Annotated in this window: 52 protein-coding genes and 1 pseudogene (2 of these 53 running past the window's edge); 40 read left to right on the forward strand and 13 right to left on the reverse strand. The window is 61.9% G+C overall.

Annotation, left to right across the window (positions count from 1 at the left end):
- From ATY77_RS08515 to ATY77_RS08535, 6 genes are all read left to right on the forward strand, one after another.
- On the forward strand, positions 1-406 hold the 3' portion of the coding sequence (locus tag ATY77_RS08515) for an efflux RND transporter periplasmic adaptor subunit (RefSeq protein WP_088686963.1). 785 nt of this gene lie to the left of the window's left edge; the window shows 406 of its 1191 coding nt (coding positions 786-1191); its start codon lies beyond the left edge, outside the window; its stop codon occupies positions 404-406.
- Positions 407-530: 124 nt separating this feature from the next.
- Positions 531-3731, forward strand: a complete 3201-nt coding sequence (locus ATY77_RS08520; RefSeq protein WP_088686964.1) for a multidrug efflux RND transporter permease subunit — start codon at positions 531-533, stop codon at positions 3729-3731.
- Positions 3732-3892: 161 nt separating this feature from the next.
- Positions 3893-4048 carry a hypothetical protein gene (locus ATY77_RS32780; RefSeq protein WP_190233558.1) on the forward strand — a complete coding sequence of 52 codons (156 nt, stop codon included), beginning with the start codon at positions 3893-3895 and terminating at the stop codon, positions 4046-4048.
- Positions 4045-5829, forward strand: a complete 1785-nt coding sequence (locus ATY77_RS08525; RefSeq protein WP_088686965.1) for an IlvD/Edd family dehydratase — start codon at positions 4045-4047, stop codon at positions 5827-5829. Before ATY77_RS32780 ends, ATY77_RS08525 begins: the two co-directional genes overlap by 4 nt.
- A 155-nt stretch (positions 5830-5984) precedes the next feature.
- Complete coding sequence (locus ATY77_RS08530) at positions 5985-7775, forward strand: GGDEF domain-containing phosphodiesterase (RefSeq protein ID WP_088686966.1); 1791 nt, start codon at positions 5985-5987, stop codon at positions 7773-7775.
- Between the two features lie 298 nt (positions 7776-8073).
- Complete coding sequence (locus tag ATY77_RS08535) at positions 8074-8925, forward strand: GNAT family N-acetyltransferase (RefSeq protein ID WP_088686967.1); 852 nt, start codon at positions 8074-8076, stop codon at positions 8923-8925.
- On the opposite strand, the gene ATY77_RS08540 is transcribed toward ATY77_RS08535, so the two are convergent.
- A complete protein-coding gene (locus ATY77_RS08540; protein WP_088686968.1) occupies positions 8922-9839 on the reverse strand; it encodes a DMT family transporter in 918 nt (305 codons plus the stop codon). The two genes, ATY77_RS08535 and ATY77_RS08540, sit on opposite strands and share 4 nt — an antisense overlap.
- A 193-nt stretch (positions 9840-10032) precedes the next feature.
- On the opposite strand from ATY77_RS08540, the gene ATY77_RS08545 reads away from it, so the two are divergent.
- On the forward strand, positions 10033-11331 hold the full coding sequence (locus ATY77_RS08545) for an adenylosuccinate synthase (protein ID WP_088672803.1): 1299 nt from the start codon (positions 10033-10035) through the stop codon (positions 11329-11331).
- Between the two features lie 60 nt (positions 11332-11391).
- Complete coding sequence (locus tag ATY77_RS08550; protein ID WP_088686969.1) at positions 11392-13911, forward strand: hypothetical protein; 2520 nt, start codon at positions 11392-11394, stop codon at positions 13909-13911.
- Positions 13912-14245: 334 nt separating this feature from the next.
- Here ATY77_RS08550 and rpoH read toward each other — a convergent pair whose 3' ends face one another.
- Positions 14246-15154, reverse strand: coding sequence for an RNA polymerase sigma factor RpoH (gene rpoH, locus ATY77_RS08555; protein WP_088672805.1), 909 nt, complete (start codon positions 15152-15154; stop codon positions 14246-14248).
- A gap of 176 nt (positions 15155-15330) precedes the next feature.
- Positions 15331-16356 carry an RluA family pseudouridine synthase gene (locus ATY77_RS08560; RefSeq protein WP_088686970.1) on the reverse strand — a complete coding sequence of 342 codons (1026 nt, stop codon included), beginning with the start codon at positions 16354-16356 and terminating at the stop codon, positions 15331-15333.
- Positions 16357-16397: 41 nt separating this feature from the next.
- Here ATY77_RS08560 and ATY77_RS08565 point away from each other — a divergent pair, with 41 nt between their 5' ends.
- Complete coding sequence (locus ATY77_RS08565) at positions 16398-16784, forward strand: hypothetical protein (RefSeq protein WP_088686971.1); 387 nt, start codon at positions 16398-16400, stop codon at positions 16782-16784.
- Positions 16785-16791: 7 nt separating this feature from the next.
- Entirely contained in the window at positions 16792-17616 is an 825-nt protein-coding gene (locus ATY77_RS08570) for an RNA methyltransferase (RefSeq protein WP_088686972.1), read from the forward strand.
- Positions 17617-17619: 3 nt separating this feature from the next.
- Here ATY77_RS08570 and ATY77_RS08575 read toward each other — a convergent pair whose 3' ends face one another.
- Both ATY77_RS08575 and ATY77_RS08580 read right to left on the reverse strand, forming a co-directional pair.
- Positions 17620-18780, reverse strand: coding sequence for a hypothetical protein (locus tag ATY77_RS08575; RefSeq protein ID WP_088686973.1), 1161 nt, complete (start codon positions 18778-18780; stop codon positions 17620-17622).
- Between the two features lie 116 nt (positions 18781-18896).
- On the reverse strand, positions 18897-19484 hold the full coding sequence (locus ATY77_RS08580; RefSeq protein ID WP_088686974.1) for an EipA family protein: 588 nt from the start codon (positions 19482-19484) through the stop codon (positions 18897-18899).
- Positions 19485-19678: 194 nt separating this feature from the next.
- Here ATY77_RS08580 and ATY77_RS08585 point away from each other — a divergent pair, with 194 nt between their 5' ends.
- Positions 19679-20326 carry a histidine phosphotransferase family protein gene (locus ATY77_RS08585; RefSeq protein WP_088672811.1) on the forward strand — a complete coding sequence of 216 codons (648 nt, stop codon included), beginning with the start codon at positions 19679-19681 and terminating at the stop codon, positions 20324-20326.
- 120 nt (positions 20327-20446) lie between these two features.
- A complete protein-coding gene (locus tag ATY77_RS08590) occupies positions 20447-20809 on the forward strand; it encodes a response regulator (protein WP_011426567.1) in 363 nt (120 codons plus the stop codon).
- 212 nt (positions 20810-21021) lie between these two features.
- Here the strand turns inward: ATY77_RS08590 and ctrA are convergent, their stop codons facing one another.
- Positions 21022-21723 carry a cell cycle two-component system response regulator CtrA gene (ctrA, locus tag ATY77_RS08595; protein ID WP_003542362.1) on the reverse strand — a complete coding sequence of 234 codons (702 nt, stop codon included), beginning with the start codon at positions 21721-21723 and terminating at the stop codon, positions 21022-21024.
- A 435-nt stretch (positions 21724-22158) separates the two neighbouring features.
- Between ctrA and ATY77_RS08600 the strand changes: the two genes are divergently transcribed.
- Positions 22159-22509, forward strand: coding sequence for a flagellar export protein FliJ (locus ATY77_RS08600; RefSeq protein WP_088672812.1), 351 nt, complete (start codon positions 22159-22161; stop codon positions 22507-22509).
- A 134-nt stretch (positions 22510-22643) separates the two neighbouring features.
- Here ATY77_RS08600 and ATY77_RS08605 read toward each other — a convergent pair whose 3' ends face one another.
- A complete protein-coding gene (locus ATY77_RS08605; protein ID WP_088686975.1) occupies positions 22644-22922 on the reverse strand; it encodes a GNAT family N-acetyltransferase in 279 nt (92 codons plus the stop codon).
- A 134-nt stretch (positions 22923-23056) separates the two neighbouring features.
- Between ATY77_RS08605 and ATY77_RS08610 the strand changes: the two genes are divergently transcribed.
- Positions 23057-23524 carry a paraquat-inducible protein A gene (locus ATY77_RS08610; protein WP_088686976.1) on the forward strand — a complete coding sequence of 156 codons (468 nt, stop codon included), beginning with the start codon at positions 23057-23059 and terminating at the stop codon, positions 23522-23524.
- A gap of 20 nt (positions 23525-23544) precedes the next feature.
- Here ATY77_RS08610 and ATY77_RS08615 read toward each other — a convergent pair whose 3' ends face one another.
- Entirely contained in the window at positions 23545-23820 is a 276-nt protein-coding gene (locus tag ATY77_RS08615) for a DUF1153 domain-containing protein (protein WP_007533628.1), read from the reverse strand.
- A gap of 357 nt (positions 23821-24177) precedes the next feature.
- Between ATY77_RS08615 and ATY77_RS08620 the strand changes: the two genes are divergently transcribed.
- Positions 24178-24924: a helix-turn-helix transcriptional regulator gene (locus tag ATY77_RS08620; RefSeq protein ID WP_088686977.1), complete on the forward strand. Its 747-nt coding sequence runs from the start codon at positions 24178-24180 to the stop codon at positions 24922-24924.
- Between the two features lie 109 nt (positions 24925-25033).
- Here ATY77_RS08620 and ATY77_RS08625 read toward each other — a convergent pair whose 3' ends face one another.
- The gene (locus ATY77_RS08625) at positions 25034-25759 is read right to left on the reverse strand and encodes a sugar transferase (protein WP_088672816.1); all 726 of its coding nucleotides are present in this window, start codon (positions 25757-25759) and stop codon (positions 25034-25036) included.
- Between the two features lie 615 nt (positions 25760-26374).
- Positions 26375-27172 (reverse strand): 3'(2'),5'-bisphosphate nucleotidase CysQ, encoded by a 798-nt coding sequence (gene cysQ / locus ATY77_RS08630; protein WP_088686978.1) that lies wholly within the window; start codon positions 27170-27172, stop codon positions 26375-26377.
- A gap of 551 nt (positions 27173-27723) precedes the next feature.
- Here cysQ and ATY77_RS08640 point away from each other — a divergent pair.
- The 6 genes from ATY77_RS08640 (at position 27724) to ATY77_RS08665 (ending at position 33374) form a co-directional block, all read left to right on the forward strand.
- Positions 27724-28626 (forward strand): branched-chain amino acid ABC transporter permease LivH, encoded by a 903-nt coding sequence (locus ATY77_RS08640; protein WP_088686979.1) that lies wholly within the window; start codon positions 27724-27726, stop codon positions 28624-28626.
- Positions 28627-28630: 4 nt separating this feature from the next.
- The gene (gene livM, locus ATY77_RS08645; RefSeq protein WP_088672820.1) at positions 28631-30028 is read left to right on the forward strand and encodes a high-affinity branched-chain amino acid ABC transporter permease LivM; all 1398 of its coding nucleotides are present in this window, start codon (positions 28631-28633) and stop codon (positions 30026-30028) included.
- A complete protein-coding gene (locus tag ATY77_RS08650) occupies positions 30028-30903 on the forward strand; it encodes an ABC transporter ATP-binding protein (RefSeq protein WP_088686980.1) in 876 nt (291 codons plus the stop codon). Before livM ends, ATY77_RS08650 begins: the two co-directional genes overlap by 1 nt.
- The gene (locus ATY77_RS08655; RefSeq protein ID WP_176538989.1) at positions 30903-31646 is read left to right on the forward strand and encodes an ABC transporter ATP-binding protein; all 744 of its coding nucleotides are present in this window, start codon (positions 30903-30905) and stop codon (positions 31644-31646) included. Before ATY77_RS08650 ends, ATY77_RS08655 begins: the two co-directional genes overlap by 1 nt.
- Before the next feature lie 132 nt (positions 31647-31778).
- Entirely contained in the window at positions 31779-32132 is a 354-nt protein-coding gene (locus ATY77_RS08660; protein ID WP_088686981.1) for a DUF6867 family protein, read from the forward strand.
- A gap of 120 nt (positions 32133-32252) precedes the next feature.
- Positions 32253-33374: a branched-chain amino acid ABC transporter substrate-binding protein gene (locus tag ATY77_RS08665; RefSeq protein ID WP_088686982.1), complete on the forward strand. Its 1122-nt coding sequence runs from the start codon at positions 32253-32255 to the stop codon at positions 33372-33374.
- 264 nt (positions 33375-33638) lie between these two features.
- On the opposite strand, the gene ATY77_RS08670 is transcribed toward ATY77_RS08665, so the two are convergent.
- Together ATY77_RS08670 and ATY77_RS08675 are read right to left on the reverse strand one after the other, a co-directional pair.
- A complete protein-coding gene (locus ATY77_RS08670; RefSeq protein WP_088686983.1) occupies positions 33639-34556 on the reverse strand; it encodes a response regulator transcription factor in 918 nt (305 codons plus the stop codon).
- Positions 34549-37932, reverse strand: coding sequence for an ATP-binding protein (locus tag ATY77_RS08675; RefSeq protein ID WP_088686984.1), 3384 nt, complete (start codon positions 37930-37932; stop codon positions 34549-34551). The genes ATY77_RS08670 and ATY77_RS08675 overlap by 8 nt, the downstream gene beginning before the upstream one ends.
- A 179-nt stretch (positions 37933-38111) precedes the next feature.
- Here ATY77_RS08675 and ATY77_RS08680 point away from each other — a divergent pair, with 179 nt between their 5' ends.
- The 19 genes and pseudogenes from ATY77_RS08680 to ureG all read left to right on the forward strand — a co-directional run bounded on the left by ATY77_RS08680 (position 38112) and on the right by ureG (position 55169).
- Positions 38112-40016 (forward strand): phosphatase PAP2 family protein, encoded by a 1905-nt coding sequence (locus ATY77_RS08680; protein WP_088686985.1) that lies wholly within the window; start codon positions 38112-38114, stop codon positions 40014-40016.
- 185 nt (positions 40017-40201) lie between these two features.
- On the forward strand, positions 40202-41494 hold the full coding sequence (gene urtA, locus ATY77_RS08685; RefSeq protein ID WP_088686986.1) for an urea ABC transporter substrate-binding protein: 1293 nt from the start codon (positions 40202-40204) through the stop codon (positions 41492-41494).
- Between the two features lie 114 nt (positions 41495-41608).
- Positions 41609-43234, forward strand: a complete 1626-nt coding sequence (gene urtB, locus ATY77_RS08690) for an urea ABC transporter permease subunit UrtB (RefSeq protein WP_088686987.1) — start codon at positions 41609-41611, stop codon at positions 43232-43234.
- Positions 43231-44295: pseudogene (gene urtC / locus ATY77_RS08695) on the forward strand (urea ABC transporter permease subunit UrtC); the annotation flags it as partial. The gene urtB and the pseudogene urtC, both read left to right, overlap by 4 nt.
- Positions 44296-44399: 104 nt before the next feature.
- Positions 44400-45155 carry an urea ABC transporter ATP-binding protein UrtD gene (gene urtD / locus ATY77_RS08700; RefSeq protein ID WP_088686989.1) on the forward strand — a complete coding sequence of 252 codons (756 nt, stop codon included), beginning with the start codon at positions 44400-44402 and terminating at the stop codon, positions 45153-45155.
- A 76-nt stretch (positions 45156-45231) separates the two neighbouring features.
- A complete protein-coding gene (locus ATY77_RS08705; RefSeq protein ID WP_088687103.1) occupies positions 45232-45750 on the forward strand; it encodes a hypothetical protein in 519 nt (172 codons plus the stop codon).
- Between the two features lie 18 nt (positions 45751-45768).
- Positions 45769-46464: an urea ABC transporter ATP-binding subunit UrtE gene (gene urtE / locus ATY77_RS08710; RefSeq protein WP_088686990.1), complete on the forward strand. Its 696-nt coding sequence runs from the start codon at positions 45769-45771 to the stop codon at positions 46462-46464.
- Between the two features lie 148 nt (positions 46465-46612).
- Positions 46613-47434 carry an urease accessory protein UreD gene (locus tag ATY77_RS08715; RefSeq protein WP_088687104.1) on the forward strand — a complete coding sequence of 274 codons (822 nt, stop codon included), beginning with the start codon at positions 46613-46615 and terminating at the stop codon, positions 47432-47434.
- A gap of 21 nt (positions 47435-47455) precedes the next feature.
- On the forward strand, positions 47456-47758 hold the full coding sequence (locus ATY77_RS08720; RefSeq protein WP_007816043.1) for an urease subunit gamma: 303 nt from the start codon (positions 47456-47458) through the stop codon (positions 47756-47758).
- 9 nt (positions 47759-47767) lie between these two features.
- Positions 47768-48019 (forward strand): DUF1272 domain-containing protein, encoded by a 252-nt coding sequence (locus ATY77_RS08725; RefSeq protein WP_088686991.1) that lies wholly within the window; start codon positions 47768-47770, stop codon positions 48017-48019.
- 10 nt (positions 48020-48029) lie between these two features.
- Positions 48030-48335, forward strand: a complete 306-nt coding sequence (locus tag ATY77_RS08730) for an urease subunit beta (protein ID WP_010014268.1) — start codon at positions 48030-48032, stop codon at positions 48333-48335.
- A 17-nt stretch (positions 48336-48352) separates the two neighbouring features.
- Positions 48353-48760, forward strand: a complete 408-nt coding sequence (locus tag ATY77_RS08735) for a lysozyme inhibitor LprI family protein (protein WP_088686992.1) — start codon at positions 48353-48355, stop codon at positions 48758-48760.
- Between the two features lie 16 nt (positions 48761-48776).
- The gene (locus ATY77_RS08740; protein WP_190237608.1) at positions 48777-49415 is read left to right on the forward strand and encodes a Urease operon accessory protein; all 639 of its coding nucleotides are present in this window, start codon (positions 48777-48779) and stop codon (positions 49413-49415) included.
- Positions 49416-49515: 100 nt separating this feature from the next.
- Positions 49516-51228: an urease subunit alpha gene (gene ureC / locus ATY77_RS08745; protein WP_088686994.1), complete on the forward strand. Its 1713-nt coding sequence runs from the start codon at positions 49516-49518 to the stop codon at positions 51226-51228.
- Between the two features lie 31 nt (positions 51229-51259).
- Positions 51260-51931 (forward strand): TIGR02117 family protein, encoded by a 672-nt coding sequence (locus ATY77_RS08750; protein WP_088686995.1) that lies wholly within the window; start codon positions 51260-51262, stop codon positions 51929-51931.
- A 330-nt stretch (positions 51932-52261) separates the two neighbouring features.
- Positions 52262-53125, forward strand: a complete 864-nt coding sequence (locus tag ATY77_RS08755; RefSeq protein WP_088686996.1) for a GGDEF domain-containing protein — start codon at positions 52262-52264, stop codon at positions 53123-53125.
- Positions 53126-53205: 80 nt separating this feature from the next.
- The gene (ureE, locus tag ATY77_RS08760; RefSeq protein WP_088686997.1) at positions 53206-53796 is read left to right on the forward strand and encodes an urease accessory protein UreE; all 591 of its coding nucleotides are present in this window, start codon (positions 53206-53208) and stop codon (positions 53794-53796) included.
- A 5-nt stretch (positions 53797-53801) separates the two neighbouring features.
- Complete coding sequence (locus ATY77_RS08765; RefSeq protein WP_088686998.1) at positions 53802-54473, forward strand: urease accessory protein UreF; 672 nt, start codon at positions 53802-53804, stop codon at positions 54471-54473.
- Between the two features lie 84 nt (positions 54474-54557).
- A complete protein-coding gene (gene ureG, locus ATY77_RS08770; protein WP_088686999.1) occupies positions 54558-55169 on the forward strand; it encodes an urease accessory protein UreG in 612 nt (203 codons plus the stop codon).
- Positions 55170-55264: 95 nt separating this feature from the next.
- Here ureG and ATY77_RS08775 read toward each other — a convergent pair whose 3' ends face one another.
- Positions 55265-57671 carry the 3' portion of an efflux RND transporter permease subunit gene (locus ATY77_RS08775; RefSeq protein ID WP_088672840.1) on the reverse strand. The gene runs 914 nt beyond the window's last position, so only the last 2407 of its 3321 coding nucleotides appear in the window; its start codon lies off the right edge, out of view; its stop codon occupies positions 55265-55267.

The following is a 57671-nucleotide window of genomic DNA, read 5'->3' on the forward strand; positions in this document are numbered from 1 at the left end:
CGATGATGGCACCCCCATCAAGGGCAAGCTGCAGCTGATCGACAACGAAGTCGATGCATCGAGCGGCACGATCAGCGTGCGCGCCGTCTTCGACAATCCGGGCGGGCGCCTCATCCCCGGCCAGTTCGTGCGCGTGCGCATGGGCCAGCCGAAGGCCGAGAACAAGATCGTCATCAGCGACCGCGCTGTCGGCACGGATCAGGACAAGAAGTTCGTCTTCGTCGTCGATGGCGAGAACAAGGTCGCCTACCGCCAGGTCCAGCTCGGCATGCTGTCCGACGGTCAGCGCGTGGTCGAAAGCGGCCTGACCGCCGGCGAGAAGATCGTCGTCAACGGCCTGCAGCGCATTCGTCCGGGCGCCGTCGTCGTGCCGCAGATGGAAGAGAAGGTCGCGACCGCGCAGTAACGGCCTGAATGCCCTTTCCCATCGGGGAGAGGGCAAATACCCGAAATAATACGACCCACCGGCGGGCTTCCAAACCGCCGGCGAGGGACTTTGCATCCATGTTCACCCCGGAGAGGGCTTTGATATGAACATCTCCAGATTCTTTGTCGACCGGCCGGTCTTTGCCGGCGTTCTTTCGGTCCTCATCGTGGTTGCCGGCCTGATCGGCCTGCGCGCGCTGCCGATTTCCGAATATCCCGAAGTCGTGCCGCCGTCGGTCGTCGTGCGCGCCACCTATCCCGGCGCCAACCCGAGCGTCATTGCCGAAACCGTGGCAACACCGCTCGAAGAGCAGATCAACGGCGTCGAGGGCATGCTCTACATGTCGAGCCAGGCGACGTCGGACGGCGTGCTCAACGTCACCGTCACCTTCAAGCTCGGCACCGACCCCGACAAGGCGCAGCAGCTCGTGCAGAACCGCGTCAGCCAGGCCGAACCGCGCCTGCCGGCGGAAGTGCGCGCACTTGGCATCACGACGGTCAAGAGTTCGCCCGACTTCATCATGGTCGTCAACCTCGTCTCCGACGGGAACAGCCACGACATCACCTATCTCCGCAACTACGCGACTCTGAACGTCAAGGACCGGCTCGCCCGCATCGCCGGCGTCGGCCAGGTGCAGGTCTTCGGCGCCGGCGATTATTCGATGCGCGTGTGGATCGATCCGCAGAAGGCCGCCGAGCACGATCTCGCCGCCAGCGATATCAGCAATGCGATCAGCTCGCAGAACGTCCAGGCGGCAGCCGGCATCATCGGCGCGTCGCCGAGCCAGCCGGGCGTCGACCTGCAGCTCAACGTCAATGCGCAAGGGCGTCTTCGCACACCCGAGGAGTTCGGCAACATCATCGTCAAGACGGGCGCCAATGGCGAGATCACCCGCCTTCGCGACGTCGCCCGCATCGAACTCGGCGCCGCCGACTACACGCTGCGTTCGCTGCTCGACGGCAAGCCGGCCGTTGCTGTTGCCGTGCTCCAGGCGCCTGGTTCGAACGCCATCGAGATCGCCGACAATGTGCGCGCGACCATGGATCAGCTGCAGCTCGCCATGCCCGAAGGGGTCAAATACGAGATCGTCTACGATACGACGAAATTCGTGCGCTCCTCGATCGAGAAGGTCATCGACACGCTGCTCGAAGCCGTCGCGCTCGTCGTCCTCGTCGTCATCCTGTTCCTGCAGACATGGCGCGCCTCGATCATTCCGCTGATCGCGGTTCCGGTCTCGATCATCGGTACCTTCGCAGTCATGTATGTCTTCGGCTTCTCGATCAACGCGCTCAGCCTGTTCGGTCTGGTGCTCGCGATCGGTATCGTCGTCGACGACGCGATCGTGGTCGTCGAAAACGTCGAGCGCAACATCGAACACGGCCTGTCGCCACGGGCCGCGACCTACAAGGCAATGAAGGAAGTCTCCGGCCCGATCATCGCGATCGCGCTGGTGCTCGTCGCGGTCTTCGTGCCGCTCGCCTTCATCTCCGGCCTGTCGGGACAGTTCTATCGGCAGTTCGCGCTGACGATCGCGATCTCCACCGTTATCTCGGCCTTCAACTCGCTGACCCTGTCGCCGGCGCTCGCAGCTCTTCTCCTGAAGGGTCATCATGCGCCGAAGGATTGGCTGACGCGGTTCATGGACGCGATCTTCGGCTGGTTCTTCCGCGGCTTCAACCGCGTCTTCGGTGCTGGCTCGAATGCCTACGGCAAGGGTGTCGGCGGCCTATTGTCGCGCAAGAGCATCGTCATGGTGATCTACCTGGCTCTGGTCGGCGCGACCTACAGCATGTTCACCACCGTCCCGGGCGGCTTCGTGCCGTCCCAGGACAAGCAGTATCTGATCGGTTTCGCTCAGCTGCCGGATGCCGCCAGCCTCGACCGCACGGAAGACGTCATCAAGCGCATGACCGACATCGCGCTCGCCCAGCCGGGCGTCGCCAATGCGATCGCCTTCCCCGGCCTGTCGATCAACGGCTTCACCAACTCCTCGAATGCCGGCATCGTCTTCGTGACGCTGAAGGACTTCGAGGAGCGCAAGACGCCTGATCTCTCGGGCGGCGCCATCGCCATGGCGCTGAACCAGAAATTCGCAGTCATCCAGGACGCCTTCATCGCCATGTTCCCGCCGCCGCCGGTCAACGGTCTCGGCACGACGGGCGGTTTCAAGCTGCAGATCGAGGATCGCGCGGGCTTAGGCAACCAGGCACTCGACGAGGCGACCAAGGCGGTGCTCACCAAGGCCTACCAGACGCCTGAGCTCGCCGGGCTGTTCTCCAGCTTCCAGATCAACGTGCCGCAGCTCTATGCCGATCTCGACCGCGCCAAGGCCGAGCAGCTTGGAGTTTCCGTCACCGACGTCTTCCAGACGCTGCAGATCTATCTCGGTTCGCTCTATGTGAACGACTTCAACGCCTTCGGCCGCACCTACAGCGTCCGGGTGCAGGCCGATGCCAAATTCCGCGCCCAGCCGGAAGATATCGGCCAGTTGAAAGTTCGTTCGGCATCTGGTGAGATGATCCCGCTTTCGGCGCTGCTGAAAGTGGAGCCGAGCACCGGTCCTGAGCGCGCCAACCGGTACAACGGCTTCCTCGCCGCCGATATCAACGGCGGTCCGGCGCCGGGCTTTTCCTCCGGTCAGGCGCAGGCGGCAATCGAGAAGATCCTTCGTGAGACCCTGCCTGCCGGCATCGACTTCGAATGGACGGATCTGACCTATCAGCAGATCCTGGCCGGCAATTCGAGCGTTGTCGTCTTCCCGCTGGCGCTGCTGCTTGTCTTCCTGGTGCTCGCCGCCCAGTATGAAAGCCTGACGCTGCCGCTTGCGATCATCATGATCGTGCCGATGGGCGTGCTCGCCGCGCTGACGGGCGTCTGGCTCACCGGTGGAGACAACAACATCTTCACCCAGATCGGCCTCGTCGTCCTTGTCGGTCTATCGGCGAAGAACGCGATCTTGATCGTGGAGTTCGCCCGTGAGCTGGAGTTCGAAGGCAGAACGCCGCGGGAGGCCGCGGTCGAAGCCAGCCGCCTGCGTCTTCGCCCGATCCTCATGACCTCCATGGCCTTCATCATGGGCGTCGTGCCGCTCGTTGTCTCCACAGGCGCCGGTGCGGAAATGCGTGCGGCCATGGGTGTGGCGGTTTTCTCCGGCATGATCGGCGTCACCTTCTTCGGTATCTTCATGACGCCGGTGTTCTACGTGCTGCTTCGCCGGATGACGGGCAACCGCCCGCTCGTCCAGCACAAGCCGGACGAACACAAGGAAGAAGAGGCAGAGGTCATCCGGCTCGCCGCGGAATAAACGGAATTCAACCTTCCTTTGTCGAGTAAATCGGGCGGGAACTTCGGTTCTCGCCCGTATCGTTTTTGGCATATCTCATAAAAATGCGTTACGTTCATCAAAATGGTTTGCAACGGTAGGCGAGGGGACTATCAAAGACGTTCAGCAGTTGGGAGGACTGAATGATCGGCGCGAGCCTAGCGGTCACGGTCCGGGATCAATATCCCGGCAATGCCCAATCTCTTGCGGCAGAAAATGCAGTTGGCGCGGAATGGCTTAACGGCGCGCTTCTCCTCCATCTCGAAGAGAAGAATGCCCGGCCGGGAGGAAGACAGTGACGAATAGCCATTCGCCGAAGCGGCGCCTGCGTTCACAGGACTGGTTCGACAATCCCGATCATATCGATATGGCAGCGCTCTATCTCGAGCGTTTCATGAATTACGGGATCACGCCGGAAGAGCTGCGTTCGGGCAAGCCGATCATCGGGATTGCCCAGAGCGGCAGCGACCTTACCCCCTGCAACAGGGTGCATGTCGAGCTCGCCAAGCGCGTGCGCGACGGCATTCGCGATGCCGGCGGCATTCCGATCGAGTTTCCGACGCACCCGATCTTCGAGAATTGCAAGCGCCCGACGGCCGCACTCGATCGCAATCTTGCCTATCTCGGCCTCGTCGAAATCCTTTACGGCTATCCGCTCGATGGCGTGGTGCTGACGACCGGCTGCGACAAGACCACGCCGTCGGCGATCATGGCGGCTTCGACGGTCGACATCCCAGCGATCGTGCTCTCGGGCGGGCCGATGCTCGACGGCTGGCACGAGGGGGAGCTCGTCGGCTCCGGCACGGTGATCTGGCGGATGCGGCGGAAATATGCGGCAGGCGAGATCGATCGGGAAGAGTTCCTGCAGGCAGCGCTCGATTCGGCTCCATCCGTCGGCCATTGCAATACGATGGGGACTGCCTCGACGATGAATGCGCTCGCCGAAGCGCTCGGTCTTTCGCTGACCGGCTGCGGCGCCATTCCGGCCGCTTACCGCGAGCGCGGCCAGATGGCCTACCGCACCGGACGGCGCGCCGTCGAGATCGTGTTCGAGGATCTGAAGCCGTCCGATATCCTGACGCGTGAGGCTTTCCTCAATGCGATCCGCACCAATTCGGCGATCGGCGGCTCGACCAATGCGCAGCCGCATCTGGCCGCCATGGCGAAACATGCCGGCGTCGAACTTCATCCCGACGACTGGCAGGTGCATGGCTTCGATATTCCGCTGCTGGCCAACGTCCAGCCGGCGGGCGCCTATCTCGGCGAACGCTATCATCGCGCCGGCGGCACCCCGGCGATCATGTGGGAACTGCTGCAGGCCGGAAAGCTTGACGGCAACTGTCGCACGGTGACCGGCAGGACGATGGGCGAGAACCTCGAAGGGTGCGAAGCCAGAGATCGCGAAGTCATCCGGCCATTCGGGGCGCCGCTGAAGGAGCGGGCCGGCTTCCTCGTCCTCAAGGGCAACCTCTTCGATTTCGCCATCATGAAGATGAGCGTCGTCTCAGAGGATTTCCGCCAGCGCTATCTCAAGGAACCCGGGCGGGAAGGCGTCTTCGAGGGCAGGGCCGTGGTCTTCGACGGGTCGGAGGATTATCACAAGCTTATCAACGAACCTGAACTCGGCATCGACGAGAACACCATCCTCGTCATCCGCGGCGCCGGGCCGCTCGGCTGGCCGGGCTCGGCCGAGGTCGTTAACATGCAGCCGCCGGATCATTTGCTGAAGCGCGGCATCCGCAGCCTGCCGACGATCGGCGACGGCCGCCAGTCCGGCACGGCCGACAGCCCTTCCATCCTCAACGCCTCGCCGGAAAGTGCCGCCGGCGGCGGCCTCGCCTGGCTTCGTACCGGCGATGTCATCCGCATCGATTTCAACCAGGGGCGCTGCGACATGCTGGTCGATGAAGCCGAGATCGAGCGGCGCAAGGGCGACGGCATTCCGCCGGTGCCGGCGGATGCAACGCCCTGGCAGCGGATCTACCGGCGCTCGGTGACGCAATTGTCGGACGGCGCCGTGCTGGAGGGAGCGGCGGAGTTCCGCCAGATCGCCAAAAATCCGCCGCGGCACAATCACTGATTTGGCAGGGACGCGGGCCTGCAATCCCTATGATCCAAAAAGGGAAGCCGTAACCAACGGTTCACCTAGTGACTAGTTCGCGCCTCCGGACAAGGCTTCCTTAATGCCGGGCTGAGACCATATTGCCATTAAGAAAGCTTCCAAGGCTGAGAGCGTTGCCAGAGAACAAAGCCACACGGTCCGAACAAGAGTTTCAGGATCTTCTGCGCCGTCTCGAACTCGCCCTCGATGCATCTCAGATCGGTGTCTGGGAGCACAGCATCGCGAAGGACGGGATCTTATGGGATGCGCAGATGCACCGGCTCTACGAAACCGGCGAGACATGCCGGCATGTGCCGGCGTGGTTCTGGTCGAATGCGATCCATCCCGATGACCGCGAGCGGGCCGAACGCGACTTCGACCAGGCGATCGCGGCGCGGGGCGCCTATAACTCCCAGTTCCGGATCGTGCTGCCGGGCGGCGAAATCCGCCATTTGAGGTCGCGTGCGCATTTCTATGTCGATGCGGAGGGCATGCCTTCCTTTATCGGCGCCGAGTGGGATGTGACCGCCGACGTGCAGCTTAATGCGGAACTCGCGCGGCAGAAGATCGTCGCCGAGGCGCGGGCGCTGGCGCTCGAGGAAAGCAATGCGCGCATCGAGCATGTCGCCGATCACGATTACCTCACCGGCCTGCCGAACCGGCGCCTGCTCGACAAGCGGCTCGGGGAGCTGCCGGCTGACCGGAACATCGCGACGCTCGGCGTGCTGCATCTCGACCTCGACCAATTCAAGCAGATCAATGACAGCCACGGCCATGGGGCAGGCGATGCGGTGCTGAGAGCCGCAGCCCTTCGCATCACCGCGGCCATTCCCGCCAATGGCATGGTGGCGCGTGTCGGCGGCGACGAATTCGTCATCGTGCTGGTCAATTTCACCGACCTCGCCGAATTGAAGCTGATCACCGAGGATCTCCAGCGGCGGCTTCGGAAAAAGATCCGTTTCGGCGAACAGATGCTGCAGTCCGGCGCCTCGATCGGCGTGTCCTGGAGCGGCGACCGGCGGGCGCGTAACCTGCTTGCCGAATCCGATCTGGCGCTCTACCAAGCTAAGAAGCTCGGGCGCAATCGCGTCGAATTCTTCACGCGGCAGCTGCAGGAGGACCTGCGTGCCAAGCGCCGCCTCGCCGAGGAGCTGAAGCTCGGGCTGGAGCGCGGCGAGATCGTTCCCTATTATCAGGTGCAGGTCGATGCCCGGACGCGGGAGGTGATCGGTTTCGAGGCGCTGGCCCGCTGGAAACATCCCGAGAAGGGCGTGCTTGCGCCGGGAGTATTCCTGAAGATCGCCGACGAGCACGGGCTTTCGGCGGAAATCGATGCGGCGATCCTGAAAAGCGTTCTCGAAGACCGGCTGTTCTGGCTGTTGCGCGGCGTCGCGGTGCCGCGCATCGCCGTCAATATCTCGGCGTCTCGCCTTGCCGATCCGGCGCTGCTCGGCAAGCTGAGGAAACTCGACATCCCGCCCGGCGTCATCGCCTTCGAATTGATCGAGACCATTTTCCTCGATGATAGCGACGAGAAGCTGCTCGAGCATATCGACGATATCAAGAAGATGGGCATCGACATCGAGATCGACGATTTCGGATCGGGTCATGCCTCGCTCATCGGTCTCGTCAAGCTGCGGCCGAAACGGCTGAAGATCGACCGGCAACTCGTCAAAGAGGTCGTCAGCTCCGCCGAGCAGCGGCGCGTGGTGGGGTCGATCGTGGAGATCGCCAAGGCGCTCGATGTCGAGGTGATCGCCGAGGGCATCGAGACCGAGGAGCATGCCGTCGTGCTGGGTGAGCTCGGTTGCGACGGCCTGCAGGGTTATGCATTCGGCTATCCCACGCCGGCGGCCGAGACGGACCGGCTTTTTGCATCGATGATGAGCGGGACCGAAAAGCAAAAGACGGCGATGGGCGGCTGAGATGCTTTCCTCGCCTTCAAAAGCGGGCGGACGTTATATCTTCGCTGCGGCGTTTTGCTCCTATCGACAGGAAGACAAACGGTCCGCAAGTAATTTTCTTGAGCTTGCAACGGCCCGGTTTCATGATAATGCGGAAACGAAGCTTTTTGCATTGCATCGAAAATGATTATACCGCGTCGCCAAGACCATGGGCATGGGGTTCTCCATCATTTGCAGATGCAATCGGGGAGCCTGGACCTGACAATTGCTTTGCCGTTGCCGGGATGGACTTGCGGGACATTCAATCTGGGAAGGTCGCATGAATTCGGGGGATTTTGCCGTTCGTTCGATGCGGCCCGGCGAACTGGAACTCGTGCTCGAATGGGCGCGCCAGGAGGGGTGGAACCCGGGGCTCGACGATTCGCTGGCATTTCTCGAAGCCGATCCTTCGGGATTTTTCGTCGGCGCCATCGGTGAGGTTCCCGTCGGCTCGATCTCGGTCGTCAAATACGGGGACAGTTTCGCCTTCGTCGGCCTCTACATCGTCCATCCGGATTTCCGTGGCAAAGGCTATGGCAAGGCGATCTGGGAGGCGGGCATCGCCACGGCGGAAGGCCGGACGATCGGTCTCGACGGCGTTGCCGCACAGCAGGAAAATTACCGCAAGGCCGGCTTCGAGCCCGCCTATTCCACCATCCGTTACGGCGGTGTCGCCTCTTCCCTGCCTGTCTCGACGCTCGTTGCGCAGCCGGTGCTGGATTCACGCCTCGAAGGCCTGCAGCGCTACGACTCGGCGATCTTTCCGCAGCCGCGGGATGCCTTCCTTGCCGCCTGGTGCACCGGCCGCAAGGGCCGCCGGACGGCTATTGTGCGCAAGAGCCACAAGATTCGCGGCTACGGCACGATCCGCCGCTGTTACGAGGGCTACAAGATCGGGCCGCTGTTTGCCAATGACGCCGACAGCGCCGCGGCGCTGCTTGCCGAACTGATCCCCGAGGCGAAGGGGGCTTCGATCTTCATCGACATTCCCGTCGAGAACCACGAGGCGGTGGCACTTGCCGAAAGCATCGGCCTTCGACCGGTGTTCGAGACGACGCGCATGTATCGCGGGCCGGCCCCGGCCATCCCGCTGAAACACGTCTTCGGCGTGACAACGCTGGAGCTTGGTTAGTCCACGGGCGAGGCGGGAACGGTCGGAGCTGAAGCTTTCGGCCGGCCCTTTTCGGCGATTGCGATGCCGCCGAGGGTCAGCACCAGTGCGATCATGTGGAAAGACTGAAGCTTCTCGCCGATCAGGGCGACGGAGAGCAGCGTTCCGAACACCGGCACGAGATTGATGAAGAGCCCGGCCCGGTTGGCGCCGATCGCTTCGACCCCTTTGATATAAAGGATCTGCGCTAGCAGCGAAGGGAAGATCGCCGTGTAGAGCGTGATGCCCCAGCCGGCCTGATCGGGCCATTGCGCCGCACCCCGGCCTGCTTCCCAAAGGAGCAGCGGCAGCGAGGTCAGCATGGCAGCGATGGCCGGGAATGCCATCAGCGTTCGCCAGTCGACCGGCGGTTTCCAGCGCAGGAAGATCGTGTAGAGCGAATAGGCGACGATGGCGATCAGCATCAGCCCGTCGCCGCGGTTGAGCTGCAGCTGCAGCAGCGTGGCGAGGTCGCCATGGGCGGCCGTCAGCGCCACGCCCACCAGCGTCAGTCCGAAGCCGAGGCACTGCGCTAGCGAAATGCCGGTGCGGAAGAAAACGAAATTGAGCAGAAAGATCAGCATGGGGATGCCGGCCTGCTCGATGGCAACGTTGATCGCCGTCGTATATTGCACCGCCGAGTAAAGCATGGCGTTGAAGAGCGTGTAGCCGATGGCGCCGTAGCACAGCAGCAAGGGCAGATTCTTCCTGGCGACCGACCAGTCCTTCTTCAGCTGCGGCACCGAAATAAGGGCGATCAGCGCGACGGCCAGGAACCAGCGCAGGAAGGTCAGCATCATCGGGCTGACATGGCCGACCGCAAGCTTGCCGGCGACGGAGTTGCCGCCCCAGCAGAGAGTGGCAATGACGAGGCAGATATAGGCCGTGGCTTGCAAGAGCGTTTCTTCCTCGTGTTTTGGTGAGCGACAAGCGACGTTTTCGCAGGGGAAATAGCCTGCCGGCGGCTGATTTGTCACGTAAAAAGCCCAATCGCCTGTGACAACAGGGTCGCTTTCCCAAAAACAAAGCTTTATAGATGCGCGGGTTTGAGCAGGTGCGCGGTTCAGCGCCGGTAACAGGAAGAGTTAGATGACGAACGTAGTCGTGGTCGGTTCGCAATGGGGTGACGAAGGCAAGGGCAAGATTGTCGACTGGCTTTCTGAACGCGCGGATATCGTCGTGCGCTATCAGGGCGGACACAATGCCGGCCATACGCTCGTCATCGACGGCACGAGCTACAAGCTCTCGCTGCTGCCCTCCGGCGTCGTGCGTCCCGGCAAAATGGCGGTGATCGGCAACGGCGTCGTCGTCGATCCGCACGCGCTGATCGCCGAGATCGGCCGGCTGGAGGCCCAGGGCGTGAGTGTCACGCCTGACAATCTGCGCATCGCCGACAATGCGACGCTCATCCTGTCGCTGCACCGCGAACTCGACGCGATGCGCGAAGATGCGGCTTCCAACAGCGGCACCAAGATCGGCACGACGCGCCGCGGCATCGGCCCGGCCTATGAGGACAAGGTCGGCCGCCGCGCCATCCGCGTCATGGATCTTGCCGACCTCGAAAGCCTTTCCGGCAAGGTTGACCGTATCCTGACGCATCACAATGCCCTTCGCCGCGGCCTCGGCGTTGCCGAAGTCAGCCACCAGGCGATCATGGAGGAACTGACCTCGATCGCCGATCGGGTCTTGCCGTTCCGCGATACGGTCTGGCTCTTCCTCGACAAGGAGCGCCGCAAGGGCGCCCGCATTCTTTTCGAAGGCGCGCAGGGCAGCCTGCTCGACATCGACCACGGCACCTATCCTTTCGTGACCTCCTCGAACACGGTGGCCGGTCAGGCTGCCGCCGGTTCCGGCATGGGTCCCGGCTCGCTCGGCTATATCCTCGGCATCACCAAGGCCTATACGACGCGCGTCGGCGAAGGCCCGTTCCCGACCGAGCTCACGGACGAAGTCGGCCAGTTCCTCGGCGAAAAAGGCCACGAGTTCGGCACGGTGACCGGGCGCAAGCGCCGCTGCGGCTGGTTCGACGCGGCCCTCGTGCGCCAGTCGATCGCCACCAACGGGATCACCGGTATCGCGCTCACCAAGCTCGACGTGCTCGACGGCCTCGATGAATTGAAGATCTGCGTCGGCTATATGCTCGACGGCGAACAGATTGATCATCTTCCCGCAAGCCAGGGAGCGCAAGCTAGGGTCGAACCGGTCTATGTCACGCTGGAGGGATGGAAGGAATCGACCGTGGGCGCGCGCAGCTGGGCGGATCTTCCGGCACAGGCGATCAAGTATGTTCGCCAGGTCGAAGAGCTGATCGGGGCGCCGGTCGCGCTGCTTTCCACTAGCCCGGAGCGGGATGACACCATACTTGTGACCGATCCGTTTGAGGATTAAGCTCACGGGTCACTGTAGGGGATAGTTCGGGAGAGTGCCGGACTTCTTGAGAAAGTACTGATGGCGGATTTTATTGCAGTTATTCGGCGGGCCGTGGACGGCCTGGCTGAAAATACCCCCGAGATGCGGGTGAAGGTCTACGAACGTGCTCGCGGCGCAGTGCAGCGGCAGCTCGAGAACATGAAGCCGCGTCCGCCGGAAGCCATGCTGCAACGCCAGCTCGAAAAGCTCGAGGCCGCCATCCGCGAAGTGGAAGGCGAACACGCCGAGGCGCTGCCGCTCGACGAGGCGGTTGCCGCCGAAGCCGAGCCTGATGTTTCGGAAGAACAAGCGGTTCACGACGAAGGCGAATCAGTACCTGCGGCGGAGACGGCAGCCGGGGAACCGGTTTACGAAGCCTATGCGGAACCGCAGGCCGCTGAGCCTGCGGCGACTGCCGAGGAGCCGGATCACGAGCACATGGAGGCCGTCGCGCCGCAGGAGCCTCAGGACGAGGTCCCTGCCGACGAGCCCCTTTCCGAAGAGACGGCTGCCTCCACTGAGGCTCATGTTTCCCCGGAGGAAGAGGAGCCCGCTCCCGCCGAGACATACTGGCATCCCTCGCATGAGGAGGAAGCGCCGGCCGAGGAATGGCATGCCGCCGAGGCGCATCACGCCGCTGCCGAGGACGTGCCCGGCGAGGACGGCCTTCGGGAGCCGGCAGCCGAGCATCATCCCTACGAGGAAGCCGACGATTACCGGGGTGACGAGCAGCATTCCGCGCAGGCCGAAGAGATCGCGGCCGAACCGGCTGCTGCCGAAGCCGACGAGCCTCAGGGCGAGGCGGCTTACGAGCCTATCGAATCCTTCCAGCCGGTCGCTGGCGGCCTTGACCATGCGGCGCAGCGGCTGGTGGAGCCGGTCGCCGATTTCGATCGTCCGCAGGAATTTGTCGAGCATAGCCGCGAGGAGCCACTGCAGGCGGATGCCGCAGGACATTTCGATCCCGTCTGGGCCGAGCCTGCCGCAGAAACGCCGGCCCCCGCACCCAAGGATGCCGAGACCGAATGGGCGGAGGAAGAGCTCCGGCAATATTCGGAAACGGCGCCTGCTGCCCCCGACACTTCGGCGCGCGCCTTCGAAGACGTGATATCGAGCCTCGAAAAAGTGGCGCCCGCCGCCGTGATGCCGACCGCCAAGGAAGCTTTCTCCTGGGAGAAGGCCGCCTTCGACGATCTGCCGCCGATCGAGGCCGGCACCGACAAGAAGACGCCGGTTGCCTCGCATTTCGACGATGTCGATATCTTCGCGGAAGTGCACGACGGAAAGCCTGCGCCCGCCGCCGGCGCGCCGAACGAGCAATGGCGCGAAGCAAAGACGCTGCGCGGCTACGATCGCCGCGGCCCGGTCGCCGCCGACGACGATGACAGCAATCCGGGAATGGATATCGATCAGCTCGTTGCCTCCAAGCTGCAGGGCAAGAGCTTCCGCATGGAGCCGAAACGCCGCCGCTTCGGCATCGGCACGGTGATCACGCTTATCTTCGCGCTCATTCTGATCGGCGGCGGCGCCTATGCCGGCTGGATGAACAGAGAAGCGCTGGTGGCAATGGTCGACGGGCTGGTGAGCTCGGCGCCGTCGCAGGCGACCCGGAACGAAGCGACAATGGCTCCGTCCGAGTCTGCGACGCCTCAACAGCCGGGCGCAACGGCGCCGGCCGCCCAGCCGACAGCCCCACAGAGTGCTGAGAATACTTCCCCGGCGCCGGCCCAGCCGAATCAGCAGGTGGCGTCGCTGAACAATGACGGTGCGGCGGCCAGCTCGAAGTTTACCCAGCGGCTGCTGACTGACGGCACCGAGGTCGATAGCGGGCCGGCCAGCGTGCCGGGAACGCCGACCGCGGAAGGAAAGTCGGTCGCCGAACAGAACGTCGCCGCAGCCGATACGCCGCCGGCGAGCGCGCAAGGCGACGCGGCGCCGGCCGAAACGCTGACGCCGAACGGTCCGGCGGCATCGCCGCAGCAGACCGCGCCCGTCGGCTCGTCGCAGAAAATGTTCCTCTATGAGGAGCGCATCGGCCAGAGTTCGCCAACGGCGATCGAGGGATCGGTCGTCTGGAGCGTGCAGCGCGAAGCCGGCCAGGACGGCCGGCAGGAGGCGACGGTGCAGGGCAACGTCACAGTTCCCGAGCGCAATCTCTCGGCACTCGTCACCTTCAAGCGCAATTCCGATCCGTCGCTGCCGGCAAGCCACCTCGTCGAGATCGTCTTCTCCGTGCCGCCGAACTTCGAAGGCGGCAGTATCGAAAGCGTTCAGCGCATCTCGATGAAGCGCACCGAGCAGGATCGCGGCGACGCGCTGATCGCGGTTCCGGCCAAGATCACCGACGATTTCCACATGATCGCACTCAACGACTACCCCGACGCCCGCAAAGCCAACCTGGACCTCATGGCCACCCGCAGCTGGATCGATATCCCGATCACCTACCGCAACGGCCGCCGCGCGCTGCTGACGATGGAAAAGGGCGACTCGGGAACGGAAGCCTTCAACACGGCGATCAAGGAATGGAACGCTCTCGGGGATGTCTCGACGAGCCAGTGAGGTGGATCGCGGCTATTCTGCCGGTGGCCCCCTCATCCGCCTGCCGGCACCTTCTCCCCGCAGGGGAGAAGGAGAGCTGTGACAGCGTTCCGCCCCTCTTGAAAGCGTCGATCGTGGAAACGAAGGCAAGCGGCTTGCTCCGTCTTCTCCCCAGCGGGGAGAAAGGTGGCCCGAAGGGTCGGATGAGGGGGCCGCACGGCGTGTCCGCCAGGACCGCCTGATTTGCTGAGCTTGACCCACATAGCCACAGCCTTACGCACTCTACAAACCGTAGAAACAGAAACGCCACCCGTCCGTGCCGGAGGGGTGGCGTTTCGATTCTCAAGCCAGTCTATCAGGCCGTGGCTTCGACGACGCGGACGGCCTTGGCGCGTTCCAGGGCTTCCTTGCGGACGGCGTCCTGGACCTTTTCGAAGGCGCGGACCTCGATCTGGCGGACGCGTTCGCGGCTGATGTCGAATTCCGCCGAGAGGTCTTCCAGCGTGACCGGATCCTCGGCGAGGCGGCGGGCCTCGAAGATGCGGCGTTCGCGTTCGTTCAACACGCTCATGGCTTTCGCCAGCATGCGCCTGCGGGTTTCGAGCTCATCCTGTTCGATCAGCACGTCTTCCTGGCTGTCGTGGTCGTCAACCAGCCAATCTTGCCACTGGCCGCTGTCGCCTTCGGCTGCCTTGATCGGCGCGTTCAGCGAAGCGTCGCCGGAAAGGCGGCGGTTCATCGAGATGACCTCCTCCTCCGACACATTCAGCTTCGTGGCGATTTCCGAGACGTGCTCGGGCTTCAGATCGCCGTCGTCGATCGCCTGAATGCGGCCTTTCAGCCGGCGCAGGTTGAAAAACAGGCGCTTCTGGTTGGCTGTCGTGCCCATCTTCACCAATGACCACGAGCGCAGTATATATTCCTGGATCGAAGCCTTGATCCACCACATGGCATAGGTGGCGAGACGGAAACCGCGCTCCGCGTCGAATTTCTTGACGGCCTGCATCAGGCCGACATTGCCCTCGGAGACGACTTCGCCGATCGGTAGGCCGTAGCCGCGGTAACCCATTGCGATCTTCGCGACGAGGCGAAGATGGCTGGTGACGAGCTTGTGGGCGGCATCGCGGTCGCCATGTTCGGCGTAGCGCTTCGCAAGCATGTATTCCTGCTGCGGTTCGAGCATGGGAAACTTGCGGATTTCGTCGAGATAACGATTGAGACCGGCTTCGCCGGCGGTAATGGACGGCAAGGTATTTCGGGCCATAGTGCACCCTCCTAATATAGATTCCGGTTCCCGATGGAAACGCGCCCTCGCGTCGTGAAAGGCAAACCGGGACGTGCGGCTTTATCCAAGCCCGCACTAAGTCTATATACAGATAAGTATGGCAAAAGCGCGGTTCAAGGCGTCGCTCACGCAAGTGTGAGACCCTTGAGAAACGTCTATCCGCGCAGCACCTCGATCAATTCCACCATATCATCCGGCAGCGGCGTCTCGAAATGCATGACCTCACCGCTGCGGGGATGCTCGAACTGCAGCATGAACGCATGCAGGGCTTGACGGTCGAACCCCTTGACGATCTTGCGGACCTCTTCGGGCAGGGCATTGGCCTTGGTCTTGAAGCCTGCGCCATAAACCGTATCGCCGAGCAGCGGATGGCCGATATGGGCCATGTGGACGCGGATCTGGTGCGTGCGGCCGGTTTCGAGATGGCACTCGACCAGCGAGGCGAGCGCGGTGGCATCCGGGTTCTCCTGGAAACGCTCGATCACTTGGTAATGCGTGATCGCCTCATCGGCGTCGTGACTGTCAGGGCGCTTGACGGCGCGGCGGGTGCGGTCGCCGGTAGCGCGGCCGAGCGGTGCTTCGACCGTGCCCGACAGCGAGCGGGGCCGGCCCCAGACGACGGCCTGATAGGCCCGCTCCAGCGGCATGGTGCGGCCGTGATCGGCAAATTGAAGCGAGAGATGGCGGTGGGCGATGTCGTTCTTGGCGACGACCATGACGCCGGTCGTGTCCTTGTCGAGGCGATGGACGATGCCGGGACGGCGCACGCCGCCGATGCCGGAAAGCGTATCGCCGCAATGGTGGATCAGGGCATTGACCAGCGTCCCCGTCCAGTTGCCCGCGGCGGGATGGACGACGAGGCCGGCGGGCTTGGAGATGACGATGAGGTCCTCGTCCTCATATAGGATATCCAGCGGAATATTTTCACCCCGCGGCGTCGGGTCTTCGGGCTCGGGCAGGGTGATCTCGAAACTGTCGCCGGCGCGCACCTTGCGCTGCGGATCGGTGACGAGCTGGCCGCGCATGGAAACCTGGCCGTCCTTGATGAGCACCTTGATCCGGCTGCGGGAAAACTCCTCGCCGAGCTGCGCCGTCAGCCAGGCGTCGAGCCGGCCTTCGGCGGTTTCATCGGCCGTCAGGACTTTTCTAATGCCGGCTGCTTGTTTAAAGGGGTCGCTCAAGACGCTTCTTCTCCGACGTATTTTTAGAACGGGACGCACAGATGACAGCAATCGAGCCAGACGACCAGGAAGAGAAGCCCCTTGATCCGGCGATGGAAAGTGTCCGGCGCAAGATGGTCCGCCTGCAGATCGTTTCCGGCGCCATCATGTTCGTGAGCCTTATGGCGGTCTTCGGTGCCGTTGTCTACAAGGTGACGCGCAGCGAATCGAAGGAGCCGGCGCCGGCCGTCAGCGCCTCTGGCGTGCCTTCGGACGCGCCGCTTGCGGCGACCGTCTCCCTGCCGCTCGGCTTCAAGGTGCAGTCCACTTCGTTTTCGGCAGGGCAGATCCTGTTCTACGGCGAAACCGTCGAGGGGAAGAGAAAGGCGCTGGTGCTCGATCTCAGGACCGGCCGCACCGTCGCCGACGTCACCGTCGCTGGCAATTGAGGCCGGCATGGCCGCCGACCCGATCGTCATCGACAGCGCCGCCGACCCGCGCATTGCCGAATTCCGCGATATCCGCGAGCGTGACCTGACGGGCCGGGAGAACCGTTTCATCGCCGAGGGCACCGTCGTGCTGCGCATGCTCGCCGAGGCGCATGCGGCAGGCCGCGGCTTCTCGGCCGAGAAGATCCTGCTGCTCAGCAACCGCGTCGGGGGCGTGCAGCCCATCCTGGAGCGGTTTCCGGCCGATGTGCCGGTCTATGTGGCCGAGGCGGATGTGCTCGACGGAATCGTCGGCTTTCACCTGCATCGCGGTGTACTCGCCCTCGGTCGGCGAGAGGATCGCGGCGAGGCGGCCCTTCTCGACGCATTGCCGGAGCGGGCGCTGGTGCTCGTCGGCTGCGGCATTTCCAACCACGACAATGCCGGTTCGATGTTCCGCAATGCGGCCGTCTTCCGGGCGGATGCGGTTCTGCTCGACGAAACTTCCTGCGATCCGCTTTATCGCAAAGCGTTGCGTGTCTCGGTCGGTTCGGTGCTGAGCGTCCCGCACCGGCGCGGCGGCGAGGCGCTGGATGTGCTTCTCGCGCTGGCCGAACGGGGCTTTGCCATCTGGACGCTTTCGCCACAGGGCAAGACCGATATTCGCGCCATTCCGGCCTCGGCGCGCATGGCGCTCGTTATCGGCACGGAAGGGGAGGGCTTGCCGGAAGACCTGCTCGCGCGCTTTCAAAGTGCGCGCATCCCGCAATCGGATGAGCTCGACAGCCTCAACGCGGCAACGGCGACGGGGATCGCGCTGTTTTCCATGGCCTCGGCCATGAGCCGGATCTGAAGCTTATCGCACCGGATCGGCAATGATGGCGGCCGCCCGGTCGGCAAGGCTGACGCGCTCGTTCGGGTTCTTGTTGCCGGCATCCGGCAGCAGGGTCCGGATCGGCGAAGAAGGGCCTTCGTTGAGCGCGGTCAGCGCCACCATATTGGCGGCGATCGAGGCGATCTCCTCGCGGATCGCGCCATCGCGTCCGGTCACGGTCTTTGCCTTCTGCAGGCGCTCGGCGAGGGCAACACTGCGCGTGCGGACATCCTCGCCCATCTCAGCGGTGATGGCGGCGGCGTCGAATACGGATTCGGCTGCGTCTTCAGCCGTGATTTCCACGGGCAGTTCGGCGGCCATCTTGGCAAGGCCGGCATCGCGCAGCACGCGGTTGATCTTGCGGATCTCGGCATTGGCGGCCTTCAACTGGTCCTTCAACTTGGTGATCTCCTGCTGGCGGCGGGCGAGCTGCGTTTCTTTCTCGGCGGCGGAAGCGCTTTCACGCGCGGCCTTGTCCTCCAGGCGGATCACCATATGCTGCTGCTGCGTCAGTTTCTGCTCGGCATCCTTGGCGCGCTTCTGCAGCAAGGTGACGTCCTGGCGCAGCGTGTCGCGTTCGTCGCGCAGCGCGTTGGCGCGGAATTTCAAGCTTTCCGCCTCGGTGTCGCGTGCAGCCAGGTCGATTCTCAGCCCGTCGGTCTGTTCGCCGAGCTTGCTCAGCCGCGTACGCATCGTCGCCAGCTCGCTCTCCTTATTGGCAACGGATTGCTCGGCGATGTGAAGGTTGGTCTTCAATTGGCTGATATAATTCTCGTCCTTGCGCAGATGCGAGCGCTGCTCGGCCGCCTCGACATGCATCTCGCCGATCTGAGCCTGCAATTCGCCGATCTCGGCGGCAAGCCTTCCGGCATCGACGGCAAGCGCATCGTGGCGCAATTGGAACGACAGGGATTTTTCGCGCTCGCGCAGAAGGTCTTGCGTGGTGCGGGCATTCTCGGCGGCATAGAGCGCGCGCACCATATCCTTCTGGGCGCGCACTTCCTGCGGGCTCAGCGGCATCGTCGCCTTAAGCCTGTTCTCGGTGTACCAGACGATCCGACGATGGACGGCGGGCGAAACCAGAAAGACGAGGAAGGCCGCGGTCAGGAAGCCCAATCCGAACAAGAGAGCATATTCGATCACGGCGCGGCCATCGATTAGAAGGTTAATACAGGGTCAACCGTGATGATTAAGCATGCATGGCGGATATCGCAAGGCCGCCGATGCGAACGGCGGCCATTTGCTGCGGTTTTGCCGGCTCAGAAGGGGTTCCAGGTCGGCGCGCTGGTGATCTTGAGATAGCCGACATTGACGCCGAGGCGGGCGCCGACGCCGGTGCGGATCGGCACGACGAGCACGTCGTTGTTTTTCAGCACGGTCATGCCGAAGCCGGCGATCACATAGGCCGAGCCGCTGACGCCGCCGAAGCGGGCATAGATGCCGTTGACGGTGGGCAAGTCGTAGACCAGCATCATCACGCGGGAGCCCTGGCCGCCGTAGTCGATGCCGAGGGAAGGGCCCTGCCAGTAGAGCGGATGTTCGCCGGCATTCTTGGTGTTCAGCTGGCCTTCGCCATAGGTGAGACCGGCGATGAAGGCGCCGCCGCCTTCCTGTCCGAGGATATAGCCGTTCGGCAGACCGTATTTCTGAAAGGCGCTCTCGACGACTTTAGCAAGTCCGCCGCTGGCCGAGCCGAAAAAGGAGTGGCCGGTATCGACGATCTCCTGCATCGTATATTTGCTGTTGTCCTGCGCGGCGGCCGTTCCGGCAACCATGAAGGTGGAGAGGACGATGGCCGAAAACAGCCTGCAGAAGCCGATGAATCGGCGCGGGAATCGAGGGCGCATGGTGTCATCCGTTCGTCGGTTGGCTGTGAGCGGCAAGCGCTCGCGGCGATTGATGCATTTTGCGCCGATGATCTTAACAATCGGTTTACCAAATATGGTGTCATTATGGCACCGAATACGATCGCAAACTTCGCGCAATTTCGATGAAGCATAATTCCGGGCGCGATGAACTTGCCGCCCCTCAGGAGACGATGATGTCCAAGAACCCCAATCTTACCCTGTCCGGCCCGGACCTGGCCGCGCTTCTCTGCAGCCGCGTTTGCCACGATGTCATCTCGCCCGTCGGCGCGATCAACAACGGCCTGGAACTCCTGGATGAGGGCGGCGCCGATTCCGACGCCATGGATCTGATCCGCACCAGTGCACTCAATGCTTCCGTCCGCCTGAAATTCGCCCGCCTTGCTTTCGGCGCGTCCGGCTCCGTCGGCGCGTCTATCGATACCGGCGAGGCCGAGCGGGCGGCGAAGGATTTCGCTGTCGCCGAAAAGAAGACCGAGGTGATCTGGAACGGGCCGCGCGCCATCGTCGCCAAGAACCGCGTCAAGCTGCTGCTCAATCTCTTCCTCGTCGCCTATTCCTCCATTCCGCGCGGCGGCGTGCTGGAGGTGACGCTCGAAAATCCCGAATTCGACGCCAAGTTCAAGCTCACGGCGAAGGGCAAGCTGATGCGTCTGCCGCCGAAGTTCGTCGAGATCTCGACCGGCACGATCGAGGAGGCGATCGACGCCCATTCGATCCAGCCTTACTACGCGGTGCTTCTGGCCGAGGAGTGCGGAATGACACTCGATCACAGCGCAAGCCCCGATGAACTGGTGTTCACCGCAGTGGTTGCCACTGCCTGAAATCGGTGCGGGGAGGGGTCGCTGCGCGCGTCCGGTAACGATTCCTTAGCCTGATGGACCTATTCTCTAAGGTTGTAAGAGGCCCCTCGCTGCGACGAATGCGGGGGAAAAGGAGCGGCCATGCAAAGGTTCATGATCACCGATAATTCGGACATCGTCCGCAAGGTCGGCAAGCGCATTCTCTCCGAACTCGACTTTCTCGTCAGCGAGGCCTCCAATGCCGCCGAGGCGCTGCAGCGCTGCCAGACGGAACTGCCGGAATATCTGATCGTCGATTCCGGCATGGAGGGGGCGCTCGATCTCATTGCTGCCATCCGCGCCATGGACGGAGGCAAAGAGGTCAAGATCTATTACTGCGTGATCGAGGCCGATCTGAAGAAGCTGATGGCGGGAAAACGCGCCGGCGCCACCGACTTCCTGCTGAAGCCGTTCGATCGGAAGATCCTGACCGCTGTCTTCGGAAATCGCGCCATCGCCGCCTGACGGAAGGCGTATTCCGCAACATCGCCCATTCCCGGAACCCGATGCTGAAAAGCGCGGGCATTCGGCTGACGCCGCGGTTCTCCATCTCTTCTGCTTCGCTGGCCGAAATGAAAGGTTCTGCCCGATTGGGCTGAGACAGCGTTGCCGGCCAAAAACGAAAAATCCCGCCGGAAGGGCGGGATCTTCGTCATCCGATAAGGGGGATCGGAAAATCAAGCGGTTTCAGCGTATTCGGCGCCATCCGGCTCGCGAAGAACATAACCGCGGCCCCAGACCGTCTCGATGTAGTTGGCGCCGCCGGCGGCGTTGGCAAGCTTCTTGCGCAGCTTGCAGATGAAGACGTCGATGATCTTCAGTTCCGGCTCATCCATGCCGCCGTAAAGGTGGTTCAGGAACATTTCCTTGGTGAGCGTGGTGCCCTTGCGGAGCGAAAGCAGCTCCAGCATCTGATATTCCTTGCCCGTCAGGTGGACGCGCTGGCCGCCGACTTCGACGGTCTTGGCGTCGAGGTTGACGATGAGTTCGCCCGTCATGATGACCGACTGTGCGTGGCCCTTGGAGCGGCGAACGATAGCGTGAATGCGGGCGACGAGCTCGTCCTTGTGGAACGGCTTGGTCATGTAGTCGTCGGCGCCGAAGCCCAGGCCGCGAACCTTGTCTTCGATGCCTGCCATGCCCGACAGAATGAGGATCGGTGTCTTGACCTTGGACAGGCGGAGAGTGCGGAGCACTTCATATCCGGACATGTCGGGCAGATTCAGATCGAGAAGGATGATATCGTAATCATACAGCTTGCCCAGATCGACGCCTTCTTCACCGAGATCGGTGGTATAAACATTGAAACTTTCAGATTTGAGCATCAGTTCGATGCTCTGCGCCGTAGCGCTGTCATCCTCGATTAGTAGTACCCGCATAATTATCCCCTTTACCGCCGCCGAAAGGTGGTCTGGCCCCTACACGCTACCGAACAAGCTACGTGATTTGGAAGCTGCCACGAAATGGTTAACAAATTCTAATTCACTCTGGCAAGGAGTATCGAATTTATTAAATAATTTTTCCATTTCTCTGTTTTCCAATAGGAATCTCAAAAAGGCGTTCCTCAACTTTAACATTAGGAAACAGCGCTAAGTGATTCATCCGACTCGCCAATGAAAAGGTTCGAACTTCATGCCGCGGCATTTACCGAGCCTTAAATCATCGGGTCTATCATTAACGATGCCCGTAAACGAAAGGTTACCAGCGGTAGGTTTTTGTTAATATCGCAGGAAATTTTTTAGCAAACCGTGTCAAAGCGGCGCGCAGGGCGGTTTCAAGTTGAGCCGGGGTCTCGCATCACGGGAGTAATGCGTATGAAGTCGCGAGAAAGTCTCGTTCGCCTGAAAGAGTTTCAGGTGAACGAAAAACGACGTCAATTGCAGCAATTGCAGATGATGATGTCCGAATTCGAACGGATGACGAAGGATCTGGAGAGCCAGATCGTCGTCGAGGAAAAGAAGTCCGGTATATCAGACCCGAATCACTTTGCTTATCCGACCTTCGCCAAGGCTGCGCGTCAGCGGGCCGACAACCTGCAGGTTTCGATCAAGGAACTGAAGATGCAGGAAGAGGCGCTGGAATTGGCGCTCGAGGAGATGCAGGCGGAATATGCAAGGGCGGCGGCGCTGGAAGAGCGTGACGTCAGCGCCCGGGCAAGGGCCTAACAGAAAGAAGGGCGCCGGCTTCGGCGCCTGGGATCGCCAGAGAGAAGCCATGTATGATGGGCGCGCTGTCCGTCATACATGGCTTTTGGTGTTTCCGTTATCGTCCCAAAGTGCGGCTGCTTCGGCCGCATGAATCAATTCACGACATCGTGCCATTCCGGGTGGCGCTGCGCCTGGGCTTTGAAGAAAGGGCAGAGCGGAATGATCTTCCAGCCGCCGGCGCGGGCAGCTTCCACCGCGTGAAGCGCCAATGCCTGGCCGACGCCCTTGCCGCGCAGCGCATCGGGAACGGCCGTGTGATCGATGATGACGAGCTTCGCCGACGTGCGTGAATAGGTCATCTCCGCCCCGTGGCCCTCGACCTCTACGGCATAGCGGCCGCCGGAGCCGCCTTCTTCATTTCGAATATCCATCGTCTTTCCTCATGCACAGATATTGTCGCCGCCGACGGTGACACGGCGGCGCGGCCGTGCCAAGCCGGTGACGCAGTTCCAGGGGGAAACGGAGTGTTCATGAAAAATGTCGGATCGGCGCGAGGTTCACGGCAATGAGCGCGCTTTCGGTAATCCGCCCGGTTCTTCTCGTGACGGCGCCGTTCCTTCTGGCGCTCGGCCTCGTCTTGCCGCTGGTCCGTTTCGAGACGCTGTATTTCTTCGATCAGACCCCATCGCTTATCGAAATCGTCGTTTCGCTCTGGCAAGGCGGGGATGGGCTGCTGGCGGCGATCGTCGCGCTGGTGTCGATCGTGCTGCCGCTCCTGAAGGTGATTGGGATCGCGGCGGAAGCGACGGCTTCCGGCGGCGCGGCCGGGAGCCTTTTCTATCGTCGCGTCGTGCCGCATCTGTCCAAGTGGTCAATGATGGACGTGCTGCTGGTCGCGATCGTCATTGCTGCGGCGAAGACAACGGGGTTGGCGGATGCCTTCACGCAGCCCGGCCTCTGGTGTTACGCGGCCTCGTCAATGATTTCGGGCCTTCTTCATTCCCTGATGGGAAATGCGTCCGGCCCGAAATAGATGTCGATGATGGCGTGTGATCAGTGGCGATATTGCTGGATGCGCGTGGTGCGCAGGCCGGCCAGGCCATGGCTGTTGATCGACGACTGCCAGGAAAGGAACTCTTCTACCGTGAGCGTATAACGCTCGCAGGCCTCTTCCAAGCTCAACAGGCCACCGCGAACAGCCGCGACAACCTCTGCCTTGCGGCGGATCACCCAGCGCCGCGTATTGGGCGGCGGAAGATCCGCGATCGTCAGGGGGCTGCCATCGGGGCCGATGACATATTTTACTCGGGGACGTATCATTTCGGTCATGGGACTCTCTACACAACGCAAGACCACGGACGCCACTCTAGCTTGCCACATTTAAAAATTGCCTAAGCCCATCGTAAGACTTTGATAACAAATTTAGATGGGCCGAGGCGATTTGGGACGATTGCCTGCCGCTACGTCAATTTGTGACGGCTGCATGGGAGCCATGCGGAATAAATATTACCTGCTTTTCCCGGAAAATTTTATAAGCGGCGCAGCATAAACGAGTCCAGTTCGTGCTTTTTCGTTTCGTGCTCTCGGAATGAGTGCGGGCGAAAGCCGGCTCTACCGATGCCGCGGCGGGAGCCTTCTCCGTCGCCTGCGACACTGAGCCGAAGCTTGCTCCAGAAGGATACGCACATGAAAAGACGCGAGCGCGCAGGCGGCGACTGCGCTGAGGATGCTGCATTTTCGCCTTCGCAGGCCGATGGCTCCGGCATGTCTTTCCACGACGACAAGGTGCGGCTCGCGGAGCTGGCGAAGCTTGCGGGTTTTGATTTCTACCTGCTTTCGGCTTTCCCGCGCGGCGACCGCACGGGCTTCATCGAAAATTGCCTCAGCAGCAACTGGCCGCAAAACCTCGTCAGCTTCTACGAGGCGGCCGATCTCCTCTATTGCAGCCGGCTGGTGACCGCGATGAAGCGCACGGCGATGCCGGTCTTCTGCGAGGAGGGATCTTTTGAGGGCAGTGCGGCCAATCAGGAAAACCGGCGTCTCAATACACTCTTTCAGATGCACGGACTGAAGAACACGTTCGCCCTCACGTTGCACGACGCTGACCTGAAACAATACATTTTCGCCTTCTCGGGCGGCGCTCCCATGCCCGCACGCGAGCAGGCGACGGCGCTGCTTTACGGCTGCATGGAGCTTCTGGACAGGGTCTCGCGCGCTCAGAGCTTCAAGGATGCGCCGTTGGAGACGCTGACGCGGCGCGAAATCGAATGCCTGCGCTGGTCGGCAGCCGGAAAGAGCAGCGATGAGATCGCGATCATTCTCGATCTCTCGTCGCATACGGTGGCTGGCTATCTGAAGAGCGCGATGCGCAAGCTTGATTCGGTCAACCGCATGCAGGCGGTCGCCAGGGGATTCCGATACCGGCTGCTCTGAAAAGCGTTGCTCTTCGCTACGAGGATTTGCCTCCAAAAGCATTTCGCCCAAAACCGCGCTGCGGTTTTGGGCGAAATGGGAAGGGGCGGACTGGCTGGTTCCGGAAGGCTTAGAAGCCTTTTCCGCGGGTCAGTTCCGACACGACGGTGCCGACGATGATGTGCATATCCATCAGAATGGAAAAATTCTGAACGTAATAGAGATCGCAGGCGATGCGGGCGCGGGCCTTGGCCGGACGATCGGTCGGGCCGCGCAGGCCGCGCATTTGGGCAAGGCCGGTCATGCCGGGACGCATGGCGTGGCGCTGGTGGTATTCCGGAACGAGTTCTTCGTAAAGCATGTCGCTGGCGCGCATGCCTATAGCATGGCAACGCGGGCCGACGACCGACATGTCGCCCAGCAGCACGTTCAGCAGTTGCGGCAGCTCGTCGATATTCGTGCGGCGCAGGATGGCGCCAATGCGGGTGACGCGTGGATCGTTCCTCACCGTCTGGGCAACGCCGGTGGCATCGCAGAGATCGGTGCGCATGGAGCGAAACTTGTAGACCTTGATGGCCTTGCAGTTCTTACCCCAGCGGGTCTGCTTGAAAAGCACCGGTCCCGGGCTGTCGAGCTTGATCAGCACGGCTACCAGCAGAAGGAAAGGAGCGAGGACGAGGAGGGCGCTCAACGACGAAACGATGTCGAACGCCCGCTTCAGGGCAAGATCCATCCACGGCGCCTGCGGCGCATCGCTATGGATAACAGGGGTCTGGATCTTCAGGCTCGGCAGCTGGCGGCGGCTCGGCCGGAAGGACTCATTCGAAATGGTGTTGTTTAGTTCCGTGATGCTCAAGGATCGTACTCTGTTGTCTTCGAGGGGGCGCGGCGGCAATAGGCGATCAATGGTTAACCCTGTCACCAGGGCTGCACTCAGGTCTTGGTAACCCTACTAAAACGGAAAAATGCGACAATTGTGTAATGCTGTCCAGAGAAATATCGCATCGCAACAAATCTTTCGCATTTGCGTTAAGTTGAGGCAAGCTCATGATATTTCGTTAATAATTGGAATTTCATCAAGTTTTTTAGGCCTTTGGCATGGGCTTCCAGGGGTTGGCCGGCGTGCGGTTTCGGCACGCGACCAATAGACGTCAGGGAATGTTTTTAACGAATTCCCGCCCTAAATTTTGAGGGCGAGGGTGTTCGCTGGTTCCCAAAATGTGTCGGAATATGACAAAATCAAGGCGAGGCCGCGCATAGCAGACGTTCGAAAAAGACGCAGCAAGCCGGCTCCGGGGGGTAGAATCACCCCTAAAACCCGGCGATCGCGAATCAGTTTGCGAGCTCATCGCCTCTGGTGGCGCAGGGAGCGGCTCGATCAGGAGGGGTAGCTGCCCGCGCGGAGGCCACCGGCCGCTATCGGCTGCAGACAGGAGCAAATTTTGAAGGTTGAGGAGATCCCAGCGCGGAATCACGCCGGCTCGAGCACGCGTTTCCTGCCGCCCCAGGAGATGAAGTTCGGATTGGCGAAGTCGAAATCGGCAGCTGTTCCCGTCTTGCCGTAAGTCAGCGGCGCGCCGTCCAGTGTCACGGTCGAGCCGCCGGCGGCGCGCAGCACGGCGTCGCCGGCCGCGGTATCCCATTCCATGGTGCGGGTGAAGCGTGGATAGACGTCGGCCTTGCCTTCGGCCAGCAGGCAGAATTTCAGCGATGAGCCGATATTGGTGCATTTGGAAATGGCGTGATGCGCAAGGAAGCTGCCGGTTTCCGGACTATTATGGCGCAGGCTTGCGAGCGCCAGCCTGTCGTCCGGCTGCTCGCGGACGGTGATGGCTGTACGCTGGCCGACCGCGAAATCCTCGGTGATGACCAGCCTTTCCGCGCGGCCGCATTCTCCGGAGAAGGCAAGCCCGAGTGCGGGAGCATAGACGATACCGGCCACCGGCGCGCTGTTTTCGATATAGGCGATGTTGACGGTGAATTCCTGCCGTCCGTCGACGAATTCGCGCGTGCCGTCGAGAGGATCGACCAGAAAGAAGCCGCGGCCGCTGATATCGGGCACCTTGCCGGCGGCAACCGATTCTTCGGCTACAACAGGTATGTCGGGATAATCTCTGGCAAGATGGCCGAGGATGATGCGCTCGGCCTCTTCGTCGGCGACGGTGACCGGACTTGCATCCGCTTTCATGGCGACGGGAAAGCCCTCGCGCAAGACCGTGATGATGGCCTTACCGGCTTCCAGTGCCGCCTTTTCAAATGTCGTCAGCATTGTCCTTTTGCCGTTCGCCACGCGTCGAGCACCCCGCTGCCGCTCGTCCGCAAACCATCCCTGTCACAACCATATACCTGCCGGTTATTTATATGGTGTTTCCCGTCACGCTGCGCATCCCCAATTCACGCATTCGGAATGCTACCATAAGTTCCCAGTATTGTCAGATGAAGATGGCGGGCATTTGCTCGTGAAATGACATTCGAAAAAACGCCCGCCTCAGGGTCTGAATTTGCGCCAACTTCCAATCCGGTGGAATAGCTTACGCACTATGGTGTTGATAGGAATCAGCGGCGTCGTTTGGGAACGGTTAATTCAGTGACCATTTTTGGCTAAAAACGCGCCCAACTTTGCTGTTTTTCTGTGGATTTTGGTTCAAAATGCGCCATGTCGGCCTGTTTCCGCAAGAATCTGGCGGAGTAAATCCTTTTTGTCTTCACATTTTCAACGAAACCGCTATGCATGCGGCTTATGAGGTTGCCTGAAACGGGGAACCGAATAACCAAAAAGAGATGCAGCATTTTGCGCTCGCATCCAGGGGAAAACGACATATGGAGTATTTCGTCCAGCAGCTCTTCAATGGGCTGACGCTCGGATCCATCTATGGCCTTGTGGCTATCGGCTATACGATGGTTTATGGCATTATCGGCATGATCAACTTCGCCCATGGCGACATTTTCATGCTCGGTGGTTTCGCCGCTCTTATCGTCTTTCTCGTCCTCACATCCATCTTCGCAGGTCTCCCGGTGGCAGTGCTGCTGCTGGCGATGCTTGTCGTCGCGATGTTGATGACGAGTTTGTGGAATTGGACGATCGAGCGCATCGCATACCGCCCATTGCGCGGTTCGTTCCGCCTGGCGCCGCTGATCACTGCGATCGGCATGTCGATCGTGCTGTCCAACTTCATCCAGGTGACGCAGGGTCCGCGCAACAAGCCGATCCCGCCGATGGTGAGCTCGGTCTACCAGTTCGGCAATATTTCGGTGTCGCTGAAGCAGATCATCATCATCGTCATCACGGCGGTGCTGCTTGCGGCCTTCTGGTATATCGTCAATCGTACAGCACTCGGCCGCGCCCAGCGCGCCACCGAGCAGGACCGCAAGATGGCGGCGCTGCTTGGCGTCAATGTCGACCAGACGATCTCCATCACCTTCGTCATGGGTGCGGCACTCGCTGCCGTCGCCGGGACGATGTATCTGATGTATTATGGCGTTGCTTCGTTCGCCGACGGCTTCACGCCGGGCGTGAAGGCGTTTACCGCGGCCGTTCTCGGCGGCATCGGCTCGCTGCCGGGCGCCGTTCTCGGCGGGTTGATGATCGGCCTCATCGAATCGTTGTGGTCGGCCTATTTCACGATCGCCTACAAGGATGTCGCGACCTTCGCCATCCTCGCTTTCGTGCTGATCTTCAAGCCGACAGGTATCCTGGGACGGCCGGAAGTCGAGAAGGTATAACGTCATGGCAAATATCGAGAATTCTGCAGGCGAGCCCGATGCCGGACTTGTCCAGAAGGGGCTTAGGGAAGCTTTTTTCGCCGGCCTCGTCACCCTTGGTCTGTTCGTGCTTTATGTCGGTCTCGGCACGCAGCAGAACATCAATAACGAGCTGATTGTCGTCCAGCGCTGGGGGCTGCTTGCGATCTTCGTGCTGATCGCTGCCGTCGGCCGGTTCATCATGGTCGTCTTGATCAAGCCGAATATCGATCGCCGCAAGCTCAACAAGGCGCGAGAGGGCGATCTCGAGATCTCGACCGAGAAGAACTTCTTCCACCAGCATTTCCTCAAGATCGCTCTTGTATTCCTGCTGATCTACCCGATGGCTGCTCTGCTCATCTACGGTCCGCAGCGCTCACTGACGATGGTCGATAATTTCGGCATTCAGATCCTCATCTACGTGATGCTCGCCTGGGGCCTCAACATCGTGGTTGGTCTCGCGGGTCTTCTCGATCTCGGATACGTCGCCTTCTACGCCGTCGGCGCCTATTCATACGCGTTGCTTTCAAGCTATTACGGCCTCTCTTTCTGGGTGCTGCTGCCGCTTTCGGGTATCCTTGCGGCTCTCTGGGGCGTCATTCTCGGCTTTCCGGTGCTGCGTCTTCGCGGTGATTATCTCGCGATCGTCACGCTGGCCTTCGGCGAGATCATTCGTCTGGTCATCATAAATTGGACGGAAGTTACGAAAGGCACTTTCGGTATTTCCGGTATCGCCAAGGCGTCGGTCTTCGGCATCTGGACTTTCGACGTCGGCAAGGCGAACAATTTTGCCAAAGTGTTCGGGCTGCCCATGGCCTCCGGCTACTACAAGGTCTTCCTGTTCTACGTCATCCTGGCGCTTTGCATGCTGACCGCCTATGTCACGATCCGGTTGCGCCGCATGCCGATCGGCCGTGCATGGGAAGCGCTGCGTGAAGACGAGATCGCCTGCCGTTCACTTGGTATCAACACCGTGACGACCAAGCTCACGGCGTTCGCGACGGGTGCAATGTTCGGGGGCTTCGCAGGTTCGTTCTTTGCAGCCCGCCAAGGCTTCGTTTCACCGGAATCCTTCGTCTTCCTGGAGTCGGCAGTCATTCTTGCTATTGTCGTTCTTGGCGGCATGGGTTCGCTGACGGGTATTGCGATCGCTGCTGTTGTCATGGTCGGCGGCACCGAGGCTCTTCGCGAAATGGATTTCCTGAAGGAGATCTTCGGACCTGACTTTACGCCGGAACTCTACCGGATGTTGATCTTCGGCCTGGCCATGGTCATCGTCATGCTGTTCAAGCCACGCGGCTTCGTCGGTTCGCGTGAGCCGACCGCCTTCCTCAAGGAGCGCAAGGCGGTCTCAGGAAGCTTCACCAAGGAGGGCCACGGTTGATGAGCCCCGTTACCAACGCGATGTCGAGCGACACTTTGCTCAAGGTCGAGCACCTATCGATGAAGTTCGGCGGCCTGATGGCCATCAACGACTTCTCCTTCGAGGCCAAGCGCGGCGATATTACCGCGCTGATCGGCCCGAATGGCGCCGGCAAGACAACTGTCTTCAACTGCATCACCGGCTTCTACAAGCCGACGATGGGCATGATCACGCTCAACCAGAAAAGCGGCAAGCAGTACCTTTTGGAGCGTCTGCCGGACTTTCGCATCACCAAGGAAGCCAAGGTTGCGCGCACCTTCCAGAACATCCGGCTGTTCTCCGGCCTGACCGTTCTCGAAAATTTGCTCGTCGCCCAGCACAACAAGCTGATGCAGGCGTCGGGCTTCACCATCCTCGGCCTCATCGGCATCGGTCCCTATAAGCGGGAGGCAACCGCCGCGGTCGAACTCGCGCGCCATTGGCTTGAAAAGGCAGAACTGATCGACCGTGCCGATGATCCGGCAGGCGATCTGCCTTACGGCGCCCAAAGGCGTCTCGAGATTGCGCGTGCCATGTGCACCGGCCCGGAGCTGCTTTGCCTGGATGAACCGGCTGCAGGCCTCAATCCGCGGGAATCGGCAAAGCTCAACGAGCTTCTGCAGAGCATCCGCTCCGAAACCGGAACGTCCATCCTGCTCATCGAACACGACATGTCGGTGGTCATGGAAATTTCCGACCATGTCGTCGTTCTCGAATATGGTCAGAAGATCTCCGATGGAACGCCCGACCATGTGAAGAACGATCCGAAGGTCATCGCGGCCTATCTCGGCGTCGAGGATGAGGAAGTGGAAGAGGTGATCGCAACCGTCGAGCAGCTCGAAGGAGGCTCAAACTGATGGGCGATGCAGTAATGACGGGTCAACCGCTTCTTCAGGTGAATGGCGTCGAAACCTATTATGGCAATATCCGTGCATTGGCCGGCATCGATGTGCAGGTCAACAAGGGTGAGATCGTCAGCCTGATCGGCGCCAACGGCGCCGGCAAGTCGACGCTGATGATGACGATCTGCGGCAGCCCTCAGGCCCGCACCGGCTCCGTCGTCTTCGAGGGCCGCGACATCACCAAGCTTCCGACCCATGAAATCGCCCGGCTACGCATCGCGCAGTCGCCGGAAGGTCGCCGCATCTTCCCGCGCATGACGGTTCTGGAAAACCTGCAGATGGGTGCGGGTCTCGACAATCTCAAATATTTCGCCGAGGACGTCGAGAAAATCTTCGCGCTCTTCCCGCGCCTCAAGGAACGCCATGCCCAGCGCGGCGGCACCCTTTCGGGCGGCGAGCAGCAGATGCTGTCGATCGGGCGTGCACTCATGGCCCGCCCGAAGCTGCTGCTGCTCGACGAACCTTCGCTTGGCCTGGCGCCGCTCATCGTAAAGGGCATCTTCGAGGCGATCAAAAAGCTGAATGAGCAGGAAGGTCTGACTGTTTTCCTGGTCGAGCAGAATGCGTTCGCAGCTCTCAGGCTTTCGCATCGCGGCTATGTCATGGTGAACGGCAAGGTAACGATGAGCGGCTCCAGCAAGGAACTCCTCGCCAACCCCGAGGTCCGCGCCGCTTATCTCGAAGGTGGAAGACACTAGAGCGGGATGATTTTAGGGCGCGTTAGCCAAAATCTGAATCCTGCTCTGAATGAAATGATGAGAGCATGACGTCGACCGAAAACGCGGGTTATAATTTTCGGCATCGTGCTCTCGTCGAAGGGAGAGATTAACATGCAGGGGCTTTTCTTCGAAAGCGATAGCGGCGCTCGCGTCGTCATCCGCGCGATCGTCGTACTGATCGGCTTCTGGACGGCCTGGCGGGCCGGCAAGGCGGTTGCAGACGGCTGGAACGACTATCCGCTGGTGGTCGTCTATACCTTCCTGCTGGCCTGGGCGATGCAGTTTCTGCACCATGCCCTGTTCAATGGGCCGATGCTCAGCGCCCTCTATTACGGCATCGATTTCGTGACGCTGCTGGTCTTCGCGACGGCCGGCTTCCGCTATCGCCGCACCAATCAGATGGTAAACAACTATTACTGGCTGTACGAAAAAACTTCCGCGTTTTCGTGGAAGGACAAACATTGACAGTCCGTTGAAACTAGGCATGAATTGCCTTCAGAGTGGATCAGCTTTCCTGGCGCAGTCAATGGTGGGTAATGCGCCGGGTCTTGGACCGGAACCCGCCCAAAAATTGGGAGTAACAATATGAAGAAGTCTCTTCTGTCGGCAGTGGCTCTGACGGCGATGGTCGCCTTCAGCGGCAACGCCTGGGCCGACGTCCTCATCGCTGTCGCTGGTCCGCTGACCGGCCCGAACGCCGCTTTCGGCGCGCAGCTTCAGAAGGGCGCCGAGCAGGCGGCCGCCGACATCAACGCTGCTGGCGGCATCAACGGCGAGCAGATCAAGATTGAGCTCGGCGACGACGTCTCCGACCCGAAGCAGGGCATTTCGGTCGCCAACAAATTCGTTGCTGACGGCGTCAAGTTCGTCATCGGCCACTTCAACTCGGGCGTGTCGATCCCGGCTTCGGAAGTTTATGCCGAAAACGGCATTCTCGAAATCACCCCGGCCGCTACCAACCCGAAGTTCACCGAGCGCGGCCTCTGGAACACGTTCCGCACCTGCGGCCGTGACGACCAGCAGGGCGCGATCGCCGGCAAGTATCTTGCCGACCACTTCAAGGACGCCAAGATCGCCGTCGTTCACGACAAGACCCCCTACGGTCAGGGCCTTGCAGATGAAACCAAGAAGGCCATGAATGCCGCCGGCGTGACCGAAGTCATGTACGAAGGCATCAATGTCGGCGACAAGGACTTCTCGGCCCTCATCGCCAAGATGAAGGAAGCCGGCGTCTCGATCATCTATTGGGGCGGCCTGCACACCGAAGCCGGCCTCATCATCCGTCAGGCTGCCGACCAGGGCCTGAAGGCAACGCTGGTTTCGGGCGATGGTATCGTTTCGAACGAACTGGCCTCGATCGCCGGTGACGCCGTTGCCGGTACGCTCAACACCTTCGGTCCCGACCCGACGCTGAACCCGGCCAACAAGGAACTCGTCGAAAAGTTCAAGGCTGCCGGTTTCAACCCCGAAGCCTATACGCTCTACTCCTACGCTGCGATGCAGGCGATCGCCGGTGCCGCCAAGGCTGCCGGTTCGGTGGATCCTGAAGCCGTCGCCGCTGCCATGAAGGAAAAAGGTCCGTTCCCGACGGTTCTCGGCGACATCTCGTTCGACGAAAAGGGCGACCCGAAGATTCCTGGCTACATCATGTACGAATGGAAGAAGGGCGCGGACGGCAAATACACCTACGTTCCGCAGGGCTCGTAAGCCTAACTTCCCTTTTTGGGGATGTGAGATTGAAGCCCGGTTCCGCCGGGCTTCTTTGTTTTCCGAAGCTTTCAATTTCTGTTCGCCGCAGTGCCACGTACAAGCTGCTGCGAAGATCCTCGGCAATTTCGGCGGCGGCGAGCCCATGTCGCCAACTAATGCACGTCGCACGGAATGTGCAGCGGTTCCGGGACAACGACATGCATAAAAACAAGGAGCTAAAGCGCGTCGCATGATCAAATTTGATGCGACGTGCTTTATCGCTCACATCTCGTGCAGCACATGCGTCGCCTTCACGGCGGCTGACGCCCGGTTCTCGACGCCGAGTTTCACATAGATCTGCTCGAGGTGCTTATTCACGGTGCGCGCGGACAGTCCCAAGATCTCGCCGATGTCGCGGTTGGCCTTGCCCTTGGCGATCCAGAGCAGCACTTCGGATTCTCGCTGCGTGAGCGAGAAGCGCTGGCGCAGCACCTCGTCGTCGCTGCGCTGGCTGGCGGCCGTAAGGCGGAAGAGATATTCGTCCGGGCCGATCGCGCCGAGGAAGGCGAGCTGCAGCGCCGCCTGGCCGGCATGGGTGATCGAGATGATGCCGTCGCGTACCGCGGCCATGCGGTCGCGCATCCAGCCTGATATATGGCGGACGACGATGTCCATGCCCTCGTCGCTGCCCATGGCGGTATTGACCAGCCGTGTCGCCTGCGGCGTCGACCAATGGATCGCACCGTCGCCCTTGACCGCCAGCAGGTGGCGTCCGGCGGCATCAAGCGCGACACGGGCGCTCTGGGTCGAGCGGGCATTTCTGAGATGGACGCGGATGCGGGCGCGCAATTCGTCGATGTTGATCGGCTTGGTGAGATAATCGACGCCGCCGGATTCCAGCGCATGCACGACATGTTCAGTTTCCGTCAGCCCGGTCATGAAGATGACCGGCACCTGCGCTACTGCAGCATTCGCCTTCAGCCTGCGGCAGGTCTCGAAGCCGTCCATGGCGGGCATGACCGCGTCGAGCAGGATGAGATCGGGCGTGATCCGCTCGACGATGCCGAGTGCCGCCGTGCCCGACGTGGCGATCAGCACCGAAAAGCCGGACTGTTCGAGCGCGTCGGTCAGGAAGCCCAGCGCCTCCGGCGAGTCGTCGACGAGGAGAACGATGTCGCGAGGGAGGGCCGGCTCAGCCAATGGATTCCACCTTTTCGTCGAAGTCGTGCAGGAAGGTCATGAAGCCGGTCAGATCGAAGGCGGCCACATAGGGTCGAAGAGCCTCCGTGAATGGCCGATTTGCCTCCACCTTGGCAAGGTCCGAAAGCTTCGCTTCAATGCCTCTGATGTAACCGATCTCGCCGAGCCGCAGTAGTTCCTGCACATGGGCAGCACCTGGGCTTACCATCGGCGCCTCGGTCTTTTCCACGATGGCGGGCACCGCATCGGCATAGATCCATTTCAGGCCGAGATGCAAAGCGAGCTTGTCGCGCAGCTGGCGGATGTCGACGGGTTTGCCGATCGCATCATTGTGGCTGTCGTCGCTGTCGCTCAGGACCGCGGCATCGCCGATATTGGCCGAGAGCATCACCACCGGGGCCGTCTGGCCGGCCTCACGCAGTCGCGAGACGAGCTGCCAGCCGCTCATGCCGGGCATCAGGATATCGACGAGAAAGAGGTCGGGCATGATGCCGTCGATCAGCGTCAGGCACTCCGCACCGCCTGCCGCCGTCAGCACGATGAAATCGAGCGGCCCCAGGATTTCGCGCATCATCTCGCGGTGATCTTCGTTGTCATCGACGACGACGATCGTGCGGCGCGGGCCCTCATAGCCGATGATGCGCTTTTCCTGCGGTGGCGCTGCGGCGCGCATGACGGCGGACAGCATCAGCCGCACTCGGAAGGTCGAGCCTTCGTCCTTGACGCTCGAAACCGCGATTTCACCGCCGAGCGTGTTGGTCAGAAGCCGGGTGATGGTGAGGCCGAGACCGAGGCCGGGCATCGGCCGCACGCTGTCGGCCTCGCCGCGCTGGAAGGGTTCGTAGATGCGGGTCAGATCCTTCTCGGCGATGCCGCGGCCGGTGTCGGTGACGGTGAAGGTCGCAACCTGGCTGCGATAGGCGATATCGAAGGTGACGCTGCCCTCGTCAGTGAACTTGATGGCATTGGAGAGCAGGTTGACCAGGATCTGGCGCAGGCGCTTTTCATCGGTGCGGACGAATTGCGGCAAGGCGGGCGAGCGCTCATGCAGAAAGGCAAGCCCCTTTGCCTGCGCCTGCGGGCGGAACATCTCGACGATCTGATCGAGGAAATCCTGGATGTTGATCTCGTTGGAATAGACCTGCAGGCGGCCGGCTTCGATCTTGGAAATATCGAGAAGGCCGTCGATCAGGCCGGAGAGATGTTCGGCGCTGCGGCGGATGACCTTGATCGAGGAATGGCGCGGCGCAGGGATCGTCTCGTCGCGTTCGAGGATCTGGGCATAGCCGAGCACGGCATTCAAAGGCGTGCGCAGCTCATGGCTGAGGCCGACGACATAGCGGCTCTTGGCGCGGTTGGCGGCTTCGGCCGTTTCCTTGGCATTCTGCAGGGCGGTGTCGGTCTTCTTGTGCGCGGCGATTTCCTTGAGCAGCAGCGTGTTCTGGCGCGAGGATTCTTCCTCGGCGACAACGCGGCTGTCGTGGGCAAGCACGTAGAACCAGCAGACGACGCCTGAAATCACAGAGAAGACGAAGAAGACGATGAGGATGGTGCGATTGACCACTTCGGCCGTCTCGGGCGAGGCGGAGGCGACCTGATGGGCGATCATCGCCAGGATTGCGCCGATGGCGGTCAGCGCCAGCGCGACGGCGATGCCATAGCGGCCGAGACGTGTCGTCAGCTTGCCCAGAATGCTTTCCGGCAGCAGCGTCCTGGCGACGGTGCCGACCTGCGCGTTGAAACGGGCGGCCGGCTTGCACATGTCGTGGCAGCGGCTGTCGAGCGAGCAGCAGAGCGAGCAGATCGGCGCGGCATAGGCGGGGCACCAGGCCATGTCCTCCGGCTCGAACGGGTGTTCGCAGACGGAGCAGGTGATGCTCGTCAGGTTCTTCCAGCTCTGGCGCGGCTTGCGGGCGAGGTAGAATTTGCCTTTCGTCGCCCAGGCGAGCGCCGGCGTGGCGATGAAGGCGATGGCAAGGGTGATATAGGGAGCGAGCGAAGCGGCCGTCTCGCCGAAGGCGCCGAAATGGGCGATCAGCGATATGCTTGCCGACAGCGTCATGGCGCCGAGGCCGACGGGATTGATGTCGTAGAGATGGGCGCGCTTGAACTCGATGCCGGGAGGCGCGAGCCCCAGCGGCTTGTTGATGAAGAGATCGGCGGAGATCGTGCACAGCCAGGCCATGGCGATGATCGAGAAGATGCCGAGCGTCTCCTCCAGCAGCCGGTAGATGCCGAGCTCCATAAGGAGCAGGGCGATCGCCACGTTGAAGACCAGCCAGATGACGCGGCCGGGATGGCTGTGGGTCAGCCGCGAGAAGAAGTTCGACCAGGCGAGCGAGCCGGCATAGGCGTTCATCACGTTGATCTTGAGCTGCGAGACGACGACGAAGGCCGCCATCAGCAGCAGCGCCGCATTGTGCCAGGGGACCATGTAGCCGAAGGCGGTCAGATACATCTGCGCGGGATCGGCGGCGCGGTCGAGGGGCACGCCGGAAGTGAAGGTCAGGACGACGAGGAAGGAGCCGGCAAGCAGCTTCGGCGCGCCGATGATGACCCAGCCGGGTCCGGCAAGGAAGACGGCCAGGCGATGGCGCCATTTGCGCTGCGGCACCGGCGGCAGGAAGCGCAGGAAATCGGCCTGCTCGCCGATCTGCGACATCAGCGCCAGGATGACGGCGGAGGCGGCGCCGAACTCCACCAGATCGAAATCGGCGATGGTGCCGGGCGGGCCTGAGGCGTGGCGGATGCCGGAAAAGGCGCGCCAGAGATCGAACTTCTCCCAGTCCATGAAGGCGATGAAGATGAAGGGCAGGATGTTCAGCACGATCCAGAAGGGCTGGGTGATCAGCTGGAACTTGCTGATCAGCCGCACGCCGTGCGTTACTAGCGGGATCACCATGACGGCGCTGATAATGTAGCCGATCCAGAGCGGAATGCCGAGGGTGAGCTCCAATGCGCCGGACATGATCGATGCCTCGATCGCAAACAGCATGAAGGTGAAGCTCGCATAGATCAGCGAGGTGATGGTGGAGCCGATATAGCCGAAACCGGCGCCGCGTGTCAGAAGATCGATATCGACGCCGTGGCGGATGGCGTATCGGCTGATCGGTAGGCCGATCGCCAGCATGGCGAGCGAGGCGACGATGATCGCATAGAAGGCGTTGGTGGTGCCGTAGGAGAGGGTGATCGCGCCGCCGATTGCTTCGAGCGCCAGGAAGGAGATCGCGCCGATGGCCGTCTGCGAAATACGCTCGGAGGAGAAATGCCGGGCGCTCTTTGCGGTGAAGCGCAACGCATAATCTTCAAGCGTTTGGTTGGCGACCCAGCGATTATATTCGCGTCTCACCGGAATGATGCGTTGGCGCGCTGTCATGCCCTCTTTCCGGCACTCTCGTTGGGCTCATCTTCTCCGCGGCAGTTTTGGCGGGATGAACGGGAAAGGCAAGAGGCGGAGCATTGGCAGATTCGCAGAACAGTAATATTTTTGAAACGGCTCTGTCACATAAGCGCTCTAACCCTCCCGCCGTTCGTTCAACCATTTCGGGTGCACCCATGTCTGTTTTAAGCCTTTTCCGTTTGAGCACCGCTCTCGTCTGCCTGGTTTCGATCGTCCCGTCGCTTGCTGCCGCCGATCAGGCCACGGCGGCAAAGGCGCCTTACGCCGAGACCGGAAATACCAACAAGCGCGGTGACGCCTGCTTCTCGACTGTCGACACCAACGCCGCCGTTCACCTTCTCTCGGGCTTTCTGGAAGTCTGGACCCCGCGCACGCCCTTCGTCGATGCCGGCGTCGAGGCGCCTGCCAAGGACAATTGCCCGGCGGTCGCCAAGACGGATTGGGACGGCATTCCCTTCAGCAAGACCGACGGCCAGATCGTCAACAAGCTCGTCCATGACGCGAACATCGCCTATTCCGTCAAGGTGACCAAAGCGCGGACGCCCGAGCAGGCCGTTGCCGCCTATCTCGACGACCGGCGCGGCAAGAATGCCAGCATTGTCGACGGCCTCGGCCCTCTGACGGATGCCTGGAAGGCCGGTTCCAAGCAGACCACCACGATCACCGAGGTGGCGGCCGACGCGACGACGGCCAAATATGACGACAAGGGCAACAATCGCGGCGCCGGCAGCAAGCCGGACACGGAAAACAAAACCGATGCCAATCCCGATATGGGCCTGGCCATCGACTTCATCAACGCCGCAAGCGGTGACGGATCGACGGAGCCTGCCAAGCGCTATTTCAAATATGGCCGTCCGTATCGCTGGAGCCAGGACGTGTCGGTTGTCCCGACGCTCGAGCCCGCCAAGAGCGGCAAGCCGGTCGAGGATGGCGGCTTCCCGAGCGGACATACGGCGGAAGCCTGGCGCGATGCGCTCGCCATGGCCTATCTCGTGCCGCAGCGCTTCCAGGAAATGATCACGCGCGCCAGCGAACTGGGTGAGGATCGCATCCTCGCCGGCATGCATTCGCCGCTCGACGTGATGGGCGGCCGCATGCTCGGCACCGCCACCGTCGTCTACAACCTGAACAAGGCCGATAATGCCGCGCTGAAGAGCGATGCTTACGCCCAGGCACAGTCGTGGCTGATCGCCAAGTCGGGCGTCCATGATGCGGGCGCGCTCGAAGTTGCCGCCCATGCGGCGCCGCTTGCCGCGGACCGTTTCGCCGATCATGACGCCAATCGAGCCTACGTGCTGCAGCGCCTGAGCTATGGCCTGCCGGCGATCCATCCGACCGATCAGCCGGCCCGCGTGCCGCAGGGCGCCGAAGCGCTTCTCGAAACGCGTCTGCCCTATCTCGATGGCGAGCAGCGCCGCGAGGTTCTGAAGACGACGGCGATCGCCTCGGGCTATCCGCTCATCGACGACGCCGAAGGTTACGGCCGCCTCAACCTGTTTGCCGCAGCCGACGGCTACGGCGCTTTCGACCAGGATGTGACCGTGACGATGGATGCGGAGAAGGGCGGTTTCAATGCGATCGACACCTGGCGCAACGACATCGGCGGCAAGGGCAGGCTGGTGAAGAGCGGCAGCGGTATCCTCGGCCTGTCAGGCGCCAACAGCTATGCCGGCGGCACCGTCCTGGAAGCAGGTGTGCTGGTCGCCGGCTCGTCTTCGGCCTTCGGCACCGGCGGACTGACGGTCAATGGCGGTTCGCTGGTCGTGGCCGCCGACAAGGCGCTGACCGTGGGTGGTGACTATCAGCAGGCCTCCAATGGCGTGGCGAAGCTGGCGCTCGGCGCGGACGGCGCCGGCACCCTTGTCGTCAAGGGCAAGGCGGAGCTCGCGGGCAATCTCGACGTGGCGCTTGCCAACGGCTTCACCCCGGCGTCCGGAACCACGATCGAGATCCTGAAGGCAGGCAACGTCACCGGCAGCTTCGGCAAGTTCACCATTTCCGGCCACAGGGCAAGCCTCTCCTATGGTCCGACATCGGTCACTTTGACGATCGGCGACTGATTTCCGTGTCATAGCTGGAAGGGCATCCCGGCCGCGGGATGCCCTTTGCTTTTCGGCCTGCCCGTTTACCCCCTGCGCCTACGTCATTTTGCGTATGTGTTTTCGCGCTGCAGCACCCGATAGTCCCCTCGGCAACAGTGAATTTCGTTTCCGGCCTGTTGCGGAACAAAGAGGGGATCAACCAAATGAATCTCAAATCCATTCTTACCGGCGCAGCACTCGGCGCCGTCATGGCGGCTTCGGCCGCTTTCCACAGCGCGGTCGCTGCCGATGACACCATCAAGGTCGGCGTGCTGCATTCGCTCTCCGGCACGATGGCGATTTCCGAAACCACGCTGAAAGACGCCATGCTGATGCTCATCGACGAGCAGAACAAGAAGGGCGGCCTTCTCGGCAAGAAGCTCGAGGCCGTCGTCGTCGATCCGGCTTCCGACTGGCCGCTCTTTGCCGAAAAGGCGCGCGAGCTGATCGAAAAGGACAAAGTCGCCGCCGTCTTCGGCTGCTGGACGTCGTCCTCGCGCAAGTCCGTCCTGCCTGTTTTCGAAGAGCTGAACTCGCTGCTCTTCTATCCGGTGCAGTATGAGGGCGAAGAATCCTCGCGCAACATCTTCTACACGGGTGCGGCTCCGAACCAGCAGGCGATTCCGGCCGTCGACTACCTGATGAACACCGAGGGCGTGAAGCGCTTCGTGCTCGAAGGCACCGACTACGTCTATCCCCGCACGACCAACAAGATCCTCGAAGCCTATCTCGAATCCAAGGGCATTCCGAAGGAAGACATCCTCGTCAACTACACGCCCTTCGGCTTCTCCGACTGGCAGACCGAGGTCGCCAAGATCAAGGAATTCGGCTCTGCCGGCAAGAAGACCGCCGTCGTCTCGACCATCAATGGCGACGCCAACGTGCCCTTCTACAAGGAACTCGGCAACCAGGGCATCAAGGCAACCGATATCCCCGTCGTCGCCTTCTCGGTCGGCGAAGAAGAGCTTGCCGGTCTCGACACCAAGCCGCTCGTCGGCCATCTCGCCGCCTGGAACTACTTCGAGTCCGTGGAAAGCCCGGCCAACAAGAAGTTCATCAAGGAATGGCATGCGTTCACCAAGAACGACAAACGCGTGACCAACGACCCGATGGAAGCCGCCTATATCGGCTTCAACGCCTGGGTGAAGGCCGTTCAGGCCGCCGGCACCACCAACACCGATGCCGTTCTCGACAACATCATCGGCGTCACCGTTCCGAACCTCTCCGGCGGCTATGCCACCGTCATGCCGAACCACCACATCACCAAGCCGGTGCTGATCGGTGAAATCCAGGCCGACGGCCAGTTCGAAATCGTCCAGCAGACGCCGGCCGTCGTCGGTGACGAATGGTCGGATTACCTGCCGGACTCCAAGGACCTGATCTCCGATTGGCGCAAGCCCCTCAACTGCGGCAACTTCAATGTCGCGACCGGCAAGTGCGGCGGCAAGGGCTCCTGAGGAAACTCTCGATCCGTTGACAGCCTGAAGACTTCCGTCCGGAGCCGATCCGGGCGGAAGCTCCGTCCTTACCGCTGCGCCTGTAGGCCGGCGACAATCGAGGCGAGAGAGAAGATGTTTCGCGCCATCAAGATTTTTCTTCTGACATTTTGCCTGATGCTTTCCGGCCTGACGCTCCCGACGGCTGGCCTTCGCGCCCAGGACGACGTGCACGCCCTTGTCGATGCGCTCGGCGTCGGCGGCTTTCCCGAGCGTGACGCGGCCATCCGGGCGCTCGTCGCTTCCGGGGATTCGCATGTCAGTCAGATCCTGCAGCGCTTGAGCGACGGCCAGCTCTACGTCAATTCGGAAGGCGGTCCCGTTCTCGTGCAGGGCGGCACGGAGGACGAACCGACTTATTCCGATCCGATCACCGGCGAGGCGGTCGCCGACATCGACCCCGACATGATGTCGAAGGTCAAGATCAACAATGCGCTGCGCACCACGATCACGACGATGATGAGCCAGCTGACGCTTCTGAGCCCGGATCGTTCCGCGCGGCTCGCAGCGGCCGAAGGCATGCTCAAGGACGCCGATCCCGCCAATCTCGATCTCCTGAATTCGGCTCTTTCGAGCGAGAAGGACGGTGAGATCAAAAACACGATGGAAGCGGCGCGCGCCGTGATGGTGCTGAAGAGCGACGCCGGCATCGAGGAGAAGAAGGCCGCGATCGATACGATCGCCGCGCGCGGCGGCCGCGATGCGCTGACGATCCTGTCGACGGCGATGGCGACCGCGCCTGACGATCTGAAGCCGGCGATCCAGGCGGAGATCGACTCCATCAACCGCGATCTCGCGCTTTGGGATGTCGTCCAGAACGTCTGGTACGGCCTGTCGCTCGGCTCCGTGCTGCTGCTTGCGGCCATCGGCCTTGCCATCACCTTCGGCGTCATGGGCGTCATCAACATGGCGCATGGCGAGATGGTGATGATTGGCGCCTATACGACCTATGTCGTGCAGGAAACGATCGCCTCGGCCTTTCCCTCGCTGGCCGATTATTCGCTGGCCTTCGCGGTGCCGGCCGCCTTCCTCTTCACCGGCCTCGTCGGCCTGGTGATCGAACGTTCGGTGATCCGCTATCTCTATGGCCGGCCGCTGGAGACGCTGCTCGCCACCTGGGGTGTTTCGCTGATCCTGCAGCAGGCGATCCGCAGCTATTTCGGCCCGACCAATCGCGAGGTCCGCAATCCGAGCTGGATGTCCGGCGCTTTCGATTTCGGCGGGCTCGTCATCACCTGGAACCGGCTCTGGATCATCGTCTTCGCGATGGTCGTGTTCCTGACGCTCTTGATGCTGCTCAAGCGCTCCGCCTTTGGCTTGCAGATGCGGGCGGTGACGCAGAACCGGCGCATGGCCTCCTCCATGGGCATCCGCACCGGCTGGGTCGACGCCTTCACCTTCGCGCTCGGCTCCGGCATTGCCGGCATGGCGGGTGTGGCACTCTCGCAGATCGACAACGTCTCGCCGAACCTCGGCCAGAACTACATCATCGACAGCTTCATGGTCGTCGTCTTCGGCGGCGTCGGCAATCTCTGGGGCACGCTGGTCGGCGCCTTGTCGCTCGGCGTCGTCAACAAGTTCCTCGAGCCCTTCGCCGGCGCCGTGCTCGGCAAGATCCTGGTGCTCGTCCTCATCATTCTCTTCATCCAGAAGCGTCCGCGCGGGCTCTTCGCACTCAAAGGAAGGGCGGTGGAAGCATGATAACGGCCTTCCTTCTCCGGTCTCTCGATCGCAGGATCTCTGTCGCCGTCGCGCTGCTGTTGGCGGTCGCCATTCTGGTGCCCGTCTTGAACCTCGCGACCGGCCCGAGCCATCCGCTGCACATCCCGACCTATATCATGGCGCTGTTCGGCAAGTATCTGACCTATGCGCTGCTGGCGCTGGCGCTCGATCTCGTCTGGGGTTTTTGCGGCATCCTCTCGCTCGGCCACGGCGCCTTCTTCGCGCTCGGCGGTTATGCGATGGGCATGTATCTGATGCGGCAGATCGGCTCACGCGGCGTCTACGGCGATCCCATCCTGCCCGACTTCATGGTGTTCCTGAACTGGAAGGAGCTGCCCTGGTTCTGGTACGGCTTCGATCAGTTCTGGTTCGCGGCGCTGATGGTGCTCCTCGTGCCCGGCCTGCTCGCCTTCGTCTTCGGGTGGTTCGCCTTCCGCTCGCGCGTCAACGGCGTCTATCTCTCGATCATCACCCAGGCGATGACCTATGCTCTGCTGCTTGCCTTCTTCCGCAACGACATGGGATTCGGCGGCAATAACGGCATGACCGATTTCAAGGACATCCTCGGTTTCAACATCCAGGCGGACGGCACGCGCGCCAGTCTCTTTGCCGCGACCGCTATCTTCCTGGCGCTGTCGCTGACGATCGCGTCTGCAATCGTGCGGTCAAAGTTCGGCAAGGTGCTAGTTGGCGTGCGCGATGCTGAAAGCCGCACGCGCTTCCTCGGCTACCGCGTCGAGCATTTCAAGCTCTTCACCTTCGTCGTCTCGGCGATGATGGCGGGTATTGCCGGCGCGCTCTACGTGCCGCAGGTCGGCATCATCAATCCCGGCGAATTCGCGCCGGCAAACTCCATCGAGGTTGTAATCTGGACGGCCGTCGGCGGGCGGGGAACGCTGATCGGGCCGATCATCGGCGCGATCCTCGTCAATGGCGGCAAGACGATCTTCACTGGCCTGTTCCCGGAGTTCTGGTTGTTTGCTCTCGGCGGTCTCTTCGTCGCCGTGACGCTGTTCCTGCCGAAGGGCGTCGTCGGCACGATTTCGCACTATCTCGGCAAGCGGAAGATCGTGTCCGAACGTGCGCCGCCGCCGGCGCGGGAAGAAGGCATCGAGCCGAAAATCCAGGCAGCGGAGTGAAGCCCATGATCCCCGACGTCAAACCCACCAGCGTTCTCTATCTCAGCGGCGTCTCCGTTTCATTCGACGGCTTCAAGGCGCTGAATTCGCTCTCGATCGTCATCGAGCCCGGCGAGCTTCGCGCCATCATCGGCCCGAACGGCGCCGGCAAGACGACGATGATGGACATCATCACCGGCAAGACTAGGCCCGACGAGGGCGAGGTGTTCTTCAACGGCACCATCGACCTCACCAAGAAGGACGAGGCCGATATCGCTCAGCTCGGTATCGGCCGCAAATTCCAGAAGCCGACGGTCTTCGAAAGCCATACGGTCTGGGACAATCTGGAGCTGGCGCTGAACCGCCGCCGCGCGGTGTTTTCGACGCTGTTCTACCGGCTTTCGGGCGAGGACAAGGCACGCATCGAGGAAATTCTCGAAACGGTGCGGCTGACGCACCGGCGCGACGAACTGGCCGCCAACCTCTCGCATGGGCAGAAGCAGTGGCTGGAGATCGGCATGCTGCTCGCCCAGGAGCCGAAGCTACTGCTCGTCGACGAGCCGGTGGCCGGCATGACCGATGCCGAGACGGCGGAGACGGCGATCCTGCTCAAGGACATCGCCAAGACCCGGTCGGTCGTCGTCGTCGAACACGATATGGGTTTCATCCGCGACCTCGGCGTCAAGGTGACCTGCCTTGCGGAAGGCTCGGTGCTGGCGGAAGGATCGATCGATTTCGTCAGTTCCGATCCGAAGGTGATCGAGAACTATTTGGGACGGTGAAGAATGCAACTTCCAGGCTTGAACCTGACAGGAGAAGACGCTCTAAAACGGGCGGGTTTTATTGTGGGGTTTCATCATGGCTTTTCTCGGCATTCTGGTCGTGGCGATCAGCGGCGCGGCCGTCTGGTATTGGCGTTTGAAAATGATGCGTGAGGCGGGAAGCGAGATCATCGATTCCGTCGAGCGGATGCGGGGCGCCTATAAGCGCGGAAAGCTTCGCAAGCAGGCGGAGGCAGCGCCGATGGCTTCCATCGCCGATCCGGCGATTGCTGCGGTTGCCTTCTTCTTCTGCCTCGCCCAGGAGAAGCCGATGTATCTGGATACGGCGAAAGACGTCATCCGCAACCGAATGAAAGGCATCATCCGGCCTGAAGACATGGAGGAGGTGCTGGTTTTCGGTGAGTGGGCATCCAAGAACGTCACCAGTCCCGAAGATCCGATCCGCCGGTTCCGGGATCTCTGGATCAAGGCGCTCGACATGCAGGAGCGCCAGCAACTGATCGGCATTGCCGAGGATGTGGCCGCGGCCGGCGGCGAAAGAACGACCGAACAGGAATACGCCCTGCAGATGCTGAGGCGCGGCTTGATGAACTGATGGGGAATGGGTGAACGGATGCTGACAGTCGATAACGCAAACCTGCATTATGGCGCCGCCCAGGCGCTGCGCGGCATCTCCATCAAGGCGGAGATGGGCAAGATCACTTGCGTGCTGGGGCGCAACGGCGTCGGCAAGAGTTCGCTTCTGCGCGCGGTCACCGGCCAGCACCCGCTATCGGCCGGCACCGTTACCTTCAACGGCACCAAGCTCAACGGCCTGCCGCCCTTTGCCCGTGCCAAGCAGGGCATCGGCTACGTGCCGCAGGGGCGTGAAATTTTCCCGCTGCTGACGGTCAAGGAAAATCTCGAAACCGGTTTTGCGCCCCTCGGCCGCCGCGACCGCAACATACCCGATGATATCTTCAGCCTCTTCCCGGTGCTGAAGTCGATGCTGTCGCGGCGCGGCGGCGATCTCTCCGGCGGGCAGCAGCAGCAGCTGGCGATCGGCCGGGCGATGGTGACGCGGCCGAGGATACTGGTGCTCGACGAGCCGACCGAAGGCATTCAGCCGTCGATCATCAAGGATATCGGCCGGGCGATCCGTTACCTGCGCGACTCCACGGGCATGGCGATCCTGCTCGTCGAGCAATATCTCGATTTCTGCCGGGAACTTGCCGACTATGTCTACATCATGGATCGCGGCGAGATCGTGCATGAAGGACTGGCCGAGACGCTGGATACGCCGGAGGCCCGCCGTCATCTGACCGTCTGACCGGCAGCTGCCGCTTTTTACGGCAGGCGGCGCAATGCTTTGCCATCTCCCGCGCCGGCTGGCGGTCTTCGCAGGCGGCATGGGAATTGCTTCCTTTCCGTCATCTGCGCGATTGAATGGAAGCGGCGGCGCGAGCGAAAGGAACGATATGACGATTGTGGCGACAGCCACGCGACCGCAAAGAGCGGAAGGACGCGGGCATCTGGCAGCAAAACTGCTCGACGGCCGTACGCGCATCCGTGAGCTCTATCAGGAGGGGGCGGCGAAGATCCGCCTGCCGGATACGTTCGATGCCTCGATGGAAGCCGTCATCATCAACACCGCCGGCGGGCTGACCGGCGGCGACCGGATGGACTGGAGCGTCGTTGCCGGCGCCGGCACGAAGATCGACGTCACCACCCAGGCCTGCGAAAAGATCTACAAGGCCTCGGCCGGCGTCGCCGAGGTGACGACCCGGATCGAAGCGGGGGCAGGAGCGCGTGTCGACTGGCTGCCGCAGGAAACCATTCTCTTCGACCGGGCAGCACTCTTCCGCCGGCTCGATGTCGATCTCGACGACACTGCCGAATTTCTGGCGGTCGAAGCCGTGCTGCTCGGCCGCAAGGCGATGGGCGAGATGGTGGACACCGGGCTTTTCCGCGACCGCTGGCGCATCCGCCGCTCGGGCCGGCTGATCCATGCCGAGGAACTCAGGCTTTCCGAGGCTGTTGCGGCGCTCTCAGCGCGCCAGGCGGTGCTCGGCGGGCAGGTGGCTTTTGCGACGCTGCTTTATGCCGGGCCGCTGGCGGAAGCCTATCTCGGCAGAGTCCGGCCCCTCGTCGAGGGGGTGATGGGCGGCGCAAGCGCCTGGAGCGACAAGCTGGTCGTTCGCCTTGCGGCGGCCGACGGCTTCACGCTGAGAAAAATCCTGATCCCGGTCATTTCCGCCTTGCGCAATGGTGCGCCTGTGCCGAAAGTCTGGAATCTCTAAAGCGAAGCAGATGGGCAAGCAATGAACCTCACTCCGAGAGAAAAAGACAAGCTGCTGATTTCCATGGCGGCGATGGTGGCGCGGCGGCGGCTGGAGCGCGGCGTCAAGCTGAACTATCCCGAGGCGATCGCTTTGATCAGCGACTTCGTCGTCGAGGGCGCCCGCGACGGCCGCCCCGTCGCCGAACTGATGGAGGCCGGCGCCCATGTGATCAGCCGCGATCAGGTGATGGAAGGCATTGCCGAGATGATCCACGACGTGCAGGTCGAGGCGACATTCCCCGATGGCACCAAGCTCGTCACCGTGCACGAACCGATCAGGTGAGGAAATAGAATGCTGGAACTCAGACCCAATTGCGAGTGCTGCGACAAGGATTTGCCGCCGGAGAGCATGGAGGCGCGGATCTGCACCTATGAATGCACCTTCTGCGCCGATTGCGTGGACAATGTGCTGAATGGCGCCTGCCCGAATTGCGGCGGCAATCTCGTCGCAAGGCCCATCCGGCCAGCGGCCATGCTCGCCAAACATCCGGCGTCGACGAAACGCGTGCTGAAGGCCGAGGGCTGCGCGCCCAGGGCAGCTTGAGGAGAACGAGATGATTCCGGGCGAAATCATTGCCGCAAGCGGCGACATCGAACTCAATGCCGGCGCGCCGACGGTGACGCTGGAGGTTTCCAATACGGGCGACCGGCCGGTGCAGGTCGGCAGCCACTATCATTTCGCCGAGACCAATGCCGGCCTCTCCTTCGACCGCGCGGCCGCGCACGGTAAGCGGCTCGATATTCCCTCGGGAACGGCGGTGCGTTTTGAGCCGGGGCAGACGCGCTCGGTGACGCTGATCCCGCTTTCCGGCAAGCGAGAGGTCTACGGCTTTCGCCAGCTGGTGATGGGCAAGCTTTAGAACAAGGGGAGAGATTCATGCGTTTGAATATCTTCCTCATCGGGGCGGCGATGCTGCTGACGGCAGGTCACGTCTCCGCCCAGGATATCGATTGCCAGAACCCCAAGACGCAATCGGACATGACCTCTTGCGAGGTGGCGCGTCACGATGCTGCCGACAAGGCGCTGAACGAGCAATACAAGAAGACCCGCGCCGCCATGGTGGCGATCGACAAGGATCTCGACGGCGACATGAAGGGCGCGGAAAAGGCGCTGGTGAAAGCGCAGCGCGCCTGGATCGATTACCGCGACGCCCAATGCGACGCCTTCGGCTTTCAAGCCCGCGGCGGCACGATGGAGCCGATGCTGGTTGCCGGATGCCTGGCGGAAGAGACGGACAAGCGCACCAAGGAGCTGAAAGAGCTCGAAGAAACGATGGGCAACTAAGGTGATCAGGAAGATCGTGATCGTCGGCAACGGCGAGGTTGGAGAGAGAGAGGCAGGCATCATCGATGCGGCCGATTTCGTCATCCGCTTCAACGATTGCCGCTCCTACGGCGCCGGCGGCAGCCGCACGGACGCCGTCGCGGTCTGCAATACCGGACGGCCGGCAAAGGCGATGCTCGGCTCGCCGGAGTGGCGCGCTCATCCCGGCATCGTCTCGGCCCGCGAAATCTGGAGCGTGCGCGATCCGGAGAAATTCGCCGCGATGCGGGCGCCGCTTGCCGTCTCACATCCGGAACTCGACGATTTCTGCGACGATTATACGGAGGCGTTCGGCGCCTTCTGCGCGGAGACCGGCAAGAGGCATGTGGTGATCGACAAGTCGGTCCACGAGGCCGTCGATGCTTCGCTTTCGGCCTTTGCGCCCGCGCCCTATGTCGTGCCGAGCAGCGGCATGATCGTCATCGCCGAGGTGCTCAGCAAATATGCCGAGGCAGAGGTGGCGCTGGCCGGCTTCGGTCATGCCGGCTGGGAATGGCACCCTTTTGCCGCCGAACGGCAGCTTGTCGATGGTTATATTGCCGCTGGCCGCCTCAGGCGGCTCGGCGGAAAGATGCTAGAACAGGATGATTTTAGGCCCGGTTGGCCTAAAATCTGAATCCTGTTCTAAATTAAAGAGTTAGAGCATGATGTCGTCCGAAAACCGCACACACTTTTCGGCATCATGCTCTGTCTCTTCCTCCTACGGAGCCTGATGGATGCCCTATAAGATCTCGCGCGCCGCCTATGCCGGCATGTTCGGACCGACCACCGGCGACAAGGTGCGCCTTGCCGATACGGAGCTCTTCATCGAGATCGAGAAGGATTTCACCACTTATGGCGAGGAGGTGAAGTTCGGCGGCGGCAAGGTGATCCGCGACGGCATGGGCCAGAGCCAGGTGACGCGGGCGGACGGCGCGGTCGATACCGTCATCACCAATGCGGTGATCGTCGATCATTCCGGCATCTACAAGGCCGATATCGGCCTCAAGAACGGGCGCATCGCGGCGATCGGCAAGGCCGGCAATCCCGATATGCAGCCCGGCGTCAATATCATCGTCGGCCCGGGCACGGAGGCGATCGCCGGCGAAGGCAAGATCGTCACAGCGGGCGGCATGGACAGCCATATCCACTTCATTGCGCCGCAGCAGATCGAGGAAGCGCTGATGTCGGGCATGACCTGCATGCTCGGCGGCGGCACGGGACCGGCACACGGCACGCTTGCCACCACCTGCACGCCCGGTCCCTGGCATCTCCAGCGTATGATCGAGGCGGCGGATGCTTTCCCGATGAACCTCGCTTTTGCCGGCAAGGGCAATGCTTCGCTGCCGGGGGCGCTGACCGAGATGGTATTGGCCGGCGCCACCTCGCTGAAACTGCACGAGGACTGGGGCACGACGCCGGGTGCGATCGACTGCTGCCTGTCGGTCGCCGACGACTATGACGTGCAGGTGATGATCCACACCGATACGCTGAACGAAAGCGGCTTCGTCGAGGATACGATCGGCGCCATCAAGGGCCGCACCATTCATGCCTTCCATACCGAGGGTGCCGGCGGCGGGCACGCGCCCGATATCATCAAGATCTGCGGCCAGCCGAATGTCATCCCTTCCTCCACCAATCCGACGCGGCCCTATACGGTCAATACGATTGCCGAGCATCTCGACATGCTGATGGTCTGCCATCACCTGTCGCCGTCGATCCCCGAGGATATCGCCTTTGCCGAAAGCCGCATCCGCAAGGAGACGATCGCCGCCGAAGACATATTGCACGATATCGGCGCTTTCTCGATCATCTCCTCCGACAGCCAGGCCATGGGCCGCGTCGGCGAAGTGGCGATCCGCACCTGGCAGACGGCCGACAAGATGAAGCGCCAGCGCGGCCGGCTGCAGGAGGAAAAGGGCGACAACGACAATTTCCGCGTCCGCCGCTACATCGCCAAATACACGATCAACCCGGCAATCGCCCATGGCCTCAGCCATGAGATCGGCTCTGTCGAGATCGGCAAGCGCGCCGACCTCGTGCTCTGGAACCCGGCTTTCTTCGGCGTGAAGCCCGACATGGTGCTGCTCGGCGGCTCGATCGCGGCTGCACCCATGGGCGATCCGAACGCCTCGATCCCGACGCCGCAGCCGGTGCACTACCGGCCGATGTTCGCCTCCTACGGCAAGAGCCTCACCAACTCCTCCGTCACCTTCATCAGCCAGGCCTCGCTTGATGCCGGCCTGAAGGGAAGGCTCGGCGTCGCCAAGGAACTGGTGGCGGTGAAGAACACGCGCGGCGGCATTTCCAAGGCATCGATGATCCACAACGACCTGACGCCGGAGATCGAAGTCGATCCGGAGACCTATGAGGTCAGGGCGAATGGCGAGTTGCTGACCTGCGAGCCGGCGACGGTGCTGCCGATGGCGCAGCGCTATTTCCTGTTCTAGGCCGATCATCCGTGCGGGCCGGACGTCTCCGATGAAAACAGGCATCCGCTGGCTGTTGCGGATCGTATTGCTGCTCGTCGCTCTGGCGACGGCCGGAACCATCATTCCCCGGCCGCTGTTTGCCCCGGTCAAGGCCTCGTCCGCGGCGGCGACGCAGCGGATTCTGCTTCTGTCGGGACCGATCCATACCGATATTGCCATTCCGCTCGACGAGGAAACACGGGCCGCATTTTATTTCCTCGACGATCCCGGCTTTCCGCTCGGCCATCCGAATGCGGAATGGCTCGTCGTCGGCTGGGGCGGCCGCGCCTTCTATCTGGAAACGCCGACCTGGTCGGAGCTGAAGCCGCTGCCGGTGCTGCGGGCGCTGACGATCGACCGCTCGGTGCTGCATGTGGATCTCGCCGGCCACATCACCGAGCCGCAGCCGGCCGTGATGGCCTTTGATATCGATAGCAATCAACTGGCGCGGCTGCGCAGCTTCATGTTGGACAGTTTCGTCCGCAACGAGGGAGAGATCGCGCCGATCCGGAATGCAGGTTACGGCGAAATCGACCGGTTCTTCGAGGCCAAGGGATATTTCAACGCGCTCTTCGGCTGCAACACCTGGACTGCCGCAGCACTGCGCTCGGCCGGGCTTCGAACCGGCTTATGGAATCCGCTTCCACAATCATTGCGATTATCTCTCGGTGTCTACAATTGACGCAGCCGCGGGCCAGTCCTGACGTAAACGCAATTGTGAACGGTCCACCCCGTCTGGTTGTAAAAATCGATGGGGAAACCTGTGTTTTCCACAGGTAAACCATTCTGGAACAGGCCTGGGGTCCAGCCCAGAAAAATCTTTTAATATCAATTATCTCACTGTCTCCCCCCCTTGTCCGATTCAGGGATCGGGTGCTTGCATCCCCTGCTAGAAAAAATCTGCACGCCAAATCGTCCAAAACCATTCGAATTTTAACGAGTCGATTAAGACACCCGCAGCAATTGGCCTCTTATCAATGCCTTGAAACGCCGGGCAGGAAGGTCGATTCTCATGAGAAACTGGATGTCGCTGCAGGCCGATTTCGGCAATTTTCAATATCGCAGGAACGTCTATGTCTTTGCGTTGAAGATGAGCTTTCTTGCCGTCATTCTCTCAGGCGCCATCATGGCGCTGACGATACCGCCGCTCGGCTTTTTCGGGCTGCTGCCGGTGAACCTTCTGCATGCGATCGGCTTCGGCGCCGTCTTTTCATGGCTCGTCGGCGGCACGGTTTCCGGCGTACTGTCGCTGGCGACGGGGTTTACGATGCGCGAGCTGACACTGTCGCGGGCGGAATTCGAAAAGCTGAGCCGCACCGATACGCTCTCCGGCCTCTTGAACCGGCGCGCCTTCACGGAGGCGCTGGACAGGATCGAAGGGGATGCTTCGCTCGTCATTTTCGATGTCGATCGCTTCAAGGCGATCAACGACCGTTTCGGCCACGCCTGCGGCGACGCCGTCATCACGGCGGTCTCGGCGGTGCTGACCTCCGCCTTCGATGAGTTCTCCGTCGTTGCGCGGCTGGGCGGCGAGGAATTCGGCGTCATCGTTTCCGGCGAACCGCTGGAAGCACGGCTCGAGCGGATCGAGGCGGTGCGGGCGAGGCTCGCCGGCGGGCCGATCCTGGCGGAGGGGCACAATATCGCCATCACCATTTCCGGCGGCGTGGCCGATCTCGTCGCCGGGCGCAACAAGCAGCAGGTCTATGCCTTGGCCGACCGGGCGCTCTATCTCGCCAAGGCGCTCGGGCGAAACCGGGTCGTCCACGAGCGGGAAGGGCTGCATCATGCCTGGCACGGGCTTTCCGAAAACAGTCCCGACGCCGAGAGCCGGGGGCAGGGGAGCGACAACGTGATGCAGGCCTACGGAATATAAAAGCTGCAAGCCCGACCATTGGTGCTTGCATCGGAAAGGGCTATTTTGCATGGTCGTCGTCTCAGCAAAGTGGACATATCATGCAGCGCGTCACCTCCTATCTTCCCGCCGGAACCCCTTCTTCCCATCCGACCGCCCAGGTCAAGCTGCCGCATGACCTGCGGCATCTGCGCCGCAAGCTCCTGCATCTGGAGAATGGCGAGATGGTCATGCTCGACCTCAAGGATCCGGTGCTTTTCGCCAATGGCGACCTGCTCGTGCGCGAGGACGGCGAACTGATCGAGATCCTTGCGGCCGACGAGAAGCTCTTCGAAATTCGCGGACGCGACCGCATGCATCTCATCGAGCTCGCCTGGCATCTCGGCAACCGCCATCTGGCAGCCCAGATCGAGGAAGACCGCATCGTCATCCTGCGCGACCATGTCATCCGCTCCATGCTGCAGGGCCTCGGCGCCACCGTGCTCGATATTGAGGAGCCCTTCCAGCCGGCGCGGGGAGCCTATCATTCCCATGGTGGGCATTCGCACGATCACGGACATGCCCACCACGATCACGGGCATGACCATAAACACGATCACGGCCATGACCATGGCCATGTGCATGGGCCGGGCTGCGATCATGACCATGATCACGACCACGACCACGGACATCACGGCCACAAGCACGACTGAAGCAGATGACTGGGGGTCGTGAACTGCAGGCATTGCTGCGCCTGGCGGCATGGCTTTCGCCGGCCTTTCCGGTTGGCAGTTTTGCCTATTCGGGCGGGCTGGAGCGGGCGGTGGCCGATGGGCTCGTCTGCGATGCGGTCTCGCTGGCTGCGTGGATCGGCACGCTGATCGAACACGGTTCGGCCTGGAACGATTCCGTGCTTCTGGCCGAAAGCCACAGGCAGCAGGCAGATCCAGCGCGCCTTGCCGAAATCGCGGCACTCGCCGAGGCGCTTGCCGGATCGCGCGAACGCCATCAGGAAACCATGCTGCTCGGCGACGCCTTCCTCGCGGCGGCGCGGGCCTGGCCGGACGACGTTTTCGACAGGTTGCCTGATAAGGCTGCTTATCCGATCGCGGTCGGAGCGGTTGCGGGCGCGCATGGCATTGGGCTTGAGAAGGTGATTGCGATCTTCCTGCATGCCTATGCCTCGCAGGCCGTTTCGGCGGGCATCCGCCTCGGCGTCACCGGACAGAGAGATGGTGTTGCCGTCCTTGCCGGCCTTGAGGAGCAGATTGCGGAGGCCGCCCGGCGGGCTGCGGGCTCGACGCTCGACGATCTCGGCTCGGCCGCCATACAGGCCGATATTGCCAGCCTGCGCCATGAGACGCAGGCGACGCGGCTCTTCCGCTCGTGAAAGATTATAGCAGCACCTGCGTCATTTGACGGTGGCGCGCGCCGCCGGCGTCGCTATCATCGGGATCCTATTGGAGTGCAACAGATGAAATCAAGAAACGGACCTTTGCGCGTCGGCATCGGCGGGCCGGTCGGCTCGGGCAAGACGGCGCTGACGGAAAAGCTCTGCAAGGCGATGCGCGACGACTATTCCGTCGCCGTCGTCACCAACGACATCTATACGACCGAGGATGCCGAGGCGCTGGTGCGCATGCAGGCCCTGCCTTCCGACCGCATCGTCGGCGTGGAGACGGGCGGCTGCCCGCATACCGCCATTCGCGAGGATGCGACGATCAATCTTCAGGCGATCGCCGGGCTCAACGAGCGCATTCCCGACCTCGACGTCGTCTTCATCGAATCCGGCGGCGACAATCTGGCGGCGACCTTCTCGCCCGATCTTGCCGATATCACCATCTATGTCATCTCCGTCTGCCAGGGCGAGGAAATCCCGCGCAAGGGCGGACCCGGCATCACCCGCTCCGATCTGCTCGTCATCAATAAGAAGGACCTGGCGCCGCATATCGGCGCCGATCTAGAAGTAATGGACCGGGATGCGACGCGGATGCGTGCGAGCCGCCCCTTCGTGTTCTCCGACATGAAGCGGGGCGACGGCGTCAGCTCAATCGTCAGCTTCCTGAGGGAGCAGGGCGGGCTCTGAGGGTCAGACACCTCTCGCCGACGGCGGCGAGGGCGGTAAAACGAAACGGGCCGGGAGATATCGCTCCCGGCCCGTTTTGTTTCTCGAGGTGTTGCTCACTCAGCTGCGAACGGCGGCAGGCGAAGCACGTTGGTGTCGTTGGCGCTCTTGCGCTTGCTTTCCGGCTTTTCGATCGCGGTCAGACGCTCGTCCAGCGCGTCGATATCGCTGCGGTTCTCGCGGGTCACGCGGGTGAGATCCTCGCGCGACAGCGGCAGCTCCTCCTCATCCTTCCTGCCGACCATGCGTCCGAACATCCAGCCGAGCAGGCGGGAGAGATCGTCCATGATGAGGAAGAAGGAGGGCACGACGACGAGCGACAGCACGGTCGAGACGATGATGCCGCCGATCACGGCGATCGCCATCGGCGCGCGGAACGAGCCGCCTTCGCCGACGCCGAGCGCCGACGGCAGCATGCCCGCCGACATGGCGATCGAAGTCATGATGATCGGGCGGGCGCGCTTGCGGCCGGCCTCGACCATGGCCTCGACGCGGCCCATGCCCTGGTGGCGCATCTCGATCGCGAAATCGACGAGCAGAATGGCGTTCTTGGTGACGATGCCCATCAGCATCAGGATGCCGATCATGACCGGCATGGACAGCGGGTTGCTGGTGATGATCAGGCCCGCCGCGACGCCGCCGATGGCGAGCGGCAGCGAGAACAGGATGGTGAAGGGCTGGATCACGTCCTTGAAGAGCAGGATCAGCACTGTCAGCACCAAGAGGAGGCCCATCAACATGGCGTTGACGAAGCTCTGCTGCATCTCGGTTTGCACCTTGGTGTCGCCGCTTTCGGCAAGGTGCACCGTGGCCGGAATGTTGGCCGCGTTGACGATCTCGCGGAAGCGGGCCGAAGCCGTATCGAGCGCCACGCCCTGCGGCAGGTCGGAGCCGATCGAGACGACACGGTTGCGGTTGTTGCGCTTGATCGAGCTGACGCCTTCCGAGTAGTCGATATTGGCGACGCTCGAGAGCGGAACGGTGCCACCGCTGGCGGTCTGGATCTTCAGCGCCCGGAGGGCCGCAAGATCGCGGCGCATGTCGAGCGCTGCCTGGACGCGGATCGGGATCTGGCGATCGTCGAGCGAGATCTTGGCAAGTGCCGCATCGACATCGCCGATGGTGGCGACGCGGATCGTCTCGGAGATCTGTTGCGGCGTGATGCCGAGGCGGGCAGCCTCATCCTTGCGCGGATAGACCTGCAGTTCCGGACGGGGCAGGGCCCCATCGGCGCTGACATTGGCGAGCAGCGGGTCGGCGCGGAGCTTCGATTCCAGAATGCCGACGGCGTCGTTCAGGTCCTTCTCGTTCTTGGACAGGAAGTTGAAGGAGAGGTCGCGCTCGCCGCGGTCGTTGAGTTTCAGGATATGAACGTCGGGAATGTCGCGCAGCTTGGCGAAGACTTCCTTTTCAATATCCCACTGCGGGCGCTCACGGCCATGAACCTCGACCTTCGGCAGCATCGGTCCGATGACGGGAATGGCGCCGAAGACGTCGTTGACCACCTTCTTGATCAGCGACTGGTCGAGCTTGTGAAGCGCAAGCGTGATGGTGGCGCGGCGCAGTTCGAGATCTCCCTTCGGCGACGCGCCGCCGAGGACGAAGACGCTTTCGACGCCGTTGATGTCCTTGACCCTGTCGTAGATCGACTTTGTCGTCTTCTCGGTGTCGTCAAGCCGCGCATTGGGCGGCAGCTCGACGGAGAGAACGATACGCGAGGCGTCCTCGGGCGGCAAGAAACTGCCGGGAACCTTCATCAGCAGGAAAACGGAGCCGACGAGGAAGCCGATCGCCGCAAGCAGCGTCAGGTATCGCGAATATTTGTGCCCGGTCGTGCCGCGTATCAGGCGGGTGTAACCCTTCATCAGCAGGCTATCATTGTCGTGATGGTCTTCCATGCCGTCTTCGGCGCGCATGAGATAGGCGGCCATCATCGGGGTGATGAGGCGCGCCACCATTAGCGAGAAGAAGACGGAGAAGGCGACCGTCAGGCCGAACTGTATGAAGTACTGGCCCGGAATGCCCGGCATGAAGGAGACCGGCACGAAGACGGCGATGATGGTGAAGGTGGTGGCGATGACCGCGAGGCCGATTTCATCGGCGGCCTCGATCGCCGCCCGATAGGGCGTCTTGCCCATCTTGATGTGGCGGGCGATGTTCTCGATTTCCACGATCGCGTCGTCGACCAGAATACCGGTTGCCAGCGTCAGGGCGAGGAAGCTGACGAGGTTCAGCGAGAAGCCCATCAGGTCCATGACCCAGAAGGTTGGGATCGCCGAGAGCGGCAGTGCGATCGCCGAGATCAGGGTCGCGCGCCAGTTCCGGAGGAACAGAAGGACGACGATGACGGCGAGAAGCGCGCCTTCGAGCAGCGTGTGGATGGCGGCTTCGTAGTTGCCGTAGGTGAAATAGACCGAATCGTCGATCAGTTCGATCTTCACGTTCGGGTTTTCGCTCCTGACC

Origin of the sequence: Rhizobium sp. R634, assembly GCF_002211305.1 — a bacterium.
GTDB lineage: Bacteria > Pseudomonadota > Alphaproteobacteria > Rhizobiales > Rhizobiaceae > Rhizobium.

What these genes read in the sequence shown, in the direction of transcription:
- ATY77_RS08520 (WP_088686964.1), top strand. Translation starts at nt 531, where the DNA reads ATGAACATCTCCAGATTCTTTGTCGACCGGCCGGTCTTTGCCGGCGTT.
- ATY77_RS32780 (WP_190233558.1), top strand. Translation starts at nt 3,893, where the DNA reads ATGATCGGCGCGAGCCTAGCGGTCACGGTCCGGGATCAATATCCCGGC.
- ATY77_RS08535 (WP_088686967.1), top strand. Translation starts at nt 8,074, where the DNA reads ATGAATTCGGGGGATTTTGCCGTTCGTTCGATGCGGCCCGGCGAACTG.
- ATY77_RS08545 (WP_088672803.1), top strand. Translation starts at nt 10,033, where the DNA reads ATGACGAACGTAGTCGTGGTCGGTTCGCAATGGGGTGACGAAGGCAAG.
- ATY77_RS08550 (WP_088686969.1), top strand. Translation starts at nt 11,392, where the DNA reads ATGGCGGATTTTATTGCAGTTATTCGGCGGGCCGTGGACGGCCTGGCT.
- rpoH (WP_088672805.1), bottom strand. Translation starts at nt 15,154, where the DNA reads ATGGCCCGAAATACCTTGCCGTCCATTACCGCCGGCGAAGCCGGTCTC.
- ATY77_RS08565 (WP_088686971.1), top strand. Translation starts at nt 16,398, where the DNA reads ATGACAGCAATCGAGCCAGACGACCAGGAAGAGAAGCCCCTTGATCCG.
- ATY77_RS08570 (WP_088686972.1), top strand. Translation starts at nt 16,792, where the DNA reads ATGGCCGCCGACCCGATCGTCATCGACAGCGCCGCCGACCCGCGCATT.
- ATY77_RS08580 (WP_088686974.1), bottom strand. Translation starts at nt 19,484, where the DNA reads ATGCGCCCTCGATTCCCGCGCCGATTCATCGGCTTCTGCAGGCTGTTT.
- ATY77_RS08585 (WP_088672811.1), top strand. Translation starts at nt 19,679, where the DNA reads ATGTCCAAGAACCCCAATCTTACCCTGTCCGGCCCGGACCTGGCCGCG.
- ATY77_RS08590 (WP_011426567.1), top strand. Translation starts at nt 20,447, where the DNA reads ATGCAAAGGTTCATGATCACCGATAATTCGGACATCGTCCGCAAGGTC.
- ctrA (WP_003542362.1), bottom strand. Translation starts at nt 21,723, where the DNA reads ATGCGGGTACTACTAATCGAGGATGACAGCGCTACGGCGCAGAGCATC.
- ATY77_RS08600 (WP_088672812.1), top strand. Translation starts at nt 22,159, where the DNA reads ATGAAGTCGCGAGAAAGTCTCGTTCGCCTGAAAGAGTTTCAGGTGAAC.
- ATY77_RS08605 (WP_088686975.1), bottom strand. Translation starts at nt 22,922, where the DNA reads ATGGATATTCGAAATGAAGAAGGCGGCTCCGGCGGCCGCTATGCCGTA.
- ATY77_RS08610 (WP_088686976.1), top strand. Translation starts at nt 23,057, where the DNA reads ATGAGCGCGCTTTCGGTAATCCGCCCGGTTCTTCTCGTGACGGCGCCG.
- ATY77_RS08615 (WP_007533628.1), bottom strand. Translation starts at nt 23,820, where the DNA reads ATGACCGAAATGATACGTCCCCGAGTAAAATATGTCATCGGCCCCGAT.
- ATY77_RS08620 (WP_088686977.1), top strand. Translation starts at nt 24,178, where the DNA reads ATGAAAAGACGCGAGCGCGCAGGCGGCGACTGCGCTGAGGATGCTGCA.
- cysQ (WP_088686978.1), bottom strand. Translation starts at nt 27,172, where the DNA reads ATGCTGACGACATTTGAAAAGGCGGCACTGGAAGCCGGTAAGGCCATC.
- ATY77_RS08640 (WP_088686979.1), top strand. Translation starts at nt 27,724, where the DNA reads ATGGAGTATTTCGTCCAGCAGCTCTTCAATGGGCTGACGCTCGGATCC.
- livM (WP_088672820.1), top strand. Translation starts at nt 28,631, where the DNA reads ATGGCAAATATCGAGAATTCTGCAGGCGAGCCCGATGCCGGACTTGTC.
- ATY77_RS08650 (WP_088686980.1), top strand. Translation starts at nt 30,028, where the DNA reads ATGAGCCCCGTTACCAACGCGATGTCGAGCGACACTTTGCTCAAGGTC.
- ATY77_RS08655 (WP_176538989.1), top strand. Translation starts at nt 30,903, where the DNA reads ATGGGCGATGCAGTAATGACGGGTCAACCGCTTCTTCAGGTGAATGGC.
- ATY77_RS08660 (WP_088686981.1), top strand. Translation starts at nt 31,779, where the DNA reads ATGCAGGGGCTTTTCTTCGAAAGCGATAGCGGCGCTCGCGTCGTCATC.
- ATY77_RS08665 (WP_088686982.1), top strand. Translation starts at nt 32,253, where the DNA reads ATGAAGAAGTCTCTTCTGTCGGCAGTGGCTCTGACGGCGATGGTCGCC.
- ATY77_RS08675 (WP_088686984.1), bottom strand. Translation starts at nt 37,932, where the DNA reads ATGACAGCGCGCCAACGCATCATTCCGGTGAGACGCGAATATAATCGC.
- ATY77_RS08680 (WP_088686985.1), top strand. Translation starts at nt 38,112, where the DNA reads ATGTCTGTTTTAAGCCTTTTCCGTTTGAGCACCGCTCTCGTCTGCCTG.
- urtA (WP_088686986.1), top strand. Translation starts at nt 40,202, where the DNA reads ATGAATCTCAAATCCATTCTTACCGGCGCAGCACTCGGCGCCGTCATG.
- urtB (WP_088686987.1), top strand. Translation starts at nt 41,609, where the DNA reads ATGTTTCGCGCCATCAAGATTTTTCTTCTGACATTTTGCCTGATGCTT.
- urtD (WP_088686989.1), top strand. Translation starts at nt 44,400, where the DNA reads ATGATCCCCGACGTCAAACCCACCAGCGTTCTCTATCTCAGCGGCGTC.
- ATY77_RS08705 (WP_088687103.1), top strand. Translation starts at nt 45,232, where the DNA reads ATGGCTTTTCTCGGCATTCTGGTCGTGGCGATCAGCGGCGCGGCCGTC.
- urtE (WP_088686990.1), top strand. Translation starts at nt 45,769, where the DNA reads ATGCTGACAGTCGATAACGCAAACCTGCATTATGGCGCCGCCCAGGCG.
- ATY77_RS08715 (WP_088687104.1), top strand. Translation starts at nt 46,613, where the DNA reads ATGACGATTGTGGCGACAGCCACGCGACCGCAAAGAGCGGAAGGACGC.
- ATY77_RS08720 (WP_007816043.1), top strand. Translation starts at nt 47,456, where the DNA reads ATGAACCTCACTCCGAGAGAAAAAGACAAGCTGCTGATTTCCATGGCG.
- ATY77_RS08725 (WP_088686991.1), top strand. Translation starts at nt 47,768, where the DNA reads ATGCTGGAACTCAGACCCAATTGCGAGTGCTGCGACAAGGATTTGCCG.
- ATY77_RS08730 (WP_010014268.1), top strand. Translation starts at nt 48,030, where the DNA reads ATGATTCCGGGCGAAATCATTGCCGCAAGCGGCGACATCGAACTCAAT.
- ATY77_RS08735 (WP_088686992.1), top strand. Translation starts at nt 48,353, where the DNA reads ATGCGTTTGAATATCTTCCTCATCGGGGCGGCGATGCTGCTGACGGCA.
- ureC (WP_088686994.1), top strand. Translation starts at nt 49,516, where the DNA reads ATGCCCTATAAGATCTCGCGCGCCGCCTATGCCGGCATGTTCGGACCG.
- ATY77_RS08750 (WP_088686995.1), top strand. Translation starts at nt 51,260, where the DNA reads ATGAAAACAGGCATCCGCTGGCTGTTGCGGATCGTATTGCTGCTCGTC.
- ATY77_RS08755 (WP_088686996.1), top strand. Translation starts at nt 52,262, where the DNA reads ATGAGAAACTGGATGTCGCTGCAGGCCGATTTCGGCAATTTTCAATAT.
- ureE (WP_088686997.1), top strand. Translation starts at nt 53,206, where the DNA reads ATGCAGCGCGTCACCTCCTATCTTCCCGCCGGAACCCCTTCTTCCCAT.
- ATY77_RS08765 (WP_088686998.1), top strand. Translation starts at nt 53,802, where the DNA reads ATGACTGGGGGTCGTGAACTGCAGGCATTGCTGCGCCTGGCGGCATGG.
- ureG (WP_088686999.1), top strand. Translation starts at nt 54,558, where the DNA reads ATGAAATCAAGAAACGGACCTTTGCGCGTCGGCATCGGCGGGCCGGTC.